Source organism: Ramlibacter sp., assembly GCF_035554825.1.
Taxonomy (GTDB): domain Bacteria; phylum Pseudomonadota; class Gammaproteobacteria; order Burkholderiales; family Burkholderiaceae_C; genus Ramlibacter.
Genome location: NZ_DATMHS010000173.1, coordinates 1 through 57,671 on the forward strand (window position 1 = coordinate 1; position 57,671 = coordinate 57,671).

The 57,671-nt window shown below is 69.1% G+C and carries 46 protein-coding genes (1 of these 46 running past the window's edge); 18 read left to right on the top strand and 28 right to left on the bottom strand.

Annotated features, from left to right (window positions below; all coding sequences use genetic code 11):
- From VNT59_RS20805 to VNT59_RS20825, 5 genes are all read left to right on the top strand, one after another.
- Nucleotides 1-682: DctP family TRAP transporter solute-binding subunit (locus VNT59_RS20805; protein WP_325501706.1), on the top strand; the 682-nt coding region annotated here is incomplete at its 5' end.
- 87 nt (nt 683-769) lie between these two features.
- Entirely contained in the window at nt 770-1,375 is a 606-nt protein-coding gene (locus VNT59_RS20810) for a TRAP transporter small permease (protein WP_325501708.1), read from the top strand.
- A 1-nt stretch (nt 1,376) separates the two neighbouring features.
- On the top strand, nt 1,377-2,771 hold the full coding sequence (locus tag VNT59_RS20815; protein ID WP_325501710.1) for a TRAP transporter large permease: 1,395 nt from the start codon (nt 1,377-1,379) through the stop codon (nt 2,769-2,771).
- Nucleotides 2,772-2,850: 79 nt separating this feature from the next.
- A complete protein-coding gene (locus VNT59_RS20820) occupies nt 2,851-4,377 on the top strand; it encodes an altronate dehydratase family protein (protein WP_325501712.1) in 1,527 nt (508 codons plus the stop codon).
- A 36-nt stretch (nt 4,378-4,413) separates the two neighbouring features.
- Nucleotides 4,414-5,478 (top strand): malate/lactate/ureidoglycolate dehydrogenase, encoded by a 1,065-nt coding sequence (locus VNT59_RS20825; RefSeq protein WP_325501714.1) that lies wholly within the window; start codon nt 4,414-4,416, stop codon nt 5,476-5,478.
- 166 nt (nt 5,479-5,644) lie between these two features.
- On the opposite strand, the gene pdeM is transcribed toward VNT59_RS20825, so the two are convergent.
- From pdeM to VNT59_RS20860, 7 genes are all read right to left on the bottom strand, one after another.
- A complete protein-coding gene (pdeM, locus tag VNT59_RS20830) occupies nt 5,645-6,337 on the bottom strand; it encodes a ligase-associated DNA damage response endonuclease PdeM (RefSeq protein WP_325501716.1) in 693 nt (230 codons plus the stop codon).
- A gap of 73 nt (nt 6,338-6,410) precedes the next feature.
- Nucleotides 6,411-7,052 (bottom strand): nucleoid occlusion factor SlmA, encoded by a 642-nt coding sequence (slmA, locus tag VNT59_RS20835; protein ID WP_325501718.1) that lies wholly within the window; start codon nt 7,050-7,052, stop codon nt 6,411-6,413.
- A gap of 41 nt (nt 7,053-7,093) precedes the next feature.
- Nucleotides 7,094-8,491, bottom strand: coding sequence for a sensor histidine kinase (locus VNT59_RS20840; RefSeq protein ID WP_325501912.1), 1,398 nt, complete (start codon nt 8,489-8,491; stop codon nt 7,094-7,096).
- A gap of 53 nt (nt 8,492-8,544) precedes the next feature.
- Nucleotides 8,545-9,246 (bottom strand): response regulator transcription factor, encoded by a 702-nt coding sequence (locus tag VNT59_RS20845; RefSeq protein WP_325501720.1) that lies wholly within the window; start codon nt 9,244-9,246, stop codon nt 8,545-8,547.
- Between the two features lie 88 nt (nt 9,247-9,334).
- On the bottom strand, nt 9,335-10,225 hold the full coding sequence (gene argB / locus VNT59_RS20850) for an acetylglutamate kinase (protein ID WP_325501722.1): 891 nt from the start codon (nt 10,223-10,225) through the stop codon (nt 9,335-9,337).
- A 91-nt stretch (nt 10,226-10,316) separates the two neighbouring features.
- Nucleotides 10,317-11,420, bottom strand: coding sequence for a glycosyltransferase (locus VNT59_RS20855; protein WP_325501724.1), 1,104 nt, complete (start codon nt 11,418-11,420; stop codon nt 10,317-10,319).
- 19 nt (nt 11,421-11,439) lie between these two features.
- Nucleotides 11,440-12,144: a glycosyltransferase family 2 protein gene (locus VNT59_RS20860; RefSeq protein ID WP_325501726.1), complete on the bottom strand. Its 705-nt coding sequence runs from the start codon at nt 12,142-12,144 to the stop codon at nt 11,440-11,442.
- A 99-nt stretch (nt 12,145-12,243) separates the two neighbouring features.
- Between VNT59_RS20860 and rfbB the strand changes: the two genes are divergently transcribed.
- The 5 genes from rfbB to VNT59_RS20885 are packed head-to-tail and all read left to right on the top strand — an operon-like array spanning nt 12,244 to nt 17,347.
- Nucleotides 12,244-13,314 (top strand): dTDP-glucose 4,6-dehydratase, encoded by a 1,071-nt coding sequence (rfbB, locus tag VNT59_RS20865; protein ID WP_325501728.1) that lies wholly within the window; start codon nt 12,244-12,246, stop codon nt 13,312-13,314.
- Nucleotides 13,311-14,210 (top strand): dTDP-4-dehydrorhamnose reductase, encoded by a 900-nt coding sequence (gene rfbD / locus VNT59_RS20870; protein ID WP_325501730.1) that lies wholly within the window; start codon nt 13,311-13,313, stop codon nt 14,208-14,210. Before rfbB ends, rfbD begins: the two co-directional genes overlap by 4 nt.
- A gap of 12 nt (nt 14,211-14,222) precedes the next feature.
- Nucleotides 14,223-15,116: a glucose-1-phosphate thymidylyltransferase RfbA gene (rfbA, locus tag VNT59_RS20875; protein WP_414708430.1), complete on the top strand. Its 894-nt coding sequence runs from the start codon at nt 14,223-14,225 to the stop codon at nt 15,114-15,116.
- Entirely contained in the window at nt 15,113-15,673 is a 561-nt protein-coding gene (gene rfbC / locus VNT59_RS20880; protein WP_325501733.1) for a dTDP-4-dehydrorhamnose 3,5-epimerase, read from the top strand. Before rfbA ends, rfbC begins: the two co-directional genes overlap by 4 nt.
- A gap of 6 nt (nt 15,674-15,679) precedes the next feature.
- Nucleotides 15,680-17,347, top strand: a complete 1,668-nt coding sequence (locus VNT59_RS20885; protein ID WP_325501735.1) for a M10 family metallopeptidase — start codon at nt 15,680-15,682, stop codon at nt 17,345-17,347.
- A 41-nt stretch (nt 17,348-17,388) separates the two neighbouring features.
- Here VNT59_RS20885 and VNT59_RS20890 read toward each other — a convergent pair whose 3' ends face one another.
- From VNT59_RS20890 to VNT59_RS20935, 10 genes are all read right to left on the bottom strand, one after another.
- Nucleotides 17,389-18,828 carry a TolC family outer membrane protein gene (locus VNT59_RS20890; RefSeq protein WP_325501737.1) on the bottom strand — a complete coding sequence of 480 codons (1,440 nt, stop codon included), beginning with the start codon at nt 18,826-18,828 and terminating at the stop codon, nt 17,389-17,391.
- A complete protein-coding gene (locus VNT59_RS20895) occupies nt 18,828-20,201 on the bottom strand; it encodes an HlyD family type I secretion periplasmic adaptor subunit (RefSeq protein WP_325501739.1) in 1,374 nt (457 codons plus the stop codon). The genes VNT59_RS20890 and VNT59_RS20895 overlap by 1 nt, the downstream gene beginning before the upstream one ends.
- A 34-nt stretch (nt 20,202-20,235) precedes the next feature.
- The gene (locus tag VNT59_RS20900; RefSeq protein ID WP_325501741.1) at nt 20,236-21,972 is read right to left on the bottom strand and encodes a type I secretion system permease/ATPase; all 1,737 of its coding nucleotides are present in this window, start codon (nt 21,970-21,972) and stop codon (nt 20,236-20,238) included.
- A gap of 18 nt (nt 21,973-21,990) precedes the next feature.
- Entirely contained in the window at nt 21,991-23,724 is a 1,734-nt protein-coding gene (locus VNT59_RS20905) for a type I secretion system permease/ATPase (protein ID WP_325501743.1), read from the bottom strand.
- 8 nt (nt 23,725-23,732) lie between these two features.
- Nucleotides 23,733-24,326: a hypothetical protein gene (locus VNT59_RS20910; RefSeq protein ID WP_325501745.1), complete on the bottom strand. Its 594-nt coding sequence runs from the start codon at nt 24,324-24,326 to the stop codon at nt 23,733-23,735.
- A gap of 150 nt (nt 24,327-24,476) precedes the next feature.
- Nucleotides 24,477-26,012 carry a class I SAM-dependent methyltransferase gene (locus VNT59_RS20915; protein WP_325501746.1) on the bottom strand — a complete coding sequence of 512 codons (1,536 nt, stop codon included), beginning with the start codon at nt 26,010-26,012 and terminating at the stop codon, nt 24,477-24,479.
- Nucleotides 26,013-26,131: 119 nt separating this feature from the next.
- The gene (locus VNT59_RS20920) at nt 26,132-28,822 is read right to left on the bottom strand and encodes a calcium-binding protein (RefSeq protein ID WP_325501748.1); all 2,691 of its coding nucleotides are present in this window, start codon (nt 28,820-28,822) and stop codon (nt 26,132-26,134) included.
- Between the two features lie 133 nt (nt 28,823-28,955).
- Nucleotides 28,956-30,479, bottom strand: a complete 1,524-nt coding sequence (locus VNT59_RS20925; protein WP_325501750.1) for a tetratricopeptide repeat protein — start codon at nt 30,477-30,479, stop codon at nt 28,956-28,958.
- A gap of 30 nt (nt 30,480-30,509) precedes the next feature.
- Entirely contained in the window at nt 30,510-32,534 is a 2,025-nt protein-coding gene (locus VNT59_RS20930; RefSeq protein WP_325501752.1) for an adenylate/guanylate cyclase domain-containing protein, read from the bottom strand.
- A complete protein-coding gene (locus VNT59_RS20935) occupies nt 32,531-33,976 on the bottom strand; it encodes a FecR family protein (RefSeq protein WP_325501754.1) in 1,446 nt (481 codons plus the stop codon). Before VNT59_RS20935 ends, VNT59_RS20930 begins: the two co-directional genes overlap by 4 nt.
- A gap of 197 nt (nt 33,977-34,173) precedes the next feature.
- On the opposite strand from VNT59_RS20935, the gene VNT59_RS20940 reads away from it, so the two are divergent.
- The 5 genes from VNT59_RS20940 to VNT59_RS20960 all read left to right on the top strand — a co-directional run bounded on the left by VNT59_RS20940 (nt 34,174) and on the right by VNT59_RS20960 (nt 38,762).
- On the top strand, nt 34,174-34,860 hold the full coding sequence (locus VNT59_RS20940) for a Crp/Fnr family transcriptional regulator (RefSeq protein WP_325501756.1): 687 nt from the start codon (nt 34,174-34,176) through the stop codon (nt 34,858-34,860).
- A 62-nt stretch (nt 34,861-34,922) separates the two neighbouring features.
- The gene (locus VNT59_RS20945) at nt 34,923-35,738 is read left to right on the top strand and encodes an ABC transporter permease (RefSeq protein WP_325501758.1); all 816 of its coding nucleotides are present in this window, start codon (nt 34,923-34,925) and stop codon (nt 35,736-35,738) included.
- Nucleotides 35,728-36,900: a GNAT family N-acetyltransferase gene (locus VNT59_RS20950; protein WP_325501760.1), complete on the top strand. Its 1,173-nt coding sequence runs from the start codon at nt 35,728-35,730 to the stop codon at nt 36,898-36,900. Before VNT59_RS20945 ends, VNT59_RS20950 begins: the two co-directional genes overlap by 11 nt.
- Nucleotide 36,901: 1 nt before the next feature.
- Complete coding sequence (locus tag VNT59_RS20955; protein WP_325501762.1) at nt 36,902-38,077, top strand: glycosyltransferase family 4 protein; 1,176 nt, start codon at nt 36,902-36,904, stop codon at nt 38,075-38,077.
- Complete coding sequence (locus VNT59_RS20960) at nt 38,052-38,762, top strand: PIG-L deacetylase family protein (RefSeq protein ID WP_325501764.1); 711 nt, start codon at nt 38,052-38,054, stop codon at nt 38,760-38,762. The genes VNT59_RS20955 and VNT59_RS20960 overlap by 26 nt, the downstream gene beginning before the upstream one ends.
- Before the next feature lie 13 nt (nt 38,763-38,775).
- Here the strand turns inward: VNT59_RS20960 and VNT59_RS20965 are convergent, their stop codons facing one another.
- From VNT59_RS20965 to VNT59_RS20990, 6 genes are all read right to left on the bottom strand, one after another.
- Nucleotides 38,776-40,122 (bottom strand): ABC transporter ATP-binding protein, encoded by a 1,347-nt coding sequence (locus VNT59_RS20965; protein WP_325501766.1) that lies wholly within the window; start codon nt 40,120-40,122, stop codon nt 38,776-38,778.
- Nucleotides 40,119-40,451, bottom strand: coding sequence for a hypothetical protein (locus tag VNT59_RS20970; protein ID WP_325501768.1), 333 nt, complete (start codon nt 40,449-40,451; stop codon nt 40,119-40,121). The genes VNT59_RS20965 and VNT59_RS20970 overlap by 4 nt, the downstream gene beginning before the upstream one ends.
- A gap of 36 nt (nt 40,452-40,487) precedes the next feature.
- Entirely contained in the window at nt 40,488-44,522 is a 4,035-nt protein-coding gene (locus tag VNT59_RS20975) for a glycosyltransferase (RefSeq protein ID WP_325501770.1), read from the bottom strand.
- 1 nt (nt 44,523) lies between these two features.
- Nucleotides 44,524-45,525, bottom strand: a complete 1,002-nt coding sequence (locus VNT59_RS20980; protein WP_325501772.1) for a glycosyltransferase family 2 protein — start codon at nt 45,523-45,525, stop codon at nt 44,524-44,526.
- Nucleotides 45,526-45,769: 244 nt separating this feature from the next.
- Nucleotides 45,770-47,032 (bottom strand): glycosyltransferase, encoded by a 1,263-nt coding sequence (locus VNT59_RS20985; protein ID WP_325501774.1) that lies wholly within the window; start codon nt 47,030-47,032, stop codon nt 45,770-45,772.
- Nucleotides 47,032-49,737, bottom strand: coding sequence for a glycosyltransferase (locus VNT59_RS20990; RefSeq protein ID WP_325501776.1), 2,706 nt, complete (start codon nt 49,735-49,737; stop codon nt 47,032-47,034). The genes VNT59_RS20985 and VNT59_RS20990 overlap by 1 nt, the downstream gene beginning before the upstream one ends.
- Before the next feature lie 242 nt (nt 49,738-49,979).
- Here VNT59_RS20990 and VNT59_RS20995 point away from each other — a divergent pair, with 242 nt between their 5' ends.
- The 3 genes from VNT59_RS20995 (at nt 49,980) to VNT59_RS21005 (ending at nt 51,695) form a co-directional block, all read left to right on the top strand.
- Complete coding sequence (locus VNT59_RS20995; RefSeq protein WP_325501778.1) at nt 49,980-50,447, top strand: phasin family protein; 468 nt, start codon at nt 49,980-49,982, stop codon at nt 50,445-50,447.
- Between the two features lie 133 nt (nt 50,448-50,580).
- On the top strand, nt 50,581-51,351 hold the full coding sequence (locus VNT59_RS21000) for a hypothetical protein (RefSeq protein ID WP_414708432.1): 771 nt from the start codon (nt 50,581-50,583) through the stop codon (nt 51,349-51,351).
- Between the two features lie 89 nt (nt 51,352-51,440).
- Nucleotides 51,441-51,695: an acyl-CoA-binding protein gene (locus VNT59_RS21005; protein ID WP_325501780.1), complete on the top strand. Its 255-nt coding sequence runs from the start codon at nt 51,441-51,443 to the stop codon at nt 51,693-51,695.
- On the opposite strand, the gene VNT59_RS21010 is transcribed toward VNT59_RS21005, so the two are convergent.
- From VNT59_RS21010 to argE, 5 genes are all read right to left on the bottom strand, one after another.
- Nucleotides 51,688-52,965, bottom strand: coding sequence for a CaiB/BaiF CoA-transferase family protein (locus tag VNT59_RS21010; protein WP_325501782.1), 1,278 nt, complete (start codon nt 52,963-52,965; stop codon nt 51,688-51,690). The genes VNT59_RS21005 and VNT59_RS21010 overlap by 8 nt on opposite strands.
- Before the next feature lie 5 nt (nt 52,966-52,970).
- Nucleotides 52,971-53,336 (bottom strand): polyhydroxyalkanoic acid system family protein, encoded by a 366-nt coding sequence (locus VNT59_RS21015; RefSeq protein ID WP_325501784.1) that lies wholly within the window; start codon nt 53,334-53,336, stop codon nt 52,971-52,973.
- Nucleotides 53,337-53,382: 46 nt separating this feature from the next.
- Entirely contained in the window at nt 53,383-54,441 is a 1,059-nt protein-coding gene (locus tag VNT59_RS21020; protein ID WP_325501916.1) for an aminopeptidase, read from the bottom strand.
- A gap of 14 nt (nt 54,442-54,455) precedes the next feature.
- On the bottom strand, nt 54,456-56,510 hold the full coding sequence (locus VNT59_RS21025; RefSeq protein WP_325501786.1) for a molybdopterin oxidoreductase family protein: 2,055 nt from the start codon (nt 56,508-56,510) through the stop codon (nt 54,456-54,458).
- Between the two features lie 91 nt (nt 56,511-56,601).
- On the bottom strand, nt 56,602-57,671 hold the 3' portion of the coding sequence (gene argE, locus VNT59_RS21030; protein ID WP_325501788.1) for an acetylornithine deacetylase. 106 nt of this gene lie beyond the right edge of the window; the window shows 1,070 of its 1,176 coding nt (coding positions 107-1,176); its start codon lies beyond the right edge, outside the window — the gene reads right to left on this strand; it ends in the stop codon at nt 56,602-56,604.

The following is a 57,671-nucleotide window of genomic DNA, read 5'->3' on the forward strand; positions in this document are numbered from 1 at the left end:
CAAGGAACTCAATCTGTTTTCGCTGCCGTTCCTGATGCCCGACTATCGCGCGATGGATGCACTGACGCAGGGCCAAGTGGGTCAGCAACTGTTCAAGGTGATTGAGAAAAACGGTGTCGTGCCGCTGGCCTGGGGCGAGAACGGTTTTCGTGAAGTCAGCAATTCGAAACGTGAAATCCGCACGCCGGCCGACATGAAAGGCATGAAGCTGCGTGTACCCCAGGCGCCGCTGTTCCTGATGTTCACGAAATCCGTCGGCGCCAATGCGACGCCGATCGCCTTCGCCGAGGTGTACCTGGCGCTGCAGAACGGCACCGTCGAGGCGCAGGAGAACCCGCTGCCGACGATCGAGGCCAAGAAGTTCTATGAAGTGCAGAAGAACATCTCGCTGACCGGCCACATCGTCGACTCGCTGCTGACCATCGTCTCCGGCCAGCTCTGGGGCAAGCTCAGCGACGCCGACAAGAAGATCTTCACCGACGTGATGCAGGAAGCCGCCGAGAAGGCCGGCCGCGAGATCATCGCTTCGGAAGCGCGCCTGACCGACGAATTCAAGAAGAAGGGCAAGAACGTGATCGTCGTCGACAAGAACGCGTTCCGCGAGGCCGTGCTGAAGAACACCAAGCCGGCCGACCACGGCTATCGCCAGGCCGACTACGACCGCATCGTCAACATCAAGTAAGCCAGTCGCGGGGCGCCTGCGGCCTTCGCTGCAGGCGCCCCGCCGTTTGACGGGGCCCGCCCCGTCCACCTATTCAGGACACAAGAGATGCAGTCACTCGACGACATGCCCCACGTGATGGGAGACGACGGGCAGTTCCACGCCCAGGACGAGGCGGTCGACCTGTCGGGCACGCCGGCCGAAGGCTGGGCGGCGCTGGGCTTCTTCTGGGTGCTCGGGTTGATCGTCTTCTACCAGTTCTTCACCCGCTACGTCATGAACGACTCGGCCGCGTGGACCGAGGAAATCGCGCGCTACTTCCTGATCGCCACCGTCTTCGTCGGCGCGGCCATCGGGGTGGCCAAGAACAACCACATCCAGGTCGACTTCTTCTACCGCTACCTGCCGGCCGGCATCGGCCGCGTGCTGGCGAGCCTGGTCGATCTGCTGCGCATCGCGTTCTTCGCCGTCGCCGTCGTGCTCACCATCCAGATGATGATGAAGCTCGGGCAGAACGCGCGCATGACCATCGTCGACCTGCCCATGAACTACGTGTACGGCGTGGTGGCGCTGGGCTTTGCCGCCATGTTCCTGCGCTCCCTGTGGGTGGCCCGCGTCCACCTGCGGCGCGGCTACACCGTGCTGGAGCGCGTCGAATCGACCATGGAAGACGGCGCCGACCTCCCCGCCGGGCAACAACTGCAAAAGACCTGACATGCTCAAGATCGTATTTCTCGGCCTGATGGCCCTGGGCCTGCCGGTCGCCATCTCGATGGCGGGCGCGTCCCTGCTGTACCTGTTCTGGACCCAGAGCTCGCCGCCCTTCGTCGTGATCCACCGGATGGTCAGCGGCATCGACAGCTTCCCGCTGCTGGCCGTGCCGTTCTTCATCCTGGCCGGCAACCTGATGAACAACGCCGGCATCACCAACCGGATCTACAACTACGCGCTGGCGCTGGTCGGCTGGCTCAAGGGCGGGCTGGGCCACGTCAACGTCGTCGGCTCGGTGGTATTCGCGGGCATGAGCGGCACCGCCATCGCCGACGCCGCCGGCCTGGGCACGATCGAGATCAAGGCCATGAAGGACCATGGCTACAGCTCCGAATTCGCGGTCGGCGTCACGGCGGCCTCGGCCACGCTGGGCCCGATCATTCCGCCGAGCCTGCCGTTCGTGATCTACGGAATGATGGCCAACGTCAGCGTCGGCGCGCTGTTCCTGGCCGGCATCCTGCCGGGCGCCCTGCTGGCGATCCTGATGATGCTCACCGTGGCCTACTTCGCCCACAAGAACGGCTGGGGCTCGGACATCAAGTTCGAATGGCATCGCGTGGTCAAGGCGCTGGTGGAAACGGCCGTGGTGATCGCCTGGCCGCTCGCGCTCTGGCTGCTGATCGACAAGGCCGGCCTGCCGGCCCAGCCGACGGTGCTGGCGGGGCTGGTGGTGCTGTTCGCCGCCGACAAGCTGTTCCAGTTCCAGGCGGTGCTGCCGATCATGACCCCGGTGCTGCTGATCGGCGGCATGACCACCGGCATCTTCACGCCGACCGAGGGGGCGATCGCCGCGTGCATCTGGGCCATGGTGCTGGGCTTCGCCTGGTACAAGACGCTGACCTGGAAGATGTTCGTCAAGGTCTGCCTGGAAACCGTGGAGACCACCTCGACGGTGCTGTTCATCGTCGCGGCGGCCAGCATCTTCGGCTGGATGCTCACCGCCACCGGCATCACCGCCGCCATCGCCGAATGGGTGCTGGCCTTCACCAAGGAGCCCTGGATGTTCCTGCTGCTGGCGAACATCCTGATGCTGTTCGTCGGCTGCTTCCTGGAACCGACGGCGGCGATCACGATCCTGGTGCCGATCCTGGTGCCGATCTGCCAGAAGCTGGGCATCGACCTCGTGCATTTCGGCCTGGTGATGGTGCTGAACCTGATGATCGGCCTGCTGCATCCGCCGATGGGCATGGTGCTGTTCGTCCTGGCGCGGGTGGCCAAGCTCTCGGTCGAGCGGACCACGATGGCGATCCTGCCATGGCTGGTGCCGCTGCTGGGTTCGCTGGCTGTCATCACCTACTATCCCAAGCTGGTGCTGTGGCTGCCGAAGATGTTCTTCTGAGGCCACCGCCGGACCCCGAACGCCCGCTACCCTTCCTTCCCGCCGCCGCCGGCTCACCCTGGCGGCGGCCCAGCACACCATGACGCCCTTCATCCGCCTCCATCCCCAGGACGATGTGCTCATCGCCCGCACCCAGCTCGTCGGCGGCGCCAGCGCCGAAAACGTCGTCATCAAGGGCCTGATCCCGGCCGGGCACAAGGTGGCGACCCGCGCCATCGCCGCCGGCGAACCGGTGCGCCGCTACAACCAGATCATCGGGTTCGCCAGCAAGCCCATCGCCCCCGGCGAGCACGTGCACACCCACAACCTCTGGATGGGGCCGGAGGGGGGCGCGTTCGAGCGCGATTACGCGTTCGGCGCCGACGTCAGGCCGCAACCGCCGGCGCGCGAGGCCACGTTCATGGGCATCAAACGCGCCGACGGCCGGGTGGCGACCCGCAACTACATCGGCATCCTCTCGAGCGTCAACTGCTCGGCGACGGCGGCACGCGCGATCGCCGACCACTTCTCGCGCCAGACCAATCCCGCGGCGCTGGCCGCCTTCCCCAACGTGGACGGGGTCGTGGCCCTGACCCACGGCACCGGCTGCGGCATGGCCAGCGAAGGCCTGGGCATCCAGATCCTGGAGCGCACGCTCGCCGGCTACGCGACCCACGCCAACTTCTGGGGTGTGCTGGTGGTGGGCCTGGGCTGCGAAGCCAACCAGATCAACGCCTGGCTGGCGCACAGCTCGCTGCGCGAAGGCGAGACGCTCAAGGTGTTCAACATCCAGGACACCGGCGGCACGCGCAAGACGGTGGCCAAGGGCATCGCGCTGGTCGAGCAGATGCTGCCGACGGCCAACCAGGTCAGGCGCGAACCGTGCAGCGCCTCGCACATCACCATCGGCCTGCAGTGCGGCGGCTCGGACGGCTACTCCGGCATCAGCGCCAACCCCGCGCTCGGGGCGGCGGTGGACCTCCTGGTGGCGCACGGCGGCACGGCGATCCTGTCGGAAACGCCCGAGATCTACGGCGCCGAGCACCTGCTCACGCGCCGCGCCGTGCGGCGCGAGGTGGGCGAGAAGCTGGTCGAGCGGATCCGCTGGTGGGAGCACTACACCAAGGCCAACGACGGCGAGATGAACAACAACCCCTCGCCCGGCAACAAGGCCGGCGGGCTGACCACGATCCTGGAGAAATCGCTCGGCGCGGTGGCCAAGGGGGGCACCAGCAACCTGCAGGCAGTGTACGAATACGCCGAGCCGGTGAAGGAGCACGGCTTCGTGTACATGGACACGCCCGGCTACGATCCGGTGAGCGCCACCGGCCAGGTGGCCGGCGGGGCCAACGTCATCTGCTTCACCACCGGCCGCGGCTCGGCGTACGGCTGCGCGCCCTCCCCTTCGCTCAAGCTGGCCACCAACACGGCGCTGTGGCAGCGGCAGGAGGAGGACATGGACCTCAACTGCGGCGAGATCATCGACGGCCAGGCGTCCATCCAGCAGATGGGAGAGCGCATTTTCCGGCAGGTGCTGGCCACCGCTTCGGGCGAGCCCACCAAGAGCGAGCGGCACGGCTACGGACAGAACGAGTTCGTGCCCTGGCAAGTGGGCGCGGTGATGTGAGGATCCGGCCGCCGCGGCCGGCAAGGAGTCTTTGAGATGGCAAGAAACTTCCAGGCTGGCGCGCTGCGCCAGCAGATGGCCCGCGTGCTGCAGGCCGCGGGCAGCAGCGCCGACGAGGCGCGCCAGGTCGCCGACAACCTGGTGATGGCCAACCTGAGCGGACACGACTCGCACGGCATCGGCATGATCCCGCGCTACGTCGAGTCCCGGCTCGAAGGCGGGCTGCAGCCCAACACCGGCATGAAGGTCACCTTCGACGGCGGCGCCATGCTCGCCATCGACGGCCAGCACGGTTACGGCCAGGTCGTCGGCGTGCAGGCGATCGAACTCGCCATGGAGCGGGCCGCCCAGCACGGCAGCTGCATCATGGCGCTGGGCAATGCCCACCACCTGGGCCGCATCGGCCACTTCGCCGAAATGGCGGTGGCGCGCGGGCTGGTGGCCGTCCACTTCGTCAACGTGCTGTCGCGGCCGGTGGTGGCGCCCTGGGGCGGCTCCGACGGCCGGTTCGGCACCAATCCCTGCTGCATCGGCATTCCGCTGCCGGGGCGGGAGCCGTTCGTGCTGGACTTCGCGACCAGCCGGGTGGCCCAGGGCAAGATGCGCGTCGCCCACAACGAGGGCCGGCGCGTGCCCGACGGCTATCTGATCGACGAGCACGGCCGCCCCACGACCGATCCCGGGGTGGTGGTGGTGCCGCAATCGAACGGCTTGCTGGGCGCGCTGCTGCCTTTCGGCGAGCACAAGGGCTACGGCATGGCGATCGCCTGCGAGCTGCTCGGCGGCGCGCTGTCGGGCGGCGGCACCTGGCATCGCCAGCCCGACATGCGCCGCGAGGTGCTCAACGGGATGGTCACCATCCTCATCGATCCGCAGCGCCTGGGCACCGGCGCCGCGTTCGAGCAGGAGGCCGGAGCCTTCGTCGACTGGCTCATGCAGAGCCCGCCGGCCGAAGGCTTCGACCGGCTCCGGATCGCCGGCGACCCGGAGCGCGAGGCCCGGGCCAAGCGCGAGCGCGAGGGCATCGTCGTCGACGACCACACCTGGGCCGAGATCGTCACGGCCGGCAAGAAGGTGGGACTGACGGATCTGCCGGCCTGAGCCGGGTCACCCAACAGCCGAACGCAGAGGACGCAAAGGGTACGCAGAGGACGCAGAAAAGACAGAAACAGGAAGGATCGAGGAGCTTCCCTTCTCTCCATTCTTTCATCGAGTTCTTCTGCGGCTTCTGCGACCTCTGCGCCCTCTGCGTTCGGCTGCTGGGTTTTCAGTCAATCGGCAACGCAGGAATCGCGCGGACCACGTCGTCGGCGATCGGGAAGATGCGGTCGCCGGCACGCGGCTCGATCCGGTGCATGCCGGTGAAGCTGCCGAATGCCGGCAGCACGCCGACCGCCTGGCCGGGCAACGTTCCCGAGTCGTCGCCGAACCAGAAGCACGGCAGCCGCAGCCGCTCGAACGCGCGGCCGCCGACGCTGATGCACGGATGCCAGTGGCCGGCCAGGACGTAGCGCCCGGGTCGCGGCCGCGGGTGGTGGCACAGCGCGAACGGCCCGAGCGCGAGCGGTTCGTCGACCACCGCGATGCCGAGATCGGCCGGCGGGTCGCCGGCGCGGTCGTCGTGGTTGCCGCGCACCAGCGTGATCGGCAGATCGGGCTGTTCGGCGCGCCAGCGGCGCAATGCATCCAGCGTGCCGGGCGCGTGCGAACGGGCCGAGTGCAGGAAGTCGCCGAGGAACACCAGTCCGCTCGCCCGCGTGTCGGCCAGCGCCGCGGACAGGGCCCGCAAGGTTTCGGTGGTGGTGCCGGCCGGCACCGGCACGCCGAGCCGGCGGAAACTCACCGCCTTGCCGAAATGCGCGTCGGCCACCAGCAGCGTCCGTTCGGCACCGATCAGCGCGGCGCCGCTCGGATGCAGGACGACGTCGGCATCCGCCACGCGGATTCGAAGCATGGCCATGGCTGCGGTGGCGAAAACTGAAAGACGCGGTCCGGTGTCCTCGCGCCCGCTTCACGCGGGCAGCGACAGCCGTTCAGAGCATGCGCGCGAGGCTCGCGTCGAGGTGCTCGGAGGGCACCCGCTTGAAGCCGGAGCGGGCAAACCGCTGCAGGCGCCCGACGGCGAACGCCGTGAGCATCGAAGCGCGCACCTGGGCGTCCAGGGTGGGCGTGGCGGAACCGTCGCCCTCCAGCGCGCCGCGCAGGCTCTGCTTCAGCGTGGACTCGATCTTGTCGAAGAACTGGTTCATGCGCTGCTGCAACCGCTCGTTCTCGAACACCAGCGCATCGCCGACCATCACCCGCGTCATCCCCGGGTTCTTCTCGGCGAAGTGCATCAGCATCGCGACGATCTTGCCGGCCTGGGCACTGCCGGCGGCCTCGCGCTCGCCGATCTGGTTGACCAGGGTGAACACGCTCTGCTCGATGAATTCGATCAGGCCCTCGAACATCTGCGCCTTGCTGGCGAAGTGGCGATACAGCGCCGCCTCGCTCACGTCGAGGCGGGCGGCCAGCGCCGCCGTGGTGATGCGCTCGGCGCCCGGTTGCTCCAGCATCGTCGCCAGCGCTTCCAGGATCTGCACGCGCCGCTCGCCCGGCTTGGGCCGCTTGCGCACGGGCGCCGGCGGCGGTACTTCGAGGGTCGGATCCGGGGAGCTCAGCTGCGAGTCGGACATGGTGCAACAGATGTGTTGAGTTGATTCTCGCACACCCCCGCTCAGGGTTTTTCCGGGCCGCTGCCGGGGAACACCAGCCCCACCCGCAAGCCGCGGCCACCGGCTCCCGGCTGCAGCGCCAGGTGCGCGTGGTGCGCGCGCGCGATTTCGTCGGCGATGGCCAGCCCCAGCCCGTTGCCTTCGCCCTGGGTGCCCTGCACGCGGTAGAAGCGCTCCAGCACCCGTTGCCGTTCGCCCGGCGCGATGCCGGGCCCGTCGTCCTCCACTTCGAGAAAGGCAGCGCCCGCGCGCCGCCCGCAGCGAATCGTCACCGACCCGCCTTCGGGCGTGTACTTCACGGCGTTGTCGACGAGATTGCCCAGCAGCTCGCGCAGCAGCCACTCGTGTCCCGGCAGCTGCACGGCCTGCGCGTCGAGGCCAAGATCGATGCGCTTGGCGGTCGCGGCATCGAGGTGCGTCTCGAGCATGGCGCCGCACAACGCCTTCAGCTCCACCGGCTGCATCGGCTGCGCCAGCATCGCCCGAGCGTCGGCCCGCGACAATGCCAGCAGCTGGTTGGCCAGCTGCGACGTGCGGCGTGCCGCGCCGCGCAGCTTGCGCACTTCCTCGGCCGTGAGCTGCACCGTGCCCCGGCCCGCCGCCGGGGCGCCCGCGGCCTGGGCCCAGGCTTCCACCTGCGTCTGCAGGCCGGCCAGCGGGGTGCGCAACTGGTGGGAGGCATCGGCGATGAAGCGGCGCTGGCTTTCCGCCTGCGCGTCGACCAGGCCGAACAGCCGGTTGAGCGAGCGCACCAGCGGCCGCACCTCGTCGGGCGAGCCCGCTTCGTCGATCGAGCTCAGGTCGCGCGGCGAGCGCCGCTCCAGCGCGTCGCGCAATTCGAGCAGCGGCCGCAGCGCCCGCTCCACTGCCCAGCGCACCGCGAAGGCGGCGGCGACGACCAGCACCAGGTTCGGCAGCAGCACGCGAAACAGGATCGAACGGGCCCATTGCTGCCGCGGATCGGAGCCATCGGCCAGCGCCACGACCACCTCGCCCAGCACCGTCTGCTGGCGCTGGCGCACGATGCGCCACGCGACGCCGCCGTATTCCTCGGTATGGAACTCCGGCTCGCGGCTCGTCGGCGGCAGGCCGGCCAGCCACTGGTCACCGTGCAGCACCTTGCCGTCGGCGTCCGAGATCGCGTACGCGGCGTGGCGCGGGCCGCTCTTGAGGAAGTCCTGCACCGGCGGGGCGAGCAGCAGCACCGAAGGCTCGCCGACGGTGCGGCCCTCCCCGACGATCGAATCGGCCAGCAGCGGCACCAGCGCGAGCAGCCCCTGGTCCTGGCGCAAGGCCACGTTGTCGGCCGAGCGGTAGTCGTACCAGGCATTGATCACCGCCAGCAGCAGCAGCGGCACGATCAGCATCACCAGCAGCCGCCGGCGCAGGCCGAGCGTGATCCCGGGCTCCGCGCCACGCGGGCGAGCGGCGGTCGGCGCGGTGACGTCCGGGCTCACGCCGTGGCGACTTCGCTCAGTTCGAGCCGATAGCCGAAACCGCGGATCGAGCGCAAGGCGACGCCGTGCGGTTCGAGCTTGCCCCGCAGCCGCGAGATGTAGACCTCCACGGCGTTGGGCGTGATCTCCTTGTCCCAGCCCGTCAGCGCCTGCAGCAGCTTGTCCTTGCTGGCCGGCTTGGGCGCGTTGATAAGGAGGTATTCGAGCACCGTCCACTCGCGCGGCCCGAGCTCGATCGTGACAGCGTGGCCCTGCCGCTGGCCGCTGGCGCGGCGGTTGGCCGTGTCGAGCTCGATCGGGCCGAAGCCCAGCACCGCCGTCTTCGCCGCCTGGGATCGCCGCAGGAGCGCCCGCAAGCGCGCCAGCAGTTCCGGCAGCTCGAACGGCTTGATCATGTAGTCGTCGGCGCCGAGGTCCAGGCCCTGCACCCGGTCCTGCAGCGCGTCGCGGGCGGTGAGGATCAGCACCGGCATCGCGTGGCTGGGCATCTCGGGACGGCGCAGCCGGCGCGTCAGCTCCAGGCCATCGATGCCGGGCAGGCCGATGTCGATGATCGCGGCGTCGAACTGCTCGCGGCCCAGCACCTCCTCGGCCCGCTCGCCGGTGCCGACCCAGTCGACCGCATAGCCGGCGTCGGTGAGACCCAGCTTGATGCCGCTCGCGACCATCACATCGTCTTCAACCAGCAGGAGACGCATTGCAGGTACCCCTCGATCTCGTGTGTTCCGGCTCCCTGGGCTGACTGACCATCGAGGGCGTTCGAGCGCGGCCCCCCGCGCCGCCCGCTCAGTGCGAGCGGATCATCGTGCCGTATGCCTGGTCGGTCAGGATTTCCAGCAGCATCGCATGCGGCACCCGGCCGTCGATGATGTGCACCGAGTTGACGCCGTTCTTGGCCGCATCGAGCGCGCCGCTGATCTTGGGCAGCATGCCGCCGGAGATCGTGCCGTCGGCGAACAACTGGTCGATCTCGCGCGCCGTGAGGTCGGTCAGCAGCTTGCCCGTCTTGTCCAGGACGCCCGGCGTGTTCGTCAGCAGCACCAGCTTTTCCGCCTGCAGCACGGTGGCCAGCTTGCCGGCGACCACGTCGGCGTTGATGTTGTAGCTCTCGTTCTCCGTACCGAAGCCGATCGGCGAAATGACCGGGATGAACTGGTCGTCCTGGAGCGCCTTGACCACGGCCGGATCGATCGCCACGATGTCGCCGACCTGCCCCACGTCGTGCTGCTTGTTCGGGTCGACGTTGTCGACCATCTTGAGCTTTTGCGCGCGGATCAGCCCGCCGTCACGTCCGGTCAGGCCCACTGCCTTGCCGCCGGCCTGGTTGATCAGGCCCACGATGTCCTGCTGCACTTCGCCGGCCAGCACCCATTCCACGACTTCCATCGTTTCGGCATCGGTGACCCGCATGCCCTGGATGAATTCGCCCTTCTTGCCCAGGCGTCCGAGGGCGGCCTCGATCTGCGGGCCGCCGCCGTGGACCACCACCGGGTTCATGCCCACCAGCTTCAGCAGCACCACGTCCTCGGCGAAGTCGGCCTGCAGTTCGGGGTCCGTCATGGCGTTGCCGCCGTACTTGATGACCATGGTCTTGCCGTGGAACTGCCGGATGTAGGGCAGCGCCTGGGCCAGGATCTCCGCTTTGTCGCGCGGTGCAATGTTGGAAAGGTCGGTCATGGACGCGGTGCAAGGGGAATGTGGGGAGCCGCCTTGCCGGCGGCGGTTGCGTCAAATTGTGCCGCAAGCGAGCGGCCGGCGCCGGCAGCCGCTATCGGCGCACCCAACGCGGCACCTTGAAGCGGACGATGCTGACGTAGGCCCAGACGTAGCTGACCACCGACAGCAGCGTGAAGGCCATCAGCCACCAGGTGCTGTCCCAGAACAGCACGGCCGGCATCACCGTCAGCAGCGCGAAGCCCCACAGGTAGGGCGAGGTGCGGTTGTTGCGCATCAGGACCCGTCGCGCGCCGTCGTCGTCGAACACCTCGCGCACGATGCGGCGGTAGATCAGCTGGTGGAAATGCAGGGCGTCGGCCACCCCGGGCGACTGGCCGCGGGCGGCCTTGCGGTAGATCGAGAAGAGCGTCTCGAGCACCGGGTAGATCAGCAGCAGCATCGGGAACCAGGGCGAGACCTGCGGGTGGCGCTGCACCAGCAGGATGCTGTCGATCCCGATCACCACGCCCCACAGGTAGGCCCCGCCGTCGCCGGCGAAGATCAGCCCCCGGGGATAGTTCCAGACCAGAAAACCAGCGGTCGACCCGGCCAGCACCAGCACCAGCGCCGCCAGCTGGCGGTCGCCGACCTGCAGCGCCACGTACGCCAGGGCCATGCAGCAGACGACCGCCACCGTTCCCGCCAGGCCGTTGTAGCCGTCGATCAGGTTGAAGGCGTGCGGCAAGCCCGTGATCGCGACCACCGCCAGCGCGATCCCCAGCCACGGCGTGATCGACCAGAGCGCGTCGAGCCAGGGCAGGCCGAGCCGCGTCACGGACAGGCCCAGCAGCCAGACCGCCAGCGCGGCGGCCACGACGGTCAGCGCCAGGCGGTAGCGCACCGCCAGGCGCTGGCTGAGATCTTCGACCACGCCCACGCCCACCCCGACCAGCGAGACGGCGCAGAGGGTTCCCACCAGCACGCTGTCGCCCCGGATCTGATTGGCAACGCCGAGCCGCTGCGACAACGCCATCCAGCCCCAGCCGACGCTGCAGGCGGCGAGCATGGCCACCCCGCCCAGGCGCGGCACGTGACCGACGTGGAATCGCTGCGGCATGGTGTCCGCGTAGCCCCTGGCATGGCGCCGGCCGTACCGCACCACCAGCGCGGTGGCGACGAAGGCACAGACGAAACACAGGATCAGCAGCAGGAGCATGCGGCCCGGTGCTGCCCCGTCAGCTGGTGGCCGCCTGGTAGCGCCACAGCGCTGGCCCCGACCAGAGGCGCAGCAGGCTGCGCACGTGCCACGCGAAGTGACGCGGGTCGCGGTGGCTGTTGCGCGAAGCGTCGTGCACCACCTGCGCGGCGGCCCGCCGCAGCGTCCATCCTTCCAGCCGCAGCCGCAGGCAGAAGTCGACGTCCTCGCAATACATGAAAAAGCGCTCGTCGAATCCGCCCAGGCGCCGGTACACCGAGGAAGGCACGATCCAGAAGGCGGCGCTGACCCAGTCGATCCGGCGGCTGCCCTGCTTCAGGAAGTAGCGGCGCAGCAGCGCCAGGGGGGTGACGGCCTCGCGTTCGTTGTCCTGCACCCCCCCGTCCGGGTTCAACACCCGCGGGTAGGCCAGTCCCACCCCGGGCACGCTGGCTTCGCGCACCAGTTCCTGCCAGACGTGCGGGCTCGCCAGTTCGATGTCGGGATTGAGCACGCAGAAGAACTCCGAGCCGCAGTGCTTGAAGGCGCGGTTGTGGTTCGCGCCGAAGCCCACCGGCTGGGTGTTGAACAGCTCGGTGAGGGCAAACGGCCAGCCGCCTTCGGGCGCCTGCAAGGCGAGGTCGGGCAGGTTGTGGGTCACCACGCAGCGCTCGATCCAGCCGTCGTGCGACTGGGCGAGCCGCAGCAGCTGCTGCTGGACCATGTCGCCCTGACCGTGGCTCACCACCGAGACTGTGATGCCGCGGCCTGGGGCGGGAGGGCTCCACAAGGGGGCATTTACAATCGGAGGGATCAAGTAGGGCTACACCAAGCAGGAAAACACATGATTCTAGTGACCGGCGGCTGCGGCTTCATCGGCTCGGCCTTCGTGCTCCGGTGGCTGAAGGATCAGGACGAGCCCATCCTCAACCTCGATCTGCTCACCTATGCCGGCCACCCGGGCAACCTCGCCGCCGTCGCCAACGACCCGCGCTATCGTTTCGTGCGCGGGGATATCGGCGACATGGCGCTGGTGCAGGACCTGCTGAGCCAGCACCGCCCCCGGGCCATCCTCAACTTCGCCGCCGAGAGCCACGTCGACCGCTCGATCGCGGCGCCGCAGGCCTTCGTCCAGACCAACGTGGTGGGGACGGTGAAGTTGCTGCAGGCCGCCCATGCCTATTGGCAGTCGATGCCCGGCGACGAAGCGGCGCGATTCCGGTTCCTGCATGTGTCCACCGATGAGGTGTACGGCTCGCTGCAGGCCAGCGAGCCGCCCTTCCGGGAAACGAATGCTTACGAACCGAACAGTCCTTATTCCGCCTCGAAGGCGGCTTCGGACCACTTCGTGCGCGCCTGGCATCATACCTTCGGGCTGCCGACGGTCACGACCAACTGCTCCAACAACTATGGCCCGCGGCAGTTTCCGGAAAAGCTGATTCCGCTCATGATCCACAACGGCCTGAAGGGCCTGCCGCTGCCGGTGTATGGCGACGGCCAGCAGGTGCGCGACTGGCTGCACGTGGACGACCATTGCTCGGGCCTGCGCGCCGTGCTCGACCACGGCCGCGTCGGCGAGACCTACAACATCGGCGGCCGCTCGGAGCGCACCAACCTGCAGGTGGTGCATGCGATCTGCGCCGCCCTGGACAGCCTGGTGCCGCTGGCCGGCGGCGGCTCGCACGCCCGGCTGATCACGCACGTGAAGGACCGCCCCGGGCACGACCGCCGCTATGCGATCGACGACAGCAAGATCGCCGGCGAACTCGGCTGGCAGCCGTCGATCACCTTCGACGACGGCATGCGCCAGACGATCCAGTGGTACCTGGCCAACCAGGACTGGGTCGAATCGGTGACCAGCGGCGCCTACCGGCAGTGGGTGGAGCAGCAGTACGGCGGCCGGCCGGGGTCATGAGGATCCTGCTGCTGGGCTCCAACGGCCAGGTCGGCTGGCAGCTGCGCCGCAGCCTGGCGGTCCTGGGTGAAGTGACGGCGCTGCACCGCGGCAGCGAGCCGCTGTGCGGGGACCTGAGCCGCCCCGAGGCGCTGGCCGCGAGCATCCGGGCCGTGACCCCGGACGTGATCGTCAATGCGGCGGCTTACACGGCCGTGGATCGCGCCGAGTCCGATCGCGAGGCGGCATTCGCCGTGAATGCACAGGCTTGCGACGCCATCGCGACCGAGGCCGCCCGCCTGGACGCCTGGGTGGTGCACTACTCCACCGACTACGTCTACGACGGCACCGGCCAGCGGCCATGGCAGGAGTCGGACCCGACCGCGCCCATCAACGTGTACGGCAGCAGCAAGCTGGCCGGTGAGCAGGCGCTCGCCCGGCATTCCCGCCACGTCATCCTGCGCACCAGCTGGGTGTTCGACACCTGGGGCCAGAACTTCCTGAAGTCGATCCTGCGCGCCGCCGCGCAGCGCGACAGCCTGACCGTGGTGTGCGACCAATGGGGGGCCCCCACCCGGGCCGCGCTCATCGCCGACGTCACCGCCCACCTCGTGCGCCAGTTGCGGCCGCAGCTGGCGGGCATCTACCACGTGGCAGCGGCGGGCGAGACCAACTGGCATGCGTACGCGCAGTTCGCGGTGGCGCACGCCGGCCAGTGCGGCATGCCGCTCAAGATACAAGCCGGAAACATCCGGCCGGTACCATCCACGGAGTACCCCGTCGCGGCGGCCCGTCCCGGCAACTCCCGCCTGGACACGAGCAAGCTGCGCCGTGCGTTCGGCCTCGTCCTGCCGTCCTGGGAAGAGGGAGTGCGCTGCGTCGTCGGCGAACTTGCCGCTTTCAATTTGTCACGCTAGTTTCAGAACAACATGCCAGTGAAGCACACGCCCCGCAAGGGGATCATCCTGGCCGGCGGCGCCGGCACCCGGCTGCACCCGGCCACGCTGGCGATGTCCAAGCAGCTGCTGCCGATCTACGACAAGCCGATGATCTATTACCCGCTGACCACGCTGATGCTGGCCGGGATCCGCGAAGTGCTGGTGATCAGCACGCCGCAGGACACGCCCCGCTTCCAGCAGTTGCTCGGCGACGGCAGCGCTTGGGGCATGACGCTCCAGTACGCGGTGCAGGAGCGGCCCGACGGCGTGGCGCAGGCCTTTGTCATCGGCCGCGATTTCGTCGGCGGCCAGCCCAGCGCGCTGGTCCTGGGCGACAACATCTTCTACGGGCACGATCTGGTCCGCCTGCTGCGCGAAGCCGATGCCCAGCCGGCCGGCGCGACGATCTTCGCCTACCACGTGAAGGATCCGGAGCGCTACGGCGTGGTCGCCTTCGACGAGCAGGGCAAGGCGCTCTCCGTGCAGGAGAAGCCGAAACAGCCGCAAAGCCACTTCGCGGTCACCGGCCTGTACTTCTACGATCACCAGGTGTGCGACATCGCGGCCAGCGTGAGCCCCTCGCGCCGCGGCGAACTCGAGATCACGAGCGTCAATCAGGAGTATCTGGAGCGCGGCCAGCTGACCGTGCAGACCATGGGGCGCGGCTTCGCCTGGCTCGACACCGGCACCCACGAGAGCATGCTGGAGGCCACGCAGTTCATCCACACGCTGGAACAACGGCAAGGTCTGAAGGTGGCGTGCCCCGAGGAGATCGCGTGGCGCAACGGCTGGATCGACGGCCACCGCCTGCTGGCGCTCGCCGAGCCGCTCGCCAAGACCAGCTACGGCCTCTATCTGCAGGCGATCGCCCGGGGCACGGTGTGACGCTCACCGTCACCGCCACCCGCCTGCCCGAGGTCCTGATCGTCGAGCCCAAGGTGTTCGGCGACGAACGCGGCTTTTTTCTCGAAAGCTTCAATCAGGCCGGATTCCGGGCGGCGACCGGCGTCACGCTCGACTTCGTGCAGGACAACCATTCGCGCTCGGCGCATGGGGTGCTGCGCGGCCTGCACTACCAGATCCGCCAACCGCAGGGCAAGCTGGTGCGGGTCGTGAGCGGGCGCGTCTTCGACGTGGCCGTGGACATGCGGCGATCGTCGCCGAGGTTGGGCCAGTGGGTCGGGGTGGAGCTGAGCGCGGCCAATCACCGGCAACTGTGGGTGCCGCCCGGTTTCGCGCACGGTTTCGTCGTGCTCTCGGACAGCGCGGATTTCCTGTACAAGACCACCGACTACTACGCCCCGCAGTACGAGCGGGCGCTTGCCTGGAACGATCCGCACGTGGCCGTCGAGTGGCCGCTGCGGGAACTCCGCCAGGCCCCCGCGCTCTCAGCCAAGGATGCGGCCGCTCCCGCCTGGAGCGGCGCCGAATTCTTCGACTGACATCCGATGTCCCTGTTGATCGCCGAGCCTGCGCCGACCCTGCTCGAGCCTGCCGCGAGCCCGGCCGGCTGGCCCCTGCATGCCGCGAGCGGTTCGCTGGCGGCCGCGCCGGCCGGCACCGTCATCGCCTATCCGTACACCGGCGACTACCGGATCGACGTGCTGCTCGATGGCACAGACCAGAGCTGGGGCACGGCGCCGCAGGGGGTGTCTGCCCTCGCCTATCGTTGGAACGCGCCCGCGCCGCTTGGAACGCCGCCTTCGCAGGCAGTGACATACAGTTTCATGTCGGCCGTGCCATGGTACGGCGGCAATGCCGACTCCGCCGGCGACAGCGGATTCCAGCCCTTCACGTCGGCGCAGCGGACAGCCACCCGGCAAATCATGGCCACGCTGTCGACCGAACTGGGCATCACGCTGGTGGAGGTCGGCGACAGCAGCTCCGTCTATGGCCAGATCCGCCTTGGCAACAACAGCCAGCAGACATCGTCCGGCTACTCCTGGTTGCCGTACAGCACCGGCGACGACCGCGGCGGCGATATCTGGATCGACGACCTCACGCCGGGCAACCTCACCAACGTCACGCCGGGCACGCAGGGCTTCGACACCTTGCTGCATGAAATCGGCCATGCCCTCGGGTTGAAGCACCCTGGCAACTACAACGCCGGCGACAGCGCTTCCACGGCGCCGGGAAACTATCTCGGCAGCGCCGAGGACAACGAGAACTACACCATCATGTCGTACCAGGAGGCCAGCGGCTTCCAGCCGCGCGACTGGTACGGGATGTACGACCTGTTGGCGCTGAAGGCGCTCTATGGCAGCCGCGGCCTGAACGCCGGGGACACCGTCTACAGCTACACCGATGCCTCCGGGCGCGTGCTGAAGATGATCGACGATGCCGCGGGGTTCGACACCATCGACATTTCGGCCGTCGGTTCACTGGGCAGCAAGACCGTGGACATGCGTCCGGGCACGTTCAGCTCGGTGGGCATGAACGGCGGCGCCAGGGCGCTCAACAACCTTTCGATCGACTTCAGCACCGTGGTGGAGCGCTTCGTGGGCACCCCGTATTCGGACACGGTGACCGGCAACGATGCCAACAACACCTTCGTGCTCGGCACCGGGGCCAATGTCGCCGACGGCGGAGTCGGCCTCGACCTGGCCGTGTACGCAGGCACGCGCGGCGCCTATCAGGCAGCGGCCAGCGGCTCCGGCATCCGCGTGACCGGCAGCAATGTCAGCGACACGCTCACCAGCGTCGAGCGCCTCGCTTTCGCGGACGGCAAGCTGGCGTTCGACATCGGCGGCAACGCCGGCCTGACGGCCAAGATCATCGGTGCCGTTTTCGGTCCGCAGAACGTCGCGGCCCATCCGGACTACGTCAGCGTCGGCCTGGGCGACCTCGACGCCGGCATGAGCTATGCCGACCTGATGTCGATCGCGATCAACTACCAGCTCGGCGCGAGTCACAGCAACGAGCAGCTGGTCAACCTGCTCTACACGAACGTGGCCGGCGTCGCCCCCACAGCGGAGCAGGCGGCGCCGTATCTCGCCGAACTCTATTCAGGTGCGCGCACGCAGGCCGGCCTGGGCATCTACGCGGCCGACTTGGACCTGAACGTGCAGCACGTCAACCTCGCCGGCCTCGCGCAGACCGGCCTGTGGTCCGCCTGAAGGCCGGGTGAGCCCCGCAAAGCGCGGGCTCACGCTGAGCCTCACAGCTTCAGCCAGCCGTTGAGTTCCCGCACGGCCTGGTCGTCGGCCTGACCGGCCAGCGCGCGCAGGCGGATGCGCGACATCATGTAGACGTAACGCGCGTTGGCCAGATCGCGCATGGCGCTGACGCGCTCCTGCTCGGCGTTGAGGATGTCGACCAGCGTCCGGCTGCCTGCTTCGTAGGAGCGGCGGTTGGACTGGACCATCGTCTCGGCGGAACGCACGGCCTGCTCCAGCGCCCGGATGCGCAGCGCCCCTTCCGTGATGCCGCGGTACTCCTTCTCGACCCGCAAGGCGAGATCGCGCCGGGTCGCCTCGAACGCGTTGTCGATCCGCTCCTGCTCCGCCAGTGCCTGCCGCACCTGCGAGCTGACGTAGCCGCCGGCGAAGATCGGGATGTTCACCTGCACCCCGATCGACTTGCTGTTGTATTTGGTATCGACGCGGGTCACGTTGTCGCTGTCGCTCACCGACCATTGGGCGATGGCGTCCACCGTCGGCTTGTGGCCGGCGCGCGCCTTCTCGATCTCCTGGCGCGCCACTTCCTGCTGCGCCCGCAGCGACCGCAGCTCGGGACTGGCCTGCTCGGCGCGCTCGGTCCACTCCTGCAATTGGCCGGGGGCCGGCTGGGCCGCGCGCAGCTTGTCGGGGTCGACCGTCGCGAGGCTGGCGATCGGCGTGTTCACCAGCACCTGCAGCTGGCGCTTGGTGTAGCCCAGGTTCTGCCGCGCCTCCAGCTCCTGGGCGATCGTCATGTCGACCCGCGCCTGGGCCTCGTCGATGTCGGTGCGCACGCCGGCGCCCGCCGCGAAGCGCCGGCGCGCGGCATCGAGCTGGGTGGTGTAGGCCTCTTTCTGGGCCAGCACGAGCGCGAGCTGGTCCTGGGCGAGGAGGCCTTCGAGATACGCGCCGGAGACCCGCACCGCCACGTTCTGCAGTTCCTTGTCGAGCGTCGCATTGGCGTCCTCGACCTGCGCCTTGGCCTGCTGGTAGTCGGCGAAATTCAGTGGCCGGTACAGCGGCTGCCGGATGGTGAGCGCCCGGTTGCCGCTGTTGTACATCTGCTCGGAATGCAGGGGCACGCCGCCGAAACCCGGCTGCGTCGTCGCCAGGTCATTGCGAAAGCGCGACGCAGTGGCCGAGACGTTCGGCAGCAGCTGCGCGCGCGCCTGCGGCAGCCGTTCGCGGCGCGCGGCCGCGCCGGCCGTCGCGGCGCGGATCACGGCGTCCTGCTCCAGGGCGGCGCGATACGCCTGCTCCAGGTTCAGCGAGACGGCGGTGGCAGCCGAACCCGGCGCGGGCTGCTCCGGCGTCTTCGGGGTGCTGCCGTTGGTTTGCGCGGCGCCGGACAGGGGGAGCATCGCCGCGAGCACGGCGATCGCCACCGCCGCCAGAGGCAGCGCGCGCGGCGTAATTCGCAACGAGGTCGTCATCGCCATCACTCCTCCTTCAGTGAAGCCGCCAGCCGCTTGGTCAGCGGGTGCAGCAGGTACGTCAGCAGCGTGCGCTCGCCGGTCTTCAGGACGACTTCGACGGGCATGCCGGGTTGCAGTTGCCGCTTGCCCAGCTGCTTGTAGCCCTCGGGCGTCACGCTCACGCGCGACAGGAAATAGGCGGCGCCATTCTGCTCGGTCAGCAGGTCGCCCGAAACCGAGACCACCTTGCCTTCCACCACCAGCTGGGGCGAATTGGCGAATGACGTGAAGCGGATGTCGACGGGCAGCCCGGCGTGGACGCGGTCGATCAGGTTGGGCGCGACCTTGGTCTCGATCATCAGCAGTTCGTTGTCCGGCACGATGTCCATGAGCTTCTGGCCGGCGGCGACGACCCCACCCACGGTCTGGACCGCCAGACCGACCACCTGCCCCGTCGCCGGCGACTTGATGTCGATGCGACCCAGGTCGTCGGAGAGCGCGCGGAACTTCGCTTCGTCGGCCAGCACCTCGCGCGAGACGTCGCTCAGCTGCGACTCCACTTCCTTGCGGTAGTCCTGCTGACGCGAAATGATGCGCTGGCGCAGCTCGGCGATGGAGCGCTGCGCGCGCGTGATGTTGCCCAGCAGCTCGGACACCGACGCGCTTGCCTCCGAGGCGTTGCGCTCGAGTTCGAGCTGGCGATTGCGCGGCGCGTAGCCTTCCTTGACCAGTTCGCGCGTGTGCGACAACTCCTCGTTCAGCAGCGACATCTGGGTGCGCCGGTTGCCGAGCATGCTCTCGTAGGAGCGCGCCAGGGCCTGCTGGCCCTCGATGCTCTCCTGCAGACCCTGGACGTCGGCGCGCAGGGCCGACCGGCGCGACAGGAACAACTGCTCCTGCGTCAGCATCTGGCTGCGGATCAACGGGTCCTTGCTGGCCGCCTGCAGTTCCGGGTGGAAGGTGATCGTGGCGGCGCCGGACTGCTCCGCGATGAGACGGCCCTGGTTGGCGCGCAGGCTCAGGTAGTGCTGGCGCACCGTCTCGTAGTTGGCACGGGCGGTGGCTTCGTCGAGCTTGATCAGCACTTGCCCTTCCTTGACCCGGTCGCCTTCGCCGACGAAGACCTCCTTCACGATCCCGCCGCTGGGGTGCTGGACCGTCTTGCGCTTGGTGTTGATGGCGACGACGCCCTGGCTCGGCACGCCTTCGTCCAGCGGTGCGAAGGCGGCCCACAGCATGAAGCCGCCCAGTCCGATCAGCAGCGCCCACACGCCGATGCGCGTGGCGCGCGTGGTGTCGGCCACCGCGGGCAGGTCGGATTCGGGCGCGAGGTCCGCGGCGGGCACCGGCGCGAGGTGCCTGGAAGACAGGCGTTGCAGCAATTCGGGTTTGGTCATGGCTGGCTCACTGAATGTTCGGAAGGCGGCCGGCTCACGCCGGCTGGATCGCATTGGATGGCGCGGCCGCCGGCTGGGCGGGCGTGGCAGCGGCTCGCAGACTGGCGATGACGGCATCGCGCGGCCCCTCGACCCGGATCTGGCCGTCCTGCAGCATGATGATCCGGTCGGCGACGGCCACCGCGCCGGGGCGGTGCGTGATCAGGAAAATCGTCTTGCCGCGGGCCTTGAGCTGCTGCACGGTGCGCACCAGTGCCGCTTCGCCGGCGTCGTCGAGGTTGGCGTTGGGTTCGTCGAGCACGATCACGGCGGGGTCGCCATACACCGCGCGGGCCAGTCCGATGCGCTGCCGCTGACCGCCGGACAGCAGGTTGCCGGCCTCGCCGATCGGCGTGTCGTATCCCTTCGGGAACCGCAGGATCATCTCGTGCAGACCGGCGCAGCGCGCCGCCTCGATCACCTTCACCGGATCCACCTCGCCGAAGCGGGCGATGTTCTCGCCGATGCTGCCTTCGAAGAGTTCGATGTCCTGCGGCAGGTAGCCCAGGTGCGGGCCGAGTTCGATCCGGTTCCAGCCCTCGATCGGCAGGCCATCGAGCAGGACCTCGCCGGACACTTCGGGCCAGATGCCCATCATCACGCGGGCGAGCGTCGACTTGCCCGACCCCGATGGCCCCAGCACCGCCGTCACACTGCCGGCCGGCACGGAAAAGGAAATCCCCTTGAGGATCGGCGTGGCGCGGCCAGCCGCTTCCGCGACGACATTGCGCAGGGTGACCTCGCCCTGAGGGGCGACGCGCCTCAGGTTGGGGTCGCGTTGCGGATAGTCGGACAGCAGCTGCTCGAGCCGGTGGAACGCGTCGCGGGTCGTGATGAACGCGCGCCACACGCTCACCAGCTGGTCGATCGGCGCCAGCGCCCGGCCCATCAGGAGGTTGGTGGCCACCATCGCGCCGGCGCTCATTTCGCCGTTGATCACGAGCACGGCGCCGGCGCCGAGCGAAAGCGACTGCTGGCTGTACCGGATGAACTTGCTCCAGGCCACGACGCGCGTGCTGACGTCATGCGCCTTGGCGTTCTGGGCGAGCGATCCGTTGTGCAGGCGCCGCCACAGCGTGCGCAGGTTGCCGACCATGCCCATCGACTCGATGACCTCGGCATTGCGCAGCTTGCTTTGCAGATAGGCCTGCACGTCCGTGGCCGTACGCGCCGCTTCCTCTGCCGGCGCCACGCTCCGGCGGTGTCCGAACCAGGCCACGCATGCCTGAATCACCGCGAAGAACACGGCGATCCATCCCAGCAAGGGGTGCAGGAAGAAGATCACCGCCAGATAGATCGGCGCCCACGGCACGTCGAACAGCGCGAAGATGCCCTGCCCGGTGATGAACTGGCGCAATGTGATCAGGTCGTAGAAGGCCCGCGACGGGCCGGCACGCGTTTCCGTGAGATAGGACTCGAAGCTGGCGTCGAACACGCGCGAGCTGAGTTGCTGGTCGAAGCGGACGCCGGCCCGCACCAGCACGCGCGACCTGGTCCACTCGGAGAACGCCATCACGCCGAAAAAGAACAGCGTGATGAGGGACAGCGCGAGCAGCGTGAGTTCGCTGCGGCTGGACAGCACGCGGTCGAAGACCTGCAGCATGTACAGCGTGGGGGCCAGCATCATCAGGTTGACGGCCATGCTGAACAGGCCGACCACGAGGAACTCGTGTCGGAAGGCCCAGAGCGCCCCGGTGAGTTCGCTGCGCCGAAAGAATGTAGGAGTTGCCATTGTTGTTCTCTGTCGCGATCAGGCCGTGGCCACGGCGCCGCCGGCCGGACGCGGCGGCTGCTGTTGCATCTGTTGCGCCGCCTTGTTGAGGGCCGCCAGCACGTCGTCGCGCGGCCCGAACGCCTGCACCTGGCCGTCCCGCAGCACCAGCATCTTGTCCACGACCGGCAGGATGCTGGTGCGGTGCGTCATGACGACGAAGGTGGTGCCGCGCGCCTTGAGGGACAGCACCGCCGCGGCGAGTGCCGCGTCGCCGGCTTCGTCGAGGCTCGAGTTGGGCTCGTCCAGCACCACGAACACCGGGTCGCCATAGATGGCGCGGGCCAGTCCGACGCGCTGGCGCTGGCCGCCCGAGAGGATCGCGCCTTCGCGGCCGACCTGCGTCTCGTAGCCGTCGGGCAGGCCCATGATCAGCTCGTGCAGGCCGACGGCCCGCGCCGCGGCTTCCACCTTCTGCGGCTCGAGCGTCCCGAAGCGCGCGATGTTTTCGGCGAGCGTGCCGTCGAACAGCTCCACGCCCTGGGGCAGGTAGCCGATGTGCGGACCGAGTTCCGCCTTGTCCCAGGTGTACACGTCGGCGCCGTCGAGGCGGACCTTGCCGCCGGCGGATGGCCACAGCCCCACCAGCGCCCGCGCCAGGGTCGTCTTGCCCGAGGCGGAGGGACCGACGACGGCGAGGACTTCGCCCGGCTGCAAGCCGAAGGTCACACCGCGCAGGATGGCGATCGAGCTGTTCGGCGCCGTGGCGATCACGCTCTCCACTTGCAGCATTCCGCGCGGCGGCGGCAGGGGCATGCCTTCTGCGGGCGCCGGCACGGAGGCCAGCAGCTGGTTCAGGCGACCGTAGGAGTCGCGCACGTTGACCACGCTGCGCCACTGCGTCACGACCGCCACCAGCGGCGCCAGCATCCGCCCGCCCAGGATGGACGACATGATCAGCATCGCGCTGCCGCCGTTCAACTCGTTGTGCAGCAGCAGCCAGGCCGCCACGCCCATGAGCAGCGAGCCCATGGTGGTCTGGAAGAACTTGGTGAGCGACTGGTAGCCGCCGGCGCGGTCGGAAGCGACGGCCTGCAAGGTGAGGAACTCGCGCTGCTTCTCGGCCCAGCGCTGGTGGATGTCGCGCTGCATCCCCATCGCCTCGATCACCTGGGCATTGCGCAAGGTGCCGTCGGCGTACTGCTGCGCGGCGAAGGCGCTGCGGTTGGCGGCGACCAGCGGCGGCTGCGTGGCGCGCTCGTTGAGCCAGCCGACGAACGTCTGGAGGATGGCGCCGACGACGGCGACCCACCCGAGCACCGGGCTCATGGCGAAGATCAGGACGGCGAAGGCCAGCGCGATCGGCACCTCCATCGCCGCCAGCACGGCCGGCGATTGGAGGAAGTCGCGCAGCACACGGAAATCCGAGACCGGTTGCGTCGTTCCACCAGGCAGGCGACGCAGGTTGGCAGCGAAGACCGCCGAGAAAACGCGGTCGCCCAGGCGGCGATCGAGTTCGAGGCCGGCCGCGTGCAGGATCTGGGCTCGCGACCACTCCAGCACCTCCATGACGATCAACGCGCCGAGCACGGCCGCGGTCAGCATGGCAAGCGTGCCGTAGCTGCGGCTGTTCACCACGCGGTCGTACACCTCGAGCATGTAGCCGGTGGGCGCCAGCACCAGGATGGTGGCCACGATGCTGAACCAGAATGCCCGCCTGAAATACGGCGTCAGCGCCAGCAGCGCGTCTTTGAGCTCGGAAGATTTTTGCATCGGCGCGTTCATGCGGCAGCCTCGACTTTCACGTAATCCGGAATCTGGCCAGGGGGCGCGAGGGGCGCCCGGGCGGCCTCCTCCTCCAGCGCGTCGCCGAACCAGAACACCAGTTCAAAAGCGCCGTCCTTCTTGCGGGACAGCACGATCTCGCGCAGCTTCTTCTCGCGGAAGCTGCGCTCGTCTTCTTCGGAAACCGACAGCAGAAAGCGCATCCGGCCGTCGAGCGTGTACATGGACAGCGCACCGTCCTTCACGCTGAGGGTGTGGCGGTCGAAGTAGACGGGGCAGCGGTCGGAAAAGTGGAGCGTCGGCAGCGGCTTGCCCTGGTAGCGGGACAGGTGGAAGGGGCTGGCCGGATGCTGAAACACGAGCCGCGCCGTGCGCGAGACCGAGTAGATGGCATTGCAGACCATCTGCGACCCCATCTGGGGAAACTGCTCGCGCAGCGAGCGGTACGCGAGGTGATGCAGAGTCACCCGGTTCCACATGCGGTTTTGTTGCACCAGCGGCGCCAGCGCGTTGCAGACCTGGGCGAAGGCTGCCTGGAGGGCGACCAGCCGCTTCGCCTGTTCGGCCGAGGCATTCAGCGTGACGCGCAAACTTGAATTCATATAGGAATGCGAGTGTACAGGCTCCTATATGAATATTCCAGCCAGAATTGGCATTTACCCTGCACGACACTTTTTCAGCCGGCAGGGAACGGTTCGATAGCGGCCCCGGGCAGTGCGATGACGCATCGGGGCCGACGCTCAGACGATCTGAAGCGCCCGGAGGATCGGCAGGTGTTTCTCCCCAAAGAGGGTCGCCTGCGAGTTGAGTTCGGCAAGGTTCTCCGCCGGGGTTTGCAGCGCCTGCCCGTCCTTGATCAGGTGCTGCCCCTGCATGGCGAGGACGCTCCAGACGAATTGGGCCCAGTCGGCCGGTTGCTTCTTGCCCTGCGCGAGCGCCATCAGGAACAGTTGGTTGAACCGGCCCACCGGGATGCCCCCGCCGGTGACCGGACTGGCAAGATGGCCGACGTCAGTATTGCTCCTGGCCTTCGCCATCAGATGGGCATTGAGCTTGTCGGTGTGTTTGCGGCTTCTTGCCGTCACCGATTCATCCTGCACCAGGCCGAGGTGACCAATGCCCGCCAGCAGCAGGACGGCTTGTTTCACCAGCCCCAGATTGAGCCCCTGGGCCTGTGTGGCCTGCTCGATTTGTCCGATCGACTTGGTCTTGTGGTCGGCGAGGTAGTCCAGGATCGGGTGGTAGATCGCCTCGCTCATGCTGGCCTCCCCCAGCGCGCCGCTCACCTTCAGCGAGACGTCGGGCCGCGGAGCCATGAGTACCACCTTCTGCGCCCTCAGTGCCTCAGCCTGATCGAGCGGCGAGAGCTTCCGCGCGCCCTTGATCCAGTAGTCGCGCCGGAATTGCTGGTTGACCATGAAGTCGCGGGTGCTCTCGCGAAACATGGCGTCGGGAATGTCCTTCAGGAAGCTCTGTTGCTCGGGCGTGAGGTTCAGCGGGTCAATGTGGTCGAGATAGACGGCAGAACACGCGTAGTTCACCTTGGCAGGCTCGAGGCAGCTCGCCATGGTCGCGAAGTGCATTGGCTGCCAGTCCCGGTTGAAGTATTCGTGCGCCAGGTAATGTCGGTTCTGGTCCTTGATCTTCTTGATTCTCTCGGCGATCTGAGGATTGGCGCGACCGTACGCGGGGTTGGTATCCAGCAGCTTCTCGGCGAATTCCAAGGCGCCATTGATCCGGCTGACGATGCCATGGCCTTCTGCGCCGATCACCTCGGCATGCTGGGACATCAGATGTCGCATGGGTGCGAAGGCGCCCCACCCCGGAAGCGTGTTGTAGCTGACGTAGAGGACGCCGCCCACCTTCAGTTTGCGCCGCACGAACTGCGCGATCACCGAGCGATTTTCGTCGGAGATCCAGCTCCAGATCCCGTGCAGGCCAATGAAGTCGAAGTCCGGCAGGTCCGATCGGCTCGCGAAATCCGCGAACGCCTCGTCGTAGAGGCGCGCCCCCGAGCCGCTCGCGGCGGCCAGTTCTTGCGCGAAGCCGGCCTGGGCTGGATTGAAATCGGTACCGTGCCACTGCACCGCCGACGCGGCGGCATGAAAGTTCGCGCTCAGCCCCTGGCCGAAACCCAGCTCGCAACCGGTGGTGAACTCCGGACATGCCAGGCCTGCATTCAGCAGCGCCAGCCGCGCCCGCAGCGGATTCAATTCGTTGTAATAGCCGAAGGTGTACCCGATGTCGGACACGTAGCCGGCGGACCAGTCGCTCATGATCTCTTGCCTTTCCTGTGCATTCCCTGGGAGCGCACTCTACAGGACGTGCCAGCGGCGCGGACAAGAAAAAAGGGCCAAGCTTTCGCTTGGCCCTTCCTGTCGCGAAGACCGAGGTCTTAGATCACGAACGCGGCGGTCGTCAGGGTCGTGACACCCGTCAGGGCGATCACGGTGTCGATCGTGCCGTTGTTGTCGAAGTCGATGTACAGACGGCCGGTCGACGAGTCGAGCGCGGCGTTGACAGCGGCCAGGGCCCCGTCGGTAGCAGAGTTCTGGATGAACACTTGCACGTCGGTGGCGTTGGCTTGCACGCTGAACTCGAGGTTCGTCGGGGTGGCAGCGCTCAGGTCGATCACGTCGCCCGTGCGCAGCGTGGCACCGGCGGCGCCGAGCTCGTTCGCCGCGCCGTTGGTGCCGAGACCGACGGTGTTGGCGGAGAAGTCGGCGATGGTGTCCATCTTCGCCAGCGTCGAGTCGGTCGCCGCGGCGATCACGAACACGTCGTTGCCAGCGCCACCCGTCAGCGCGTCGGCGCCTGCGCCGCCGGTGATGGTGTCGGACTTGGCGCCACCGACGATGGTGTCGGCGTTGGCCGAACCCGTCAGGGTGTTGCCGGCCGTCGCCGAACCGGTGATCGTCAGGGCGGCGTTCGTCGCCGTCGTGGTCGAAGCGGCGGAGATCACGGCACCGGCGGTGTTCGCCGAGGCGTTGATCACAGCCAGCTTGGTCTGCGCGTCAGCCGTGTTGAACGTGAACGCCTGGTTGCCCGAAACGTTCAGGGTCGTCAGCGCGGTGTCCGTCAGCGCGAGCGTGTTGTTCACGCCATCGGCCTTGGTGCCGGCGGCGCCCAGGAACTTCGTGCTCGGCGTGCCCGTGCTGGTCACGTTGATGATCTCGACGCCCGCAGCCTGCACGGTCTCGGTCACGGCAGCGACGGTCGCCGTCGCGTCGTTGTTTTCCGCGTAGTTGGCGTTCAGCGTCAGGTTCAGCGTGTCGCTGGTGCCCGTCGCGTCCTTCAGGGTGACCACCAGCGTACCGGTGTTGGTCCCCAGGGCGCCCTTCAGGATCACGTCGGCGTTGGCGCCCACGTTGGTCACCGTCGCAGTGCCAGCAGCGGCGACGCCCTTGCTCTGGAAGCCCGTCAGGCCGGCGATCTTCGACAGGTCGATCGATGCGGTATCTGCGACAGCGGCGTCGGTCGCGCTCAGGATCTCGAAGCCCGTGATCTTGGCGAGGTTCGCAGCGGTGAAGGCGGAAACCGTGTTGTAGTCGGCCACTGCCAGGGCCAGCGTGTCCTTGCCGTCGCCGCCGGTCAGCGTCGCGCCGGCGGTCGGTGCGGCGTGCAGCGTCAGCGTGTCGTCGCCGGCGCCCAGGTCGATCGTCGCCGTCGCGGCCAGCGCAGCGGTCTGCGTGGTCACGCTGTCCTTGCCGGCGCCAGTGCTGATGCTCTTCACGTTGGCACCGTCAACCTTCAGCGTGTCGGCGCCAGCGCCGGTCGTGGCGGTGAACGTCGTCGCGGTGGAGTCGCCGTTGTCGAAGGTGACGCCGCCATCGGCCACGGTCAGCGTGCCGACCTTGACCAGTTGGACCTCGGACACGTCGACCGAGCCGGAGCCGGTGACCGTCAGCGCAGCCAGGTTCAGGCCGTCGGTCAGCTTGACTTCGTTCGAACCGGTGGCCGCGATGCTCGCAGCGGTGGCAACGTTCGTGCCGGCGGTGTCCGTGACTTCGACGTTCGAGTTCACGGTGGTGATGTTCAGCGTCGTCGCCTTCGAGGCGGCGGTGGCGCCGATGTCGATCGCGACTTCAGTGGGCACGCTCAGGGAGCCAACGGTGTCGAAGGACAGGCCCAGCGTGGTAGCGGTGGAATTGTCGAACGAAACGTTCTGGCTCTGGTTCGCGATGCCCAGCGTGGCGGCCGCGCCAACGTTGGTGAACGCGGCGGTGGCCGTGCTGTTCGAAACGGTGATCTTCTGCACGCCCGTGGCGCCGGCGAAGTTGATGCCGGAACCAGCGTTCGTGGAGCGCACGATCACGTTTTCGACGTTCGTGAGCGCCGGAGCCACCAGGCCGCCGGTGATCAGCGTGGCGTTCAGGGTGTCGACGCCGTCGCCGCCGTTGATCTGGTCGATCGCTTGCAGCGTCTGGACTTGCGTCACGCCGTCGGCAGCAGTGGTCACGCCAGCGATGTACTGGTCATCGCCGGACGTACCGCCGAAGGTGTCCTGGTTGATCGTCAGCGCGAAGGTCTGGCCGACGCCGCCCACGCTCTGGTTGTCGATGGCGGCCTTGGCGGCGGTGACGCTGTCGGCAGACGCCGTCACGCCGGTCAGCACGGACTGGAGGGTGGCCAGGTCGGTGGCGGCGGCTTCCTTGGTGACGGAGTAGTACTCGGCGACCGTGGTCTTGTTGTTCAGGATCGCGTTCGCGGCGACGTACTGAGCGGCGCCGGTGGACGGCACGGCGTTCAGCGCAGCGTACGCTTCATAGGCGATCTGACCCTTCGACACGCCGGCGTTGAACTTGGCAACGATGAAGTCTTTGGCCGTCGCGTCGTTCTGCAGGCCCAGGGGCGTCAGGAAGTCGGCGGCGAATTCTTCGGCGGTTTCGAAATTGGGGTGCAGCGAGCGATACACGCTCGTCGTGGCGAGCTGGTTGGCCAGCGCCTGCAGCTTCTGCGCCTGCGTGCCCGCATTGGCTTCGTACAGGGTGACGATCTGGCTCAGGTAATTCGCGCCAGGTGCCGCGTTGAACATCAGAACGGTCAGTTCGATGATCTGGTTGCGTTCGGCAGTGGTGATTGCCATTCAGTTCTCCATCCAAGGATTGAAAGTGACCGGGAGCGGGGTGCCGCCGATTCAGGGACGAAGTATAGGGAGTCGTCCTACAAGAGCAATGTGATTGCAGTCACACGAAGACTGCAATTGCGCCTACGTTGTTTTATTGCATCACTTCCCAGCGCAAGCCCATATAGACGCTTCGCTGGCGTGTCGCAAAGACAGGCAGGTTGCTCGTTTGACGGGCAGCTTCGGCATTGCCAACGAGGGACAGCCGCGGCCCGATGGGCCAGCTTGCTTCGAGTTGCAGCACGTGCCGCAGCGTGTTGCGCGGGACGTTGCCTAGCAGAACGCTGTAAGGTTGTCCATCGGTTTGCCGGGTGGACGTCCATTGCGCGCCCCACCTGCCGATCGCCAACAGCGGTCCTTCCCACTGCGCCTTCAGTTCGTGTCGCCGATACGAGCCGCCGGGCCGGGAGTCCGAGATGGGGCGGTCCCTGCCCGCGCGAAGCTGCACACTATAGAAAGAGGTGTCGGCGGTCAGCGTCTCGCCGGAGCTGCCGGCCGTCGCCTCCGAGCGCCGGCACAGCCAGCCCGCCGCCCCGCCCTGGTAAACACCGTCCAGCCCCCGCGAGGCGGGATAGCGGCGGTGTTCGATTTCCAGACTCGCGACCGGGCGGCAGCCGGCGAGCTGCTCGGCCCACCGGTCCGCCAGCCCGTTCCGGCCGCGAGCCTCCCACTGGTACTGCACCGTGGCACGGGTCGCATGCAGCAGCGTGCTGGCTCCATATTGGAGATGGCCTGTCGCCAGCCGAGCGACCCACTGGCGTGCGGCAGCTGGCGCCTGGAGCCAGGTCGCCGCGACGTCGCTTTGCTGGTAGGTCGTCTCGGACTCGGAGGTCTGGCGACGCCTCAGTTCCGCCTGGAGCGCCCAGAGCGACTCGCCCTGTTGCCGCAGCCCTTGCCATTGCATGATCCCCAGGCCGGCCCCCCCGCGCCGCGGCTGCGAGGACCGCTCGAGCGGCAAGGTCACATTGCCTTGCGGGAACGTGAGCGTGATTTCGCTGGCGGCCGGCGCGTTATTCAGGTTGCTGTCGGCTCCGGCCAAGGCACTGAATTGCCAGCGCGACTGCCAGCTTTCCGTCAGCTTGCCGGCGAGTTGCGCCGGCAACGACAGCACTTCGAGCTGCCGGTCGATCGCGCTGCCGATCGGCAACGGCAGGTCCGCCCGCTGCCGCATGGCGGAAAGAAGAGACCGCGCCGACGCTGCGTCGCCCTGCGCCGCCAGCGCCTGCGCGAGATCGAGTTGAGCGCCCGGCAGATCCGGATCCTGCAGCAGCGCCCGCTCCAGCGGCTCGACGGCCTCGGCCGTCCGGCCCAGGGCCAGCAGCGTCGCGCCGCGCCAGGCGTGAAACGCAGCGCTTCGCAGGCAACCTCGTTCCCCGGCCGCGGCCTGCTGTGCGGCGGCCAGATTCTGCAAGGCGGAACGCTCGACCGGTAATGGGTACTGCGCCTGGAGCGAACACGCGGGACTGGGTGTTGGCGCCGGCGGGGCGGTTTGGCCCCAGACGGCAGGCGGCAACAAGCTGGCTGCCGACAGGGCGAGGCGCAGCGAAAGCGAGAAGGCCGGGCTGAACGAACGTGGAACGGCCACCGTGAAAGGAGGCGCGTCGAAGCGCGCCAGCAAGGGGATCGACTGCGCCAGCTCAGGCCGGCTTCAGGCAGCCAGATGGCCTTGTTGCTTCAGGTATTGCAGGGACTGCTGCTCCGCATCGCTGCCGGGCTGCACCAAGGTGCGGAGTGTAAATACTTTGCTGCTGTGTCGCAACCCGGGCAGCAGGAAGCTTCCGAGGGGCTTCAGCGCCAGTTCATGTCGTTCGAACGGCACGCCGATGCGTTCGGCCGTCTCGCTGCCCACCAGGATCGGATAGGCGAGCTCCGCGGTCATTTCCTCGAGTCGCATGGCCACCGTGATCGGCTGGCCCAGCACCGTGTGGACCCGCCGGCTCGCGGCGCCGAAGCTGCCGACCAGCGCGGTGCCAGTTTCCACGCCAACGCCCAGGCCCAGCGGCTCCAGGCCCTGCGGCGGCACGTTGGGAAGTTCCTCGCTGCACCGCAGCCACAGCTCGCGCGCGGCGGCCAGGCCTTCGGACGGGTGATCGGCGCACGGTTTGGAACCGTTGAACACCGCGATCAGGCGGTCGCCGTTCATCTCCTCGACGGTGCCCGAGTGCGCCTCGACGATGGCGCTGGCCGTGGTGTACAGCCGGTGCAGCACGCGCGCGGCGTCCTCGGGGCTGCGCACGTCGGCGTAGGCGGAGAAATTGCGGACGTCGGCCACCACCACGGTGAGTTCGCGCCGCTCGGCCGCGATCTCGCCGGTCGGCTCCAGCAGGGCGATCTTCTCGGCCACCGACGCGGGCAGGTAGCTGGCGAGGTTCTGGAACAGCCGGCCCTTTTCACCGAGGCTGCGTGCGTGTTCGGCCAGCCCGAGGAACAGGCCGCTCAAGACGATCGCCAACGCAGCGTGGGACCAGCCCACCCACCAGTCGAGCCCGAGCAGCGCGACCCCGTGGAGCGCGAAACTGAGCGCCCCGAGCCCCAGCCCCGCCACCGGAATCCACAGGACGTGCCGGGTTTGCAGATTGCGCGTACCGGCTGGGGCGCGGTTCCAGCTCAAAGCCAGCAGCATGAGAATCGCCGCGGCCGCCCACAGCCCCTGAAACACGGCCGCGCCGCGCGGCGTGAACGGCACCGCCTCGTCCAGGATGCCGGCAAGAAGTTGCGTATGCACTTCGACGCCGCTTACCGCACCACCCAGCGCCGTCGGGACCGCGTCACCCAGACCGAAGGCAGAAGCCCCCACGATGGCCCACGCGCCGGCCAGCGCGCTCGGCTGTGGCAGCTTGCCTTCGAGCAGATCGGCGGCCGAGATCGAGATGATGCCGCTGCGCGCCTTGCGATAAGGCACGCGGATGTCGCCATTGGCGTCCAGCGGAATCCGCACGCCCGGCATGGTGCTGAGGGTCACGGTCCACGCGGCGTCCCAGGGACGCGAACCCGGCTCCGCCCGCAGCGGAACCGCGTTGGCTGCGTCGTCCAGGGCCAGCAGGCCGGCCAGGGCCAACGCGGGATAGTTCCGCTGCCCGAAGCAAACCACGGCCGGGACGCGCCGAACCGCACCGTCAGGATCCAGCCGCGGGGTGATATGCCCGGACGGCGTATTCAAGCCCGGGACGTTCGCCACGTAGCCTTGCGCCGGCACGGCCGGCGGCAGGCACACCCGCCCCGGCAGGGCGCCGGTGAGTTCGCCGCTTTGCTGGCGGCTCTCGCCGTTCAGGGCGAACACCTGCGCCAGCACGGCCGGCGCGGTCGCGCGGCCGGCTGCCAGCGCCGCCGCCAGTTCGCGGGTGCCGGGCCGCTGGTCCGCGAACACCACGTCGTACATCTGCAGCGTCGCGCCTTGCTCGCGCAATGCGTTCACCAGTCGAGCCTGCGTCTCCCGCGGCCAGGGCCAGGGCCCGATTCGCTGGAGGCTGGCATCGTCGATGTCGACGACGACGACTCGCCGTTCCGGAGCGTCCTGCGCGCTCAACTGCCAGACGAGATCCGTGGAACGCTCGTCGGCCTGCTGCAACGCGGCCGGGGCGAAAAGAGCGAACGCCGCCCAGGCGAGCAAGGCGGCGGCGAGCGCAAACCAGCGCAGGCGCCGTTGCATCAACAGGGCCGGGCCGAGCGTCATGGACGCGACCAGAGGGTGATACCGGACAAGGTACCTGCGCCTATGGCCTTCTCGAAGAAGTAACCGGCCGACTTGCCGTCCAGCGCTGCCGCGCCGGCAATCGCCTGCCCTGGCACCGTCCGGTCGAAGAAGATGCCGTCGCCGCGAATGGCGCCGGCGCCGGAGATCAGCACCGCGCCCGTCAACTGGCTGGCGACCCGCAGATCGGTGGCGAAGCGGGCATTGCCGAAGTCGAGTGTCAGCCTGCCTTGCTCGACCGACGCGGGCGACATGGCGCCGGACACCTCGTACTGCGCATAGGACTTGTCGAGGCTGAAGCTGTAGGAGCCGAGGCCGTTCGCCAGGTCGGTGAGCCCGTTGGTCGCCCGGTACAAGCTGTATTGCGCGTTGCCCACGGTGACCGACCGGCCTTCCGCCGCTTCGGCGCGCGACACGGCGATGGCGGCATCGCCCGAGGCAACGGCGGCCCAGCGACCCCATTGCAGGATCGGAGGCGGCGGCGGCACGGTCGGCTCCGGGGTGGCGACGACTGGAGGCGGCACGGGGACGGGATCGGGCAGAACCACGACCGGCGGCACGGGTTGCGGCGCGGGTGGCGGCGGCGGCGCCGCCTGCCCCGTCATGACGGCCTTCACCGCGCTTTCGGCCAGGGCGGTCGTCGCGAGCCGTTCCGACTCGGGATGATCACCCGCGGGCGTGGCAGGCGCCGCCGCGTTGCGAGCGAGCACCACATGCCCATTGCCGGGGTCCTGCGTGTTGGAAGCGAACACCGCGCCTTGCAGGGGCTTGATCTCCGGCTGCGCCAGCTGCGGCCGGAACTCCACCTGCAGTTGGCCCATGTCGGCAGACAACAGCTTGGCGGAGGTGGTGCCGCAAGGCCCCAGCGCCTGCGCGTTGCAGCCGTCGCCGAACGGGGCCATCACGATGGCGCCCTGATTGACCGCGGCCCGAGTCGTGGCCTCGCCTGCGCGCACGACGAAATCCGTGCCCCGCACGCCGATGGCAACCAGCGGGGTGTTCAGGCGGAACCGATCTTTCGCTCCCTCCGCCGCGGCCCCCGAAATCGCGCGGGCCACGCCGTACTCCAGCTTGAACCGCACCAGCGACATCGAGACCTGCTGCGGGTTGTACTGGTAGTCCTCCACCCACATGCGGCTGCCGGGGCGGATGCTGACCATGGCGCCGTCGATGAAGCGGATGTGCAGATGGCCGCCGTCCGCGGTGTCCAGGCGGTCGCCCGGCCGGATGGGCGTGCCGCGGCGCACGGTCTCGGGCAGCCCCTGCGCCGGGGTGCGAATCACCGGCCCCACGCTCATGGTCACCTCGCCCACCGGGCGCTGGGCCGACGGGACGCCATCCGCATGCGCGGCCTGGCCCGCCAGGCAGGCCAGACCCAACGCCACCGCAACGGGCGCAGTTCGGGAAGTCATGAAGTTGGACATGGGCGTCGGATCCGGGAGCACGGGCGCAGAGCCACTGGTGTGCTAATTTAACCAGCCCGGCGGTTTTCCGATGTGAGCCCCGTCACATCCGGCGCCGTTGCGTATCGCTGGCGCCATGGAAAGGGCCGGGCGAATGGTTCTCATCATTATCATTCGTTCTTTCGCTCCTCATCCTCATGCCGCTCCCCGCTCCCGTCATGTCGCAGCTGCCCCTGCTGGCCGGGCTGCCGGGCGTGACGCTGACGCATCTGGCGCAGCACGCCCAGGAGCGGGTGTTCGCCAAGCGGGAAGTGGTGATCCAGAAAGGCGCCGAGGGCGGCTCCCTGTGCTTCCTGCTCGAAGGGCGGCTGCAGGGGGTCGACTTCACGGTGGACGGACGCGAAGTAGGTCTTTACTTTGTCAATCCGGGCGATTATTTCGGCGACGTTGCCGTGATCGACGGCGAGCCGCACCCCGTCTACGTGACGGCCGTGTCCCGGTCTCGGGTCGTCTTCGTCCCGCGCGACCTGATCCGGCCGATCCTGTTCGCGCACCCGCGCGTGGCGGAAGTGCTGTGCACGAGCCTGGCTTTGCGGCTGCGGCAGATTTCCGGACAACGCCGCATTCTCGGCATGCCCAACCCGATCCAGCGGGTCTGCGCACAGCTGGAACTCCTGCTCGCGCCGACCAAGGAAGGCAGCACCTGGGTCCGCAACGCGCCCACCCACCAGGAACTCGCCATCATGATCAATGCCAGCCGGGAGACGGTCACCCGCGTGTTCCAGTTGCTGCAAAGCCGCGGCGTGGTGGAGCGCAGCGGCAACGACCTGCGCGTGGACGATCCCGACTTCCTCAAGGACGTGGCGGCGGGCCGCAACCAGCCGGAGCGCTCCGGGTCCGCGTGACCGTGCCTGCTGCCGTCTTGGCTGCCGAGGGGGCCCTGGCACAAGAAGGCACAATCGGCGCGATGCTTTCCCGTCTGCTTCATCTGGGCCACCCGATCTTCCTGGCCCGACACCGCTACCTGGTGTTGCAAATGGTGCGCCGCGAGATCATGGCGCGCTACCAGGGATCGGTGCTGGGCATGAGCTGGGGCGTGCTGTCGCCGCTGTTGATCCTGGCGGCGTATACCTTCGTGTTCCGGACCGTGTTCAAGGCGCGCTGGCCCGGCGGCAGCGATTCGACCGGCGAATTCGTGCTGCAGATGTTCGCCGGCCTGCTGATCTTCAATCTGTTCTCCGAAGTGCTGACGCGCGCGCCGCGGCTGGTTCTGGAACAGCCGAACCTGGTCAAGCGTGTGGTGTTTCCGCTCGAAACGCTGTCGTGGGTCGCCGTCGGCGCCGTGATGTTCAACGCGGTCATTGCCCTGGTGATCCTGCTGGCGGCCACGGTGGGCCTCGGATCGCACCTGACCCCCTGGGTGCTGGCGACGCCGATCGTGCTGGCCTGCACCGTGCCGGTGCTGCTCGGCTTTTGCTGGCTGCTCTCCGGCCTGGGCGTGTTCCTGCGCGACATCGGCCACGTGATCGGCCCCGCGGTCAGCTTGCTGCTGTTCGTCTCGCCGGTGCTGTACCCGACCAGCGCCCTGCCCCCGTTCGTGGCCAACCTGCTCTGGCTCAACCCCCTCACGGTGCCGATCGAAACCCTGCGTGACCTCGTGCTGAAAGGCGCCGCGCCGGACTGGGGCACCCTGGCGACCTACACCGCCCTCGGTCTGGTGTTCGCATTCCTCGCCCACCGGCTGTTCGAGCGCATCCGCCCTGCCTTCGCCGATGAAGTCTGAAACCCTGCCGCCCGCCGACGCCGCCAGCGCGGACCGCGAGCTGGTCGCCGCCCTGAACCGCCGCACTGCGGCGATTCCCGCCGGCGCGGCGGTGGAGCTGCAGGACCTCGAGCGCGCCGACCCCTACGGTCCGGACGCCTTCGCGGCGCTGGCCCGCCGCTATGGAGTCGCGCACGCCGAGGACGGCCACTGGCAGCTCGAAAGGACGCCGCGCTGGCGGCCGGACTGGATTCGGCCCGAGCACGAGGCCCAGTGCTTCGACTTGTTCGAAACCGCCTTCGGCTATCGGATCGATCCGGCGCTGTGGCGCTGGAAGTACCGCGACGCGGCTTCGCCGGGCATGGGCGTGTGGCGCGGCGACCAGCTGGTCGCGTTCTACGGCGCGATGCCGCGCCCGGTCCTCTTTCTCGGCCAACCCGCGTCCACGGTGCAGATCGGCGACGTCATGGTGCATCCCCACGAGCGCGGCGTGATGACGCGCTCCGGCCCGTTCCAGATCGCCGCGTCGACCTTCATCGATCGCAGCGTCGGCTACGGCCGGCCGCAGCTGTTCGGATTCGGCTTTCCGACGTCGAAAGCGCTGCAGGTGGCGCAGAAGCTCGGGCTGTACGAAGGCGTGGACCAGATCTGCGAGCTGACCTGGCCGGCCGGCGCGAGCTGGACCGAACGGCTGCTGCGCTGCGCGCCGGCCGGAGCGCAGGACGGCGCGGTGATCGACAAGCTCTGGCACAAGATGGCGGACGACTTCCGCGACAGCATCATCGGCGTGCGCGACGCCGCCTACGTCCAGGAGCGCTATCGCAAGCACCCGACGGTGGCGTACGAATGCCTGCTGGTGCGGCGCGTGCTCACCGGCGCGCCGCAGGGCCTGCTCGTGCTGCGCCAGCCGCAGCCCGAGCGCATCGAACTGATGGACCTGGTCGGGCCCAGGCGCAACTTCCCGGGGCTGATCGCCGCCGCGCGGCGCTGGGCAGCCGACCATGGCGCCAACCGCGTCACCGCCTGGGTGACCGAAAGCCACGCCTCGGTGCTCGCCGCGACCGGACCGCAGCAGCAGCAACTGGACCTGGTGGTGCCGGCGAACGTGTGGAGCGCCGGCCCCTCCGCGCAGGAGCTGCGCGGGCGCTGGTGGCTGACCGCGGGCGACACGGACTTCCGCTGACATGCGAGTGCTGATGGTCACCCGGGAGTCGGCCGAAGATCGCCGCTACGGCCTCGGTCGCAGCCTGGCGCCGCTGATGGGGCCGATGGCCGCGGCCGGCGCGCAGGTGCGTTATTTCTGCGCCGACGACATCGACCCGGCGGCCGCACGGCGGCGCCGGCTGCGGGTGGAACAGTGGGAGCGCTGGCCGCTCATCGCCGACCGGCCGAACCGTGTGAACCTGCTGCGCGCCTGGTCGGAGCGACTGCACATCGGCTTCGAGGCAGCGCGCGTCGCCCGGCACGAGGCCTACACACATGTCCACGCCCACGACCCCTGGCTCGCGTGCGGCGTCGCGCTGGGCCTGCGCCGGCACGGCGCGAGCGGCGTGCGCTGGGGCCTGACGCAGCACGGATTCGGCTCCTACAGCCAGGCCACGCACGAGGACGGGCTGGAGCAGGGACCCGCCGCCCAGGCCTGGCTGCGGCGCATCGAGCGGTTCACGTCGCTGCGGGCGCGCTGGGTCACGGCGCCGACGCAGGCCGCGCTGGCGCAGCTCGCGCGCGACTTCGCGCTGTCGCGCGTTCCGGCCCACTGGCATTGCGTGCCCCACGCCAGGCCGCCGCTGAACGCGCGCACCCCCGCCACGCGCGAAGCCGCGCGCGCCGCACTCGGCTGGGACAGTGACGAACTGGTGGTGCTCGCGGTCGGACGGCTGGTGCCCCTGAAATGCTTGGACCGGATCGTGCACGCCTGCGCCGCGCAGCAGGACCCGCGCGTGCGGCTGCAACTGCTCGGCGGCGGCGAGGCCGCCCCGCTGCAGGCGCTGGCGCAGCGCCTTGGCTTCGGCAGCCGGTTGCGCGTCACCAGCACCGAGGACGTGACGCCCTTCTTCCACGGCGCCGACATCTACATCAGCGCATCCAGCACCGAATCGTTCGGCCTGGCCAACCTGGAAGCGCTGTGCGCCGGCCTGCCCGCCATCTGCAGCGCGGCCGGCGGCGTGCCTGAAGTCATGGGGGACGGCGCCTGGCTGGTTCCCAACGACACCGACACCCTCACCCGCGCGCTGTCGGCCCTGCGCGCCGACGAGGCCCTGCGCGCACATTGGGCCACACGCGCGCTCGCCCGCGCTGCCGGCTGGCCGCCCCCGGAGGACATCGCTCGAAGATATGTGGCGATTTATCAAACAGCTTAGCCGCCCCGCCGCGCAGCCGAATGCGCTGCCGCCCGAACTGGACCTGGCCGGCGCGCGCACGGCGCTGGTGATCGCGCCGCATCCCGACGACGAGACGCTCGGCTGCGGCGGCACGCTGGCGCGCCTGGCGCCCACCTGCGACATCCACGTGCTGCTGGTGACCAATGGCGACGGCGGCGGCGGTCTGCCGCCGGAGACCAGCAGCTTGCGCAAACAGGAGATGGCCGCGGCGGTGCGGACCCTGGGGATCGCCAACGACGTGCTGCACCTCGACGAGCCCGACGGACGTTTCGACGATTCGCGCGCATTTCGCCAGGCGCTCGCCGCCGTCGTCCAGCGGCTGCAGCCGAACTGGGTCTTCCTGCCCTGGGTCGGCGATTCGCACCCGGATCATGCACGCATCTCGCGCGCGAGTTCGCAGGTGCTGCGGCGCAGCGGCGTCGAGCAGTTGCTCTATTACGAAACCTGGAATCCGGTGCCCGCCACGCACGTCGTGGACATCACGTCGGTGCTCGAAACCAAGCGGGCCGCCGTGCTGTGCCACGAAACCGCACTGAAGTACGGCAACTACCTGGACGCGATGCTGGGCCTCAATGCCTATCGGGCGCTGTACCTGCCGCCGGGCCCGCGGCGCTGGGCCGAGGCCTACGCCGTGACCGGCGCCCGCGACAACCGGTTTCTCTGAGGCACGGGTCCGCTCACTCGTCCGCGTGTCCCGGCCGCATGCGCCACTGGTGCGGCAGATCGACCAGGCCCGGCTCGGGCCTGGCGTCAGCCACCGAAAGCAGCGCGATGCGCGGCGCTTCCGAGTACAGGTGGATCGCGTTCTCGTTGCCCAGGTAGGCACCGATGTAGTAGTCGCCCTTGCGCAGCGCCAGCGGACCGAACTCGATCGTCGCCGTGCCGCGGCCCTGCGCGTCGCGCTCCAGCGTCACCTGGTCGGTGCGCGACACGACGCTGCTCAGGATCATGGTGTTGGCCAGCTCGAAGGTCATGCCGGCCGTCGGCATCGGGATCTCGGGGTCGGAGTCGAACTCGATCGTCACGCGCAACCTGCCCTGGCCCGGCGTCATCTGCAGCCGCGTCGACACCACCCCGTCGAGCGAGGTGAGGACGCGACGGATGCGCGCATGGCCGGGCGTCGCGGTGCCCGTGTGCAGTGGCGCGGCGGCAGGCTCCGCAGCCGCAGGTTCGGCTTCGGACACCGCGCCGGCCGCGACCGGCGCCGGGGTTTCCACCGCCGCAGCCGCCGCGACCGGGGCTGGCGCTTCCGCGGCGGCCGGCGAGCCGCCCGCGAGGAACAAGGTGTAGTCGCGCACGACGGCGTGCGACGGCCCGACTGCCATGGCCCTGCCTTCGTGCAACCACAGGACGCGGTCGCAGAACGCCTCCACCTGGTAAAGCGAGTGCGAGCAGAACAGGATCGTGGTGCCGCGCTCCTTCATCGCCAGGATGCGGTCGAAGGACTTGCGCGCGAAGCCGCCATCGCCCACCGAGAGCGCCTCGTCGATCACCAGGATGTCGGGCTCGACGCTGGTGGCCAGCGCGAACGCGAGCCGCACGAACATCCCGCTGGAATACGTCTTGACCGGCTGGTCGATGAAATGCCCGATGCCGGAGAACTCGATGATCGAGTCCATCTGCTCCAGCAGTTGGGCCCGGCCCAGGCCCAGCAAGGGACCGTTGAGCAGCACGTTGTCGCGGCCGGAAAAGTCCGGGTTGAAACCGGCGCCCAGTTCGAGCAGCGCCGCGATGCGGCCGTCCACGCGCACGGAACCGGTGGTCGGGGCCACCGTGCCGCACAGCAGTTGCAGCAGCGTCGACTTGCCGGCGCCGTTGTTGCCGATGACGCCGAGCGACTCGCCCTTGCGCACCTGCAGCGACACCTCGCGCAGCGCCCAGAAGCTGTCGCCGGGGATCTCGCGGCCCAGGAGCGCGGCCCGCAGCCGCGCGGCCGGGGTCGCGTTGGGCCGGTAGGCCTTGCCCAGATCGACGGCCTCGATCGCGAGCGCCGCTTCCTGCACCGGTGCGTCGGAGAGATTCATCGCCCGTGCACCCTGCCCGGCGCCGGCCGGCCCTGGTCGAGCGCCGCCCGGATGGCGCCCGGCACCACCGCACGACGGGCCGGCACTTCGCCCGCCTGGCGCCGGACGCCGCGCCAGGGCGGGACCGCATCGCGCTCGGCGCGCAGCACCAGCCGCGCCCGGTCATGCGCGGTGAAGGCGGGCGGAGCGAACGGATTGAGGAGCAGGTGGGTGGGCAACAGGAGCCGGAACAGCCGGGAAAGCATGTTCTTCAGGAAGGTCCAGACCATCTTCCGCTGGCCGGGTACGTTGAAAATCGCTGCGCCGTCGGGTGACGGCGCAGCCGGCATGGTAGCAGGGCGACTGCGGCTCGTACCGTGCGCCCGTCAGGACGTTCGTCCGACCCAGAAGCCCGTCCCGAGTATCAGGTCGTACAGCCGGTGCGGCAGCCTGACCGACCGCCGATCGAGCCAGTTCGCGACCGGCAGGAGCGGCGGCACGATGCGGCGCGCGGCGGCAAGCCAGCGCGGCGGACGGGCCGGCGGCATCAGGGGCTGGTCGGACGCCAGCTCAGGATGCATGGCGTAGATCTTGCCGATCGCGCCCCCGACCTTGACCTGGCGCCGGTAGAAATCCCTGAGATCCATCGGGTGCAGGTGCCGCGCGCGGGCCTGGCGGTTGTAGACGATGCGCACGCCCCGCTTGCTCAGCCGATAGCCGACCTCGACGTCCTCCCAGCCGTAGGTCCGGAATTCCGGGTCGAACGGGCGCGGACCGAGGATCGCGCGCGGCAGCGAGACGTTCGACGTGTAGAAGCAGGTGTACGGAACGTCGTCGCCGTCCTTCATGTAGCGGTAGCCGAACTGGTGCCCGGCTTCGTTGACGTGCTCGAGCAGCGGCGTGACCTGCATCGCCGAGCGTTCCCAGTCGGTGTAGCCGACGACCGCGCAAGGCACGCCCAGTTCGCGATGGCGGCGCACGTGCTGTTCGACGAAATCCGGGTCCGGGATGATGTCGTCGCCGATGAACAGCACGAGTTCGCCGTCGGCGTGCTCGAGGCCGTTGTTGCGCGCGATGCCCTGGCCGGTGTTCTGCTGCGTGAAGATCTTCAGGCCAAGCGCGCCGGGATGCGCGTCGCGCCATTTCTGCAATTCGCTCCAGGTATCGTCACGCGAGCCATCGTCGACGACGATGACTTCGAAATCCTTCCAGGTCTGAGCGGCCAGCGCGTCCAGCGTGCGCAGCAGAACCGGACGGCGGTTGAAGGTGGTAACGATCACACTGACGCGGCTTGGCGCGTACGCGGTGGCCGCGTCTTCGGTGCGAAACGCGATCTGGCGGACGATGCAGCCGAGGCGGCGCAGGTCGCCGTTGCCGAACAGATCGTGCGGACGCCACGGCGTGTTGCCGATGCGGATCCTGAGCAGGCCGTTCTCGTCCGCCTGACCGGGCATCTCGATCGTCCGCCAGAACGAGCCGGCGGCCAGGCCGAAGCGTTGCCGCCCGCCGTTGCACTCGAGCGTCAGTACCCCCTCCTCGGCAACGCGGTCCGGAACGTGAATCTCGACCACGACCGTGCCCGTCGCGCCCGGCTCGACCTTGAGCGTCGCCGAAGCGTCGCCGCAGGTCGCACGCACGACGTCGCCGTCGACGCCTTCGGGGCCGTACCAGCCCGGTCCCAGGCGGCCGACCGCCGACGTGCGTCCCGGCCAGAGCTGCGACGCGACGATCAACGGCGGACTGTCGGAGGCGCCGGTCAGCGGCGGGATGCTGGGCGCCGGCGGGACATGCTCGGGGATCAGCCCGCGCGCGAACAGTTCGTTGTCCGAGATCCGCCGCTGCCGCTGCAGCCGCCGCCGTTCCCGCACGGTGCCGCGGATGTGGATGAGGTTCCAGCTCAGCGCGTGCCATGCGAGCCCGGCCTGGCCGGTGCGCAGCCACAGCCAGACGAGCCGCCGGGTCGCCCACAGCGCGTTGCGAAGCTCGTAGTTCTTCCACAGGCTGCGCAGGTTGTGGCGATTGCCCATCCAGTCGCGGAACTTCGTTCCCTGCTGGCTCTTGGTCGTGCCGCCGAAGGCGTGGAAGACGATCGAGGCCGGGCACAGGACGACGCGCTTGCCGAGCAGCCACAGCCGCCAGCCGAGGTCGACGTCCTCGTGGTACATGAAGTACGAGGGGTCGAAGGCGCCGACGTCGAGGAAATCAGTCCGGCGCATCAGCATCGCCGCGCCGGACGGAAACAGCACGTCGACCGGCCTCGCGTCGTCCGGGCCGGCCGGCGCCACGAATGGGTAGCCGAAGTCGATGTCATAGCCGAAGCCGAGCCGCGACATGCCGCCGCCGCGCGCGTTCAGGTACTCCGGCCGCGCCAGCAGCCGCAGCTGCGAGCAGGTCGCACCGATCGCCGGGTCCAGCAGCAGCGGGCGCAGCAGCTGCTCGAGCCAGTCGGGCGTGACCACGGTGTCGCTGTTGAGCAGCGCCAGGTAATTGCTCTTCGCGTTGCGCGCGCCGACCAGGTTGGCCAGGCCGAAGCCGAGATTGCGCGACTCGGCGATCACGCGCACCTGCGGCCACTGCTCGCGCATCCAGGCGACGCTGTCGTCGCTCGAGCCGTTGTCGATGACGATCACCTCGAAGTTCACCTTGCGCGTCTCGAAGACCGACGGCAGGCACTTTTCGAGATGATGGCGGCCGTTGTAGTTGACGATGACGATGGAGACGAACAGCTCGTCGGCCGACACGAGGTTCAGCTCCACCCGCTTCGCAGCCTCCGCGCGCACTGCGGCGACTTCGTTCGCGGTGCGCTCGTGGAGCGCCGCAACCTCGGCGCTCGTGCGCTCGTGGACAGCCGCAACCTCGGCGCTCGTGCGCTCGTGCAGCTTGCGCTCCTCCTCCCGCAGGTTGTCGCGCAGCTGCCCGATTTCCAGTGCGACTTCCCGCGTCAGCTTCTCCCGCAGCGCGATCTCGGCGGCTTTCGCCTCGCGCCGCACCTCGCGCGGGATCAGTTCGCGCTTGACCGCGAGCTGCGCGCGCGCGAGCGGGCGGGCCTTGGCGCATTGCAGATGCTTGGCGAAGATGCGCTCGAGCCCTTCTTCCTGCAGCGACTCGCTGCCCTTGCCGGTGATGAAGCTCTGGCCGAAGACCCGGTACTCGGCCACCGTGCGCGCGACGTGCTGGAAGCGGCAGCGCTCGGCGAGCCGAAGATACAGGTCCCAGTCCTCGAAGCAGGCGAAGGACTCGTCGAGGCCGCCTATTGCTCGCACGTGCGCCGTCGGCATCAGGCAGCCGATGAACGGGATCTGGTTTTCGAACAGCATCAGGTCCGCGTCGTACGGCGCGCCGAAGGTTCGCAGGTGGCGCCGCTGGCCACCGTCGTAGGAATACGAGTCGACGCTGCCGAAGTACACGGTGTCGGGATCGGTCGCCGCGGCAGCGAGCGCGCGCACGCCGCCGGCGAGATAGACATCGTCGTCGTCGAGGATCAGCAGCCAGTCGCCGCGCGCTTGCGCGATACCGACGTTGGCCGCCGACGAGCGGCCACGGCCGGGCTGCAGGTCGATCACGCGCGGCGCGAGGCCGGGGAAGCGATTGGCGATCTCCGCGACCGGGCTGCCCCCGTCGTTGACGACGATCACGTCGAGCTCGGGGTAGTCCTGCAGTGCGAGGCTCGCCAGCGCCTCCTCGAGGAGTTGCGGCCGGTTGCGCGTGCGCACGACGACCGAGATCGACGACCGCGCCGCCGCCGGGGCGCCGCACGAGCGGTGCGCAAGCTCGGCGAGCGCCGCGGTCGCGCCGCGCATCGGCTCGAATCGCGGCTCGGCCCAGAACGCTTCGGCGGCGGTGGCGCCAGCCAGCGCGAGCGCGCGCAGGCGATCGGTCAGCTCGCTGCGCCGGCGCGGCGGCTGCCGCGCTGGGAACTGGCCCTCGAGGCGGGCGAGTGCCGCCTGCTTGGCTTCGAAGACAGCCGAGATGTCGAGGATGCGGTTGACCTCGCCCACGCGCGACAACTCGTAGTACCACGCCGCGCCGTGGAAACCCGCGTCGGCGAGCATGCCTTCGAGTTCCACCGCGAGCGCGCGCAGGCCGGTGTCGTGCTCGAAGCGCGAGGGCAGGAACACCGTCGTCGGCGCGATCTCGCGCACGAGCGGCGCGAGCGAGGCGATGTCGCGGGTCGGGTCGCGTTCGCCGGCGAGGAAGACGCGTCGGATCTCCGGCAGCAGGTCGCCGAAGGGCGCCTGTGCCGAGTGCGTGTAGACAATGGCGACGGCGATGCCGCTCAGGCGGGCCCGGATCAGGCTGCCGCCGAGCGCGCTGACCTCCTCGCCGGGATGGCGCGCGAAGACGAGCCAGGGGCCGGCGGGAAGCGCGGCATCGGGCGCCTGCCAGTCGATCTCGGGTTGGTTGGTGGGTGGCATGTTCATGTCATTTGCCTGCTGCCGGGTTTGCGTAGGCCGCCGGCAACAGGCAGGCGTGCAGATAGAGAAGCCACTGGCGCACCGCCCACTGGCGGCGCAGCCCGAGGGCGCGCAGACCGCTGATCCGCGCGCAGCGGCCGCGCGGACGCTCGAACAACGCGCAGTAGGCGGCGAGCAGTTGCTGCTGCGCGTCTGCGCCGAGGCCGGCCCGCTCGACTCTCGTCTTCAGCGCACTCGCCTGCGCCAGGCTGCGCGCAAAATTGCCGTCGCCGGTGCGGCTCAGGCGCAGCCCCTGCCAGACCGAGGCAAGACCCCGCCGCCATCCTTTGGCGCCGATCTGGTTGCCCGGGTGCTGACGATAGCCAACGGTCGGCGTCGGGTCGTAGAGGATCTTCCCGACCGTCGCGGCGATCAGCGCCAGCCACCAGTCGTGCACCATCGCTGAAGGAGGTATCGGCAGTGCCGCGTCGAGCAACGGGCGATTGACCAGGATCGTGCAGCCGGTCACGTAGTTCTGAACCAGCAGCGTGCGCAGCGGCGCCGACGGCTCGTCGCGGATGTGCTGGAAGTTCATGAACGAGGAATGGATCGTGCGGCCATCGCAATCGATCAGCTCGAGATCGGAATGCACGAGGATCGGCACGCCGGCCCCGAGCCGCTCTTCCTCGGTTCGCATCAGTCGGATCTGGCGTTCGATCTTGTCGGCGCGCCAGACGTCATCCTGGTCCATCAGCATGACGTAGGCGGCGCCCTGCTCGCAGGCGGCGCGCAGCAGGCGGCCGAAGTTCGCGGCGGTGCCCTGATTGGTCTGGCTCGCCGCCAGCACGGTGATGCGGGCATCCTTCGCTGCGTACGCGGCGACGATCTCGGCCGTGCGGTCGGTCGACGCGTCGTCGCGGACCAGCAAGCGCCAGCCCGGATCGGTTTGGGCGATCAGGCTGTCGAGCTGCTCGGCGATGAAGGCGCTGCCGTTGTAGGTCGCCAGTAAAACGTAAATGGGTTTGATCACGACCTTCGGTGCGAGTGGAATCGGACTTCTGATCTCGGCGGCACCGCTCGATTCGACCTCGACACGTTGCTGCGCTGCTCAGTCGCGAACCGTCGTTTCGCGCCTGGTGGGGATACTGCCCTCGACTCAGCGGACAGCCCGCCGCGTCCCCCTGGACAAGGGCATGAATTTTACAAGATAGGATGCTTCGTCAAGACAGCGAGCAATATCCATCGCCTTTGCTGGAAGGTCTCGCGCTGGCTGGTCATGCTGGCAGGCGGCGGTTGCGCCGGAACAGCGACTCGTAGAAGAACGCCTCTTCCTCGATGCGCAGCGGCAGCGGCAGCGCGCTGCGCCACTGGGGCAGCAGCGCCGGATCGTCGAGGACGGCTGCGATCGCGGCCGCCCAGGCCTGCGGGTCCGCGTGGGGCACGACGCGGCCGCTGCCCTGCTCCGCGACGCGGTCGGCCGGCGCTCCCAAATCCGAAACCAGGGCGGGCACGCCGGCGGCGGCGCTTTCCTGCAGGATCAGCGAGAACGTCTCCGGCACCTGGGAGGGCAGGCAGAGCAGGTCGATCTCCTGCAGCGCCGCGAAGAGATCGGCCGCGGACATGGCACCCGTGATCTCGACGCGGCTGTCGCCGCTGGCGAGGGCGCGCACTTCCTGGTGATAGCCGGGGTTGCCGTGGAAGGCGCCGATCACCTTGAGGCTGAGGTCGCGGCCTTGCAGCAGGCGGGCGGCCCGCAGCAGGACATGCAGGCCCTTCTGTGGCACCACCGTGCCGACGAACGCGAGCCGCAGCGGGTGCTGCCGCGGCCGCGGCCGTGAGCGCTCGCCGCCATGGCGCACCAGCGCCAGCAGGTCGATGCCATGCGGGATCACGCGGAACGACAGCTCCGGGTATGACGCGCGGTAGCGCTGCGCCACGAATTCGGACGGCACGACGCGCTCGGCGGCGCCGGCGAGCAGCGAAGCACCCTGGTCATAGCGCCGCAGATAGCTCTGTGTCGTCCACGGCGGCGCAGGGCAATCGGCCGGGCAGCGGCGGCCGCGGTCCGGCCCCCCGCACCCTTCCCCGTCCTGCGTCACCAGGTTGATCCGGGCGCATGGCACGAAGAAGTCGGTCAGCGTCGCGACATACGGCAGTCCGCAACGCTGCGCCGCCAGCACCGCCGTCGCCATGCGCATGGTGTGCAGCACATGCGCGATGTCGAAGCGCTCGGCCTGCATCCACTGCGCCAGCGGCCCCGCCAGCGCCTCGTCGGCGTCGAGGCCGATATCGGCCGTGGCGGGCAGCAGGTTGCGCGGGATCAGCGTGACCGCAATGCCTTCGTGCGAAAGCCGGATGCAGCCGGCGAACGGCCGCGACGTCGGCGCGCCGCCGGTGCGGGCCGGATCCACCGTGCCGGCCAGCACGTGGACATGATGCCCGGCGCGCTGCGCCATCCGCGCGATGTTGAGGGCGACCCGCTCGGTGCCGCTGCCGAATTCGGGGAAGAACTGGTGCAGGATGAAAAGGATGCGCATCAGACGCCCGCTGTCAGCTCGCGGTGGAGCGAATCGGCGTCGGCGCGGTCGGCCGCGCCGGGTTGCCGGTGATCCAGGCAGTAAAAGCCGAGCGCCGAGCCCGCCGTGGCCGCCAGCGTCTTGCACACGGCTGCCGCGAACTCGTGCCGGGGCAGTTCGTCGGCATCGTCGTACACCTGCGCCGCGTACTGGCCGAAGTGCTCCAGCCGCCCCATCAGCATCTCGTTGAACTGGCGGATCTCCGCCCCCACCGCGTCGGTCTGCCTCGGCACCGGATGCCGCAGCGCCAGTTGCGCGACGAACGCTTCGAGGCGCTGGTCGCCGAGCGCCGCGGGTTCGCCGGCGCGCAGCTGCTCGAGGTCCTGCCGCCACCGCGCGATCCATGCCTTCAGCCTGCCGCCCGTCAGCCCGCTGTCGCCGCGCTCGATGTCGGCAAGCCACCCGGAGACATGGGCCGCGGCCGAAGCGATGCCGGCCGCCAGGCCCGGCAGCGAACGCGATCGCGGGTAGGTGAAGTCGTCGAAGAGTTCCACCAGGAACTGCACGTCGACGAACGAGCGCTTCAGGTAATAGTAGGCGGGCCGGTTGTGCGAGTGCACCACCTTGACCGAAGCGAGCATGGCGACCTGCCAGCCGTCCTGGATCAGGCGGATGCCCAGGTCGAGGTCTTCGGCGTAGTCGCCGCGGTAGCGGTACCGGCCGAACAGCTCGCGCCCGATCAGGCAGGAGACGTCGCTGAGCTGTCCCTGGGAACGCAGCGACATGTGGTCGTCGCCGCGATGCCGCCCCACCCGGTCCTGCTCCAGGCAGCCGAGGAAGCGGTAGTGCGTGTCGATCATCGCGTCGTACATCAGGTCGCTGTCGCTGCGGCTCGACTCGGAACAAGACACCGCCGCCAGCCGCTCGTGCTGCGGATCGCGCAGGAAGCGCAACATGCCATGCAGCCAGTATTCGCCGATGGGAAACGCGTCCTGCACCATGAACAGCAGGTAGTCGCCGTCGGCCGCATCGGCCCCGAGGTTGCGCGAATGGCTGTGCGTGAACTCGGAAGGGGCGATCTCGACCACCTTGGCGCCCGCCTCCCGCGCCATCGCGACGGTGCCGTCGCGCGACCCGGAGTCGACGATGACGATCTGCAGCTCGCGCAGGCCCCGCTGCGCGCGCAGCTTGCGCAACAGCCACCCGAACTCCGTGCCGGCGTTGAGCGTCGGGATCACCACGGAGACCTTCACGTCGAACGGCTCACCGGCGCCTTCCAGATCGGGATGCAGGGGCACATCGCGCGGCACGGGGGCCGGCGCATCGAACGGATTCGTCATGTGCCCGGCCGGAATGCCGGTCACCCGCGACAGGTAGGCTTCGCGATGGCGCAGGTAGTACGGCAGCCGCCGGGCAAACCCGATCGCGCCGTGTTTGCGCACCTGGCTGCCGACCGCCGATCCGAGGTTGGCCATCGACCGCGCGCGCGCCTTCAACAGGCCCGCCGCCCGCCCGGCGCCGCGCAGCGGCCGGGTGATGCGCCACGAGGTGGACTGCCGGATGTCGGCGATCTGCGCCAGCAGCTCTTCGCGAACGTGCGCGAGCACCTGCAACTCCTGCCGCTGCCGCGCCAGCGCATCGGCCTGTTCCGCCAGCGCGAGCTGCTGCGCCGCCACCGTGCGCGAACCCTCCGCCAGCGCTTGCTGCTGCTGCGCGATCAGCTGCTGCTGCTGTCCGATGGCGTCCTGCTGGCGTGCGATCGTCTGCTGCTGTTCCTGCAACGACGCACGCTGCTGCGCGAGGTTGTCCAGATGCTGGTCCACCGCATGGCGCAGCTCCGCGCACCACCGTTGCGAAGCCTCCAGACCCGCCTGCGTCTCCTGCAGTTGGCGCTCGCGCGCGCTCGCGCGCTGCACGCTGTCGTTCAGCAGGTCGGTGCGGCGGCCATCGCGCTCGATCAAGGCGGCCACGTCGGCCGGCCGCCAGCGGGCGAGCTGCCGCGCGGCCAGCGCCGCCAGCATCGACTCCCGCTGCGGCCCGCTGGCAGCATGGCTGGAGCCGTCGCTGACTTCGTACGCATACACCGCGGACACGCCGGCGGCACGCCGGAACGGCCCTTTCGCCGCCAGCTGCAGCCAGAAATCCCAGTCCTCGAACAGCGACAGCGCGGTGTCGAACCGCACCGGCGGCGCCGAGCGCACGGCGTCCACGCGAAACAGCACCGCGTGGATCGGAAGATAGTTCTGCAGCTGCAGCGCCACCGGATCGAAGTCGCTCTCGAAGACATGCACCGTGTGCTGCCGCGGCGTGCCGGCGCCGGCCACGGCTTCCACGTCCCCGTAGGCAGCCACCAGTTCGGGCTGCGCCCGCAGCAGGCCGGTCAGCTTGGCGAGGTGGTCCGGCAGCAGCCAGTCGTCGTCGTCCAGGAACAGCGCCAGTTCACCCGAGGCCGCATCGAGCAGGAGATTGGCCGCGGCCGCCCGCTCCACGCGGCCACCTGGCGTCAGCACGCGGGCGCGCACGCCGTCGAGCAGTTGCGGCAGGCCCGCGATGGGCCCGCCGCCCGCGTTGAGCACCACCAGTTCCCAGTCGGCGAAGGTCTGTTGCCGCACGGAGGCGATGGCGGCAGCGAGGCTGGCCCGTCCCAGGGTGCGAATCAGCACCGAAACGGCGGGCGTGGCGTCGGATGGCAGGCGCTGGGGCTCGAGCAGGGACGGTGCGTTCATTGGACGGCGGAGGCGGGCGCCACGATTGGCCCCGCAGGGCGAGGCCCGCACGGGCGGCAGACTGCCGAGCCAAAACCGCAAAGTCTAGCGTAGTCGTCCTTGCGCTCGCCGCCGCCGCACCCGCCCCGCCCGCCGCGCCGCCCCCGAGCCGCCGAGGCAGGTTCTCTCGGGGTCGCCACCCCACGAGCCGGCCCGCTGGGCCTACAGTTGCAGCCGGATCGAGCACTTTTGCGGGAGATGGCATGGCAACCGAAGACAGGACCACGGGCGAGGAAGCCCGGCGCGACGAGCAGTTCGCGGACGCATTGAAGCACTCGGCCCAGCAGATCTGGCTGGCCGGGCTGGCCACCTTTGCCAGGGCCCGGCAAGAAGGCAGCAAGATGTTCGAGACCCTGGTCAAGGAGGGCGCGGCGCTGCAGCGCAAGACGCAGGGCGTGGCGGGCGAGCGGATGGCCGAGGCGACGAGCCGGCTTTCCAGCATGGCCACCGACTTCTCGGCCAAGGCCGCCGGGCTGTTCGACGAGCGTGTCGCCAGGACGCTCGAGCGGCTCGGCGCCCCCTCGGCCGCCGAATTCGAGAGCGCCCTCGAGCGCATCGACGAGCTGGAGCGGCAGGTCACGGCATTGAAATCGGGGATGGCGCCGCGCCGGGGCCGCTCCGATGACTCCAAACCCGCGGTCGGCCCCACCGGTCGCGACGACGGCGAGTGACCAACGCGCCCCGGCTGCTTGAGCTGTCGCTGCATTGCTGCAACGCAGCAGGGGGATCGGCGTCGGGGTCCTACACTGAGCCTCATGAGCGCCGACGCGCCGCTCCGGCCGCATGGCGCGCGAGGAGACCATCATGCAGTGGCTTGAATTTGCGCACCGGGGCGAATACCGCTTCGACGCCGCGGGGCTGCCCGCGCACTGGGAACGGCTGCATGCCGGCGATGCCGAGCCGCTGCCGCACGATCGCGCGGTCCTGCACGCGTGGGCCCTGTTGCACAACGGCGAGTTCCAGCAGGCCGCGGCCGCAGGGCTGGAAGCCGGCGACGCGGGCCTGACGGTCGCGAACAAGGCGACCTGCGTCTACGCGAGCTACCTCGAAAAGCGCGAGGACGTGCGCCTGGAGCTCCTGATGCAGGCCGCCCGGCGGGCGGAAAGCCAGTGCGCCCGTGACCCCCGCAATCCCAATGCCTGGTACCTCCTCGCCTTCGCGCTGGGCCGCTACAGCCAGGGCGTCAGCGTCGCCAAGGCGCTGGCCCAGGGGCTGGGCGGCAAGGTGAAGGAAGCGCTCGAACGCGCCATCCGGCTGCAGCCGCGCCATGCCGACGCGCACCTGGCGCTGGGCGCCTTCCATGCCGAGGTGATCGACAAGGTGGGTTCGCTGATCGCCGGCATGACCTACGGCGCCAAGAAGGAGGTCGGCCTGCGGCTGTTCCAGGACGCGCTTCGCATCAACCCCGGGTCGGCCATCGCCATGATCGAGTGCGCCAACGGGCTGCTGATGCTGGAAGGCGAAGAGCGCATGGAGGATGCGAGCCGCCTGTATGCGCAGGCCGCCGATTGCGCTGCGCTCGACGCGGTCGAGCGCCTGCACGTGGAACTGGCCCGCGCCGAACTGGTGGACTAGGACCGAAGGCTGGCCCGTCGGCCGGTAAGATCGCCCGATCGGGCCGCCGCAAGGTGCATGGCCCGCATCACACAATGCCAGGAGCATCGATGGCCGACCTGAAAGACGAATTCGAAGCCGCCGTCGCCGGTTCGAAGAACCTCACCGAACGCCCGGACAACGCCACCTTGCTGAAGCTCTATGCCTTGTACAAGCAGGCGACCGTGGGCGACAACGCGGAGAAAAAGCCCGGGTTCAGCGACATGGTCGGGCGCGCCAAGTGGGACGCCTGGACCGCGCAGAAAGGCAAGTCGGCCGACGACGCGATGCAGGAGTACATCGACCTGATCGGCTCCCTCAGCTGAGGGGCGGCGTGCCGCCGTTGCCGGCGACGACGCCGCGCTCCTTCAGGGCGGCAATCTGGGCCTCGGTGAGCCCGACCTCGCGCAGCACGGCGTCCGTGTCCTGACCCAGGGCCGGCGCGTTGCGCCGGTGGCTGCCCGGCGTCTCCGACAGCTTGGGCACGAACCCCGGCACGGCCACCCGGCTGCCGTCGGCGAGCGTGATTTCGTCGAGCATGCCGCGGGCGCGGTAGTGCAGGTCGGCGGCGATGTCGGCGATGGTGTAGATGCGTCCCGCCGGCACGGAGGCGGCGTCGAGCGCCGCGAGCACGTCGGTCACGGGCCGCTGGGCGGTCCACCGGTTGATCGCCGCGTCGATTTCGTCGACCCGCAGCACCCGCCCCGCGTTGTCGGCGAGCTGCGGATCGGCCGCCAGGTCGGGCCGGCCGATCACCCCCATCAGGCGCTTGAAGATGCTGTCGCCGTTGCCGGCGATCAGCGCATAGGCACCGTCGCCGCACAGATAGGCGTTGGTCGGCGCGATGCCGGGCAGCGCGCTGCCGCTGGGCTGGCGCACCGCGCCGAACGCGCTGTATTCGGGCAGCAGGCTTTCCATGCAGTTGAACACGGCCTCGTACAGGGCGACATCGATGACCTGTCCGCGGCCGCTGCGATGGCGGTGGTGCAGCGCCAGCAGGATGCCGATCACGCCGTGCAGCGCCGCCAGCGTATCGCCGATGCTCACCCCGACGCGCACCGGCACGTGGCCGGGCTCGGCCGTGAGGTGGCGCAGGCCGCCCATGGCCTCGGCGACCACGCCGAAGCCCGGGCGGTCGCGATAGGGGCCGCTTTGCCCGTAGCCGCTGATGCGCAGCACGATCAGCCGCGGGTTCAGCCGCATGAGGTCCGCCGGCGCGAGGCCCCAGCCTTCGAGCGCGCCGGGCCGGAAGTTCTCGATCAGCACATCGGCCTCGCCGGCCAGCCGCCGGACGATCTCCTGCGCCTGGGGCTGCTTCAGGTCGAGCGCCAGCGAGCGCTTGTTGCGCGACTGCACCTGCCACCACAGCGACGTGCCGTCCTTGAGCAAGCGCCAGCGGCGCAGGGGATCGCCGCCGCCCGCCTGCGGGCGCTGCGGGTCCGGCGGCGTCTCCACCTTGATCACCTCGGCCCCGAAGTCGGCCAGCGTCTTCGCCGCGAAGGGTCCGGCGATCAACTGGCCCAGCTCCAGCACCTTGATTCCGTCAAGGGCGCCCGGTCGTGGCCCGTCCGCGGCCTGGTTCCTGTCTTCTGCCATCGCGCTCAGGCCTCCTTGCCGGCAGCCTTGCGCGCGGCCGCGCGCTTGGCCAGTTCGCTCTCGAACGCCGCCAGCGGCTCCTCGTGCGCCAGCAGCAGGTCGAGGTTCTTGACGATCTCGCTGTGGATGCGGTGCTTGAACGCCGCGAGCAGGAGGCCGAGCTTGGCATCGAGCACGAAACGCTCGGCCGTCACGGCCAGTTCGCCGTGCACGCCGTTGCGCTTGAAGTGCAGCAGGTCGGCGTCCTCGCCCTCCTCGTAGAGGCACTCCATGCCAAGGTGTTCGCGGGCCGTCTCGGCCCATCTGAATGCGAGTTTTCGGGCATCGGCCAGGCCGAGCGCGTGCTCGCGGGTGATGTGGATCTTGGACATGCGTTTTCGGCCCCGGCCCCTGCGAACGCAGCGGGGCATTCGATTTTCAATGGTGTTGCTGCAGCAGCCGGTGGCGTTCATCCTTGGGCAGCGCCGCCAGCTTGCGAACGGCATCATAGAAACGCGCCCAGTCGCGCCCCTCGCGCTCGAACAGCGTCTCGAATCCGGGCACCAGCTCGTCGTAGGCGGCTTGCGCGCCGAATGACGCGTTGTTGGCCTGGGCCACCCACTGGTCGTAGCCGCGCCAGCGCGCCGGATCGCCGCCCCAGCTGGCGCGCAGCGTCGCGTACCGGTCCCGGAAATCCTGCAGCGTCGCCTGTTTCGACTGCTCGCGCTCGCCCTCCGGGACATTCGCATACACGTCTTCCAGCCGCTTGCGCGTGGCCAGGGCAAGTTCGCGGAACTGCCGGCGGCGGCCGTCGTACTGGGCGTACTCCTCGCGCGCCTGCGGCGAAGCCTGCGCGGCCAGCCAGCGCGCGCTCCCCAGCCGTTCCACGGCCGTCGCGAAGGATTCGTTGAACATGGTGTCGTTCTTCACGTACACGATCTGGTGCGCCAGTTCGTGGAAGATCAGCCGCGCCAGCTCGCCCTCCGGGTAGTGGATGAACGTGTTGAGCAAAGGATCGCCGCCGGCCCAGTTCATGAGTCCCAGGGTGGAGTACGCGGGCACCGGGTAGACGCTGGTTTCGAATCCCTCGGCGGCGTGCTTCGCGGCCTCGTCACGCGCCTCGGCCAGATCGTAGTACCCGCGGTAGGTGACGCAGCCCGTCACCGGGAAGCACCAAGTCTTGAGCGTGAGCGAGTAGCGCGGCGCCACCACCACGTTCCAGACCGCCGCCGGCCGGTGCAGGTCCGCATAGCGGTGGTAGCTCGGGTTGTCGGGAAGCTTCAACTCGCTCACGGCGAAGGAGCGGATGCGGCGGCTCAGCGCCAGCCGCGTCTTGAGGCGCTGCGGCGCATTCGCGTCGCCGAGCCAGTCCTCCACCGGCCGCGCGGCCGCCATGAGGCTGAGGTGGCCGGTCGCGGACTGCCAGTAGTAGCCGAGGTTGGAACAGCCGGTCAGGGCGAGCAGCGCCGCGCCCGCGACGATCGCGCCCCCCGCCATGAGCAGCCCGGCCTTCACTCCCGTTCGACTTCGACGACGCAATCGTAGAAGACCGGCCCGCGGCCCAGGTCGGTGAGCCGCTGGCTCGTGAGCTGGTTGACGTTGGTGCCGTCCAGTCCGAGCTTGCGCCACCAGATGCCCAGGCCGTTCACCACGCCGGGACGCGCGCGCTCGCAGACCTCGGCCTTGCAGCGGTACTCGCCGCGGTCGTTGAAGACGCGGACGACGTCGCCGCTGCCGATGCCGCGCACCTGCGCATCCCGCGGGTGGATTTCCAGCAGCGGCTCGCCCTCGATGTCGCGCAGGCTGCGCAGGTTCACGAAGCTGGAGTTGAGGAAGTTGCGCGCCGGCGGCGAGATCATCGACAACGGATAGCGGGTCGAGGAGGCGGCCGGCTCGTGGTTGGCGACGTGGTCGGGCAATCCGTCGAGGCCCTGCCGCGCCAGCCGCTCGCTGAAGAACTCGCACCGGCCCGAGGGCGTCGGGAAGCCGCCCTCGGCAAACGGCGCCTCGGGCAGCCCGAGCGAAGCGTGGCCCCGTTCCAGCAGCAGCTCGAAGTCGACGCGGTCGCCGAAGGCGGCGCGGCACAGCGTCTGGTCGTCGTCGCCGAAGCACGGGTCGGCGAACCCCATGTGCCGCGCCAGCTCGCGGAAGATCTGCGTGTTCGGCCGCGCCTGGCCCACCGGCGCGATGGCCGGCCGGTTCAGCAGGACGTCGGTGTGGCCATAGGACGTGTGCACGTCCCAGTGTTCGAGCTGCGTGGTGGCGGGCAACACGTAGTCCGCGTAGTCCGCCGTGTCGGTGCGGAAATGTTCCAGGACCACCGTGAACAGGTCTTCGCGCGCGAAGCCGGCGACCACCTTGCCCGACTCGGGGGCCACCGCCACCGGATTGCTGTTGTAGACGACCAGGGCCTCGATGGCCGGTCCGAACGCCGGCGAACCGCGCCGCAGCAGGTCGTCGCCGATCGTGACCATGTTGACGGTGCGCGGCGCCCGCCCCGCGAGCAGGTCGGGCCGGCGCAAGGCGGCGCCGTCCACCGGGTAGACGCTCGAACTGGACAGCAGCATTCCGCCGGCCCGGTGCCGCCAGGCGCCGGTCAGCGCCGGCAGGCAGGCGACGGCCCGTACCGCGTTGCCGCCGCCGCGCACGCGCTGCATCCCGTAGTTCAGGCGAATCGCCGCCGGGCTGGTGGTGCCCCAGTCGCGCGCCAGCGAGCGGATCTGCTCCGCCGGCACGCCGCAGACCGCGCTGGCGCGCTCCGGACTCCAGCGCAGGGCCCGTTCGCGCAGCCCCTCCCAGCCGAGCGTGTGCCGCGCCAGGTAGTCGTGATCCAGCCAGTCGTTGACGACCAGCTCGTGCATCATGGCCAGCGCCAGCGCGGCGTCGGTCCCGGGGAGCAAGGCGACGTGTTCGTGGCACTTGTCGGCGGTTTCGCTGCGGCGCGGATCGATGCAGACCAGCTTCGCGCCGCGCCGTTTCGCCTCCTGCGCCAGGCGCCAGAAGTGCAGGTTGCTGCCGATCGAGTTGCTGCCCCAGATCAGGATCAACCTGGACTCGGCGAAGAACTCCACCCGCATGCCGAGCTTGCCGCCGATGGTGTGCAGCAAGCCCTCGGTGCCGGCCGTGGCGCAGATCGTGCGGTCCAGGAACGACGCGCCGAGCCGGTGGAAGAACCGGCTCGCCATCGCCTCGCCCTGCACCAGGCCCATGGTGCCGCAGTAGCTGTACGGCACGATCGCCTGCGGATCGACCGCCGCGATCGCCCGCAGCCGCCGCGCGATATCCGCCAGCGCCTCGTCCCAGCCGACCGGCTCGAACTGGCCGGCTCCCTTGGGCCCGGTGCGCTTCAGCGGCTGCAGCACCCGTTCCGGGTGATAGGTGCGTTCGAGGTAGCGCGAAACCTTGGTGCACAGCACGCCGTCGGTGGGGCGGTGGTCCGGGTTGCCGTGGATGCGAACGGCGACCCCCTTGTCCACCGTGGTCACCAGCGAGCAGGTGTCGGGGCAGTCGTGCGGGCAGGCGCCCTTGACCTGGACGGGGGACGGAACGACGGTGCTGGTGGTCATCGATGACTCGGCTGTGGCGGCGCCAATGGTGGAGGATGGTCGCACGAAACGGAACGCCTGCGGCCGGCGTGGGCTTGCCCGGCCACCGGGCTCAGCCGAGCTCGCGGGTGCCCGCCAGACCGTGCATGAACGCTTCGCAGCGCCCCAGCTGCTCCAGCGTGACGTATTCATCGGGCTGGTGCGCCTGGACGATGCTGCCGGGCCCGCAGACCACCGTGGCGATGCCGGCGTTCTTGAAGATCCCGGCCTCGGTGCCGAACGCCACCTGGGTGGTGCGCGTCTCGCCGGCGAGCCGCTGCGCCAGCCGCGTCACGCTGTCGCCGGGCGCGCCGAGGAAGCTCGGAATCTCGCAGATCGTTTCGAACCTGAAGCCTGCCTCCGGGGCCACCCGCCGCATCGCCGGTTCCAGGGATTGCGCGTGGGCCACCAGTTCCGCCTGCATGGCCCGGGCGTCGGCCGTGGGCAGGTCGCGGAATTCGTAGCGGAATTCCGCGTCGCGCGGCACCACGTTGTCGGCGATGCCGCCGTGGAACTGGCCGACGCTGGCGGTGGAATACGGCACGTCGAAGCCTTCGTAGCGCGGCTCGTCGCGCTCGAAGCCCTCGGCCATGTCGCGCAGCTTGCCGATCACACGGGCCGCCATCTCGATCGCGTTGACCGATTGCGGCGTCAGCGACGAATGGGCTTCCTTGCCGCGCACGCAGCAGCGGTAGCGGTACACCCCCTTGTGCGCGATGGCCGGCACCATGCTGGTGGGCTCGCCGATGATGCAGGCCAGCGGCTCGATGCCGGCGTCGCGCATGTCGGCGATCAGGTGGCGCACGCCGAAGCAGCCCACCTCCTCGTCATAGCTGAACGCGAAGTGGATCGCGAACGGCGGGGCGCTGTGCAGGAACCGCTCGGCATGGGCCACCGCCATGGCGATGAAGCTCTTCATGTCGGCCGAGCCGCGGCCGAACAGCTTGCCGTCCCGCACGACCGGGTCCAGCGGATCGGCGGTCCAGGCCTGACCATCCCAGGGCACCGTGTCGGTGTGGCCCGACAGGATGATGCCGGCCGGCTTGCCCTCGCCCAGCGTGGCGAACAGGTTCGCCTTGGTCTTGTCCGCGTTGAAGGTCAGGCGGCTGGCGACACCCAGTCCGGCCAGTTCGTCGCGGATGA

Excerpts from the sequence above, each read along its gene's own strand:
- VNT59_RS20920 (WP_325501748.1), bottom strand. The coding sequence starts at position 28,822 with ATGGCAATCACCACTGCCGAACGCAACCAGATCATCGAACTGACCGTT.
- VNT59_RS20965 (WP_325501766.1), bottom strand. The coding sequence starts at position 40,122 with ATGAATCTCTCCGACGCACCGGTGCAGGAAGCGGCGCTCGCGATCGAG.
- VNT59_RS21005 (WP_325501780.1), top strand. The coding sequence starts at position 51,441 with ATGGCCGACCTGAAAGACGAATTCGAAGCCGCCGTCGCCGGTTCGAAG.
- VNT59_RS20995 (WP_325501778.1), top strand. The coding sequence starts at position 49,980 with ATGGCAACCGAAGACAGGACCACGGGCGAGGAAGCCCGGCGCGACGAG.
- VNT59_RS20985 (WP_325501774.1), bottom strand. The coding sequence starts at position 47,032 with ATGCGCATCCTTTTCATCCTGCACCAGTTCTTCCCCGAATTCGGCAGC.
- VNT59_RS20810 (WP_325501708.1), top strand. The coding sequence starts at position 770 with ATGCAGTCACTCGACGACATGCCCCACGTGATGGGAGACGACGGGCAG.
- VNT59_RS21025 (WP_325501786.1), bottom strand. The coding sequence starts at position 56,510 with ATGACCACCAGCACCGTCGTTCCGTCCCCCGTCCAGGTCAAGGGCGCC.
- VNT59_RS20930 (WP_325501752.1), bottom strand. The coding sequence starts at position 32,534 with ATGACGCTCGGCCCGGCCCTGTTGATGCAACGGCGCCTGCGCTGGTTT.
- VNT59_RS20990 (WP_325501776.1), bottom strand. The coding sequence starts at position 49,737 with ATGAACGCACCGTCCCTGCTCGAGCCCCAGCGCCTGCCATCCGACGCC.
- VNT59_RS20970 (WP_325501768.1), bottom strand. The coding sequence starts at position 40,451 with ATGCCGGCTGCGCCGTCACCCGACGGCGCAGCGATTTTCAACGTACCC.
- rfbB (WP_325501728.1), top strand. The coding sequence starts at position 12,244 with ATGATTCTAGTGACCGGCGGCTGCGGCTTCATCGGCTCGGCCTTCGTG.
- VNT59_RS20955 (WP_325501762.1), top strand. The coding sequence starts at position 36,902 with ATGCGAGTGCTGATGGTCACCCGGGAGTCGGCCGAAGATCGCCGCTAC.
- rfbA (WP_414708430.1), top strand. The coding sequence starts at position 14,223 with ATGCCAGTGAAGCACACGCCCCGCAAGGGGATCATCCTGGCCGGCGGC.
- VNT59_RS20815 (WP_325501710.1), top strand. The coding sequence starts at position 1,377 with ATGCTCAAGATCGTATTTCTCGGCCTGATGGCCCTGGGCCTGCCGGTC.
- VNT59_RS20820 (WP_325501712.1), top strand. The coding sequence starts at position 2,851 with ATGACGCCCTTCATCCGCCTCCATCCCCAGGACGATGTGCTCATCGCC.
- VNT59_RS21020 (WP_325501916.1), bottom strand. The coding sequence starts at position 54,441 with ATGGCGGGGGGCGCGATCGTCGCGGGCGCGGCGCTGCTCGCCCTGACC.
- VNT59_RS20895 (WP_325501739.1), bottom strand. The coding sequence starts at position 20,201 with ATGACCAAACCCGAATTGCTGCAACGCCTGTCTTCCAGGCACCTCGCG.
- rfbD (WP_325501730.1), top strand. The coding sequence starts at position 13,311 with ATGAGGATCCTGCTGCTGGGCTCCAACGGCCAGGTCGGCTGGCAGCTG.
- VNT59_RS20825 (WP_325501714.1), top strand. The coding sequence starts at position 4,414 with ATGGCAAGAAACTTCCAGGCTGGCGCGCTGCGCCAGCAGATGGCCCGC.
- VNT59_RS20935 (WP_325501754.1), bottom strand. The coding sequence starts at position 33,976 with ATGTCCAACTTCATGACTTCCCGAACTGCGCCCGTTGCGGTGGCGTTG.
- VNT59_RS21015 (WP_325501784.1), bottom strand. The coding sequence starts at position 53,336 with ATGTCCAAGATCCACATCACCCGCGAGCACGCGCTCGGCCTGGCCGAT.
- VNT59_RS20855 (WP_325501724.1), bottom strand. The coding sequence starts at position 11,420 with ATGCTCCTGCTGCTGATCCTGTGTTTCGTCTGTGCCTTCGTCGCCACC.
- VNT59_RS20885 (WP_325501735.1), top strand. The coding sequence starts at position 15,680 with ATGTCCCTGTTGATCGCCGAGCCTGCGCCGACCCTGCTCGAGCCTGCC.
- VNT59_RS20940 (WP_325501756.1), top strand. The coding sequence starts at position 34,174 with ATGTCGCAGCTGCCCCTGCTGGCCGGGCTGCCGGGCGTGACGCTGACG.
- VNT59_RS20975 (WP_325501770.1), bottom strand. The coding sequence starts at position 44,522 with ATGAACATGCCACCCACCAACCAACCCGAGATCGACTGGCAGGCGCCC.
- VNT59_RS20945 (WP_325501758.1), top strand. The coding sequence starts at position 34,923 with ATGCTTTCCCGTCTGCTTCATCTGGGCCACCCGATCTTCCTGGCCCGA.
- VNT59_RS20900 (WP_325501741.1), bottom strand. The coding sequence starts at position 21,972 with ATGGCAACTCCTACATTCTTTCGGCGCAGCGAACTCACCGGGGCGCTC.
- pdeM (WP_325501716.1), bottom strand. The coding sequence starts at position 6,337 with ATGGCCATGCTTCGAATCCGCGTGGCGGATGCCGACGTCGTCCTGCAT.
- VNT59_RS20845 (WP_325501720.1), bottom strand. The coding sequence starts at position 9,246 with ATGCGTCTCCTGCTGGTTGAAGACGATGTGATGGTCGCGAGCGGCATC.
- VNT59_RS20890 (WP_325501737.1), bottom strand. The coding sequence starts at position 18,828 with ATGGCGATGACGACCTCGTTGCGAATTACGCCGCGCGCGCTGCCTCTG.
- VNT59_RS20915 (WP_325501746.1), bottom strand. The coding sequence starts at position 26,012 with ATGAGCGACTGGTCCGCCGGCTACGTGTCCGACATCGGGTACACCTTC.
- VNT59_RS21010 (WP_325501782.1), bottom strand. The coding sequence starts at position 52,965 with ATGGCAGAAGACAGGAACCAGGCCGCGGACGGGCCACGACCGGGCGCC.
- VNT59_RS20960 (WP_325501764.1), top strand. The coding sequence starts at position 38,052 with ATGTGGCGATTTATCAAACAGCTTAGCCGCCCCGCCGCGCAGCCGAAT.
- argB (WP_325501722.1), bottom strand. The coding sequence starts at position 10,225 with ATGACCGACCTTTCCAACATTGCACCGCGCGACAAAGCGGAGATCCTG.
- VNT59_RS20905 (WP_325501743.1), bottom strand. The coding sequence starts at position 23,724 with ATGCAAAAATCTTCCGAGCTCAAAGACGCGCTGCTGGCGCTGACGCCG.
- slmA (WP_325501718.1), bottom strand. The coding sequence starts at position 7,052 with ATGTCCGACTCGCAGCTGAGCTCCCCGGATCCGACCCTCGAAGTACCG.
- VNT59_RS20950 (WP_325501760.1), top strand. The coding sequence starts at position 35,728 with ATGAAGTCTGAAACCCTGCCGCCCGCCGACGCCGCCAGCGCGGACCGC.
- VNT59_RS21000 (WP_414708432.1), top strand. The coding sequence starts at position 50,581 with ATGCAGTGGCTTGAATTTGCGCACCGGGGCGAATACCGCTTCGACGCC.